General features: G+C 53.8%; 64 protein-coding genes and 1 pseudogene. 10 read left to right on the top strand and 55 right to left on the bottom strand.

Features of this window, described 5'->3' with window-relative positions; genetic code table 11:
• Positions 1–267: 267 nt before the first annotated feature.
• Positions 268–1,281: a plasmid replication initiator RepA gene (gene repA, locus L362_RS00425; protein WP_023345528.1), complete on the bottom strand. Its 1,014-nt coding sequence runs from the start codon at positions 1,279–1,281 to the stop codon at positions 268–270.
• 656 nt (positions 1,282–1,937) lie between these two features.
• Here repA and L362_RS00430 point away from each other — a divergent pair.
• From L362_RS00430 to L362_RS00445, 4 genes are all read left to right on the top strand, one after another.
• The gene (locus L362_RS00430; protein ID WP_023345527.1) at positions 1,938–2,204 is read left to right on the top strand and encodes a type II toxin-antitoxin system TacA family antitoxin; all 267 of its coding nucleotides are present in this window, start codon (positions 1,938–1,940) and stop codon (positions 2,202–2,204) included.
• The gene (locus L362_RS00435) at positions 2,192–2,677 is read left to right on the top strand and encodes a GNAT family N-acetyltransferase (protein ID WP_023345526.1); all 486 of its coding nucleotides are present in this window, start codon (positions 2,192–2,194) and stop codon (positions 2,675–2,677) included. The genes L362_RS00430 and L362_RS00435 overlap by 13 nt, the downstream gene beginning before the upstream one ends.
• A 482-nt stretch (positions 2,678–3,159) precedes the next feature.
• Positions 3,160–3,435: an ECs_2282 family putative zinc-binding protein gene (locus L362_RS00440; protein ID WP_023345525.1), complete on the top strand. Its 276-nt coding sequence runs from the start codon at positions 3,160–3,162 to the stop codon at positions 3,433–3,435.
• Entirely contained in the window at positions 3,435–3,914 is a 480-nt protein-coding gene (locus L362_RS00445; RefSeq protein ID WP_023345524.1) for a hypothetical protein, read from the top strand. The genes L362_RS00440 and L362_RS00445 overlap by 1 nt, the downstream gene beginning before the upstream one ends.
• Before the next feature lie 447 nt (positions 3,915–4,361).
• Here the strand turns inward: L362_RS00445 and L362_RS00450 are convergent, their stop codons facing one another.
• The gene (locus L362_RS00450) at positions 4,362–5,510 is read right to left on the bottom strand and encodes a hypothetical protein (RefSeq protein ID WP_023345523.1); all 1,149 of its coding nucleotides are present in this window, start codon (positions 5,508–5,510) and stop codon (positions 4,362–4,364) included.
• A 248-nt stretch (positions 5,511–5,758) separates the two neighbouring features.
• On the opposite strand from L362_RS00450, the gene L362_RS00455 reads away from it, so the two are divergent.
• Positions 5,759–6,748, top strand: a complete 990-nt coding sequence (locus tag L362_RS00455) for a tyrosine-type recombinase/integrase (protein ID WP_023345522.1) — start codon at positions 5,759–5,761, stop codon at positions 6,746–6,748.
• A 350-nt stretch (positions 6,749–7,098) separates the two neighbouring features.
• Positions 7,099–7,671 carry a hypothetical protein gene (locus L362_RS00460; protein WP_023345521.1) on the top strand — a complete coding sequence of 191 codons (573 nt, stop codon included), beginning with the start codon at positions 7,099–7,101 and terminating at the stop codon, positions 7,669–7,671.
• 868 nt (positions 7,672–8,539) lie between these two features.
• On the opposite strand, the gene L362_RS00465 is transcribed toward L362_RS00460, so the two are convergent.
• From L362_RS00465 to L362_RS00560, 20 genes are all read right to left on the bottom strand, one after another.
• Positions 8,540–9,328, bottom strand: coding sequence for a DsbA family protein (locus tag L362_RS00465; protein WP_023345520.1), 789 nt, complete (start codon positions 9,326–9,328; stop codon positions 8,540–8,542).
• A gap of 28 nt (positions 9,329–9,356) precedes the next feature.
• A complete protein-coding gene (gene traI, locus L362_RS00470) occupies positions 9,357–14,780 on the bottom strand; it encodes a conjugative transfer relaxase/helicase TraI (protein ID WP_023345519.1) in 5,424 nt (1,807 codons plus the stop codon).
• On the bottom strand, positions 14,777–17,344 hold the full coding sequence (traD, locus tag L362_RS00475) for a type IV conjugative transfer system coupling protein TraD (protein WP_023345518.1): 2,568 nt from the start codon (positions 17,342–17,344) through the stop codon (positions 14,777–14,779). The genes traI and traD overlap by 4 nt, the downstream gene beginning before the upstream one ends.
• Positions 17,345–17,459: 115 nt before the next feature.
• The gene (locus L362_RS00480; RefSeq protein ID WP_023345517.1) at positions 17,460–17,774 is read right to left on the bottom strand and encodes a hypothetical protein; all 315 of its coding nucleotides are present in this window, start codon (positions 17,772–17,774) and stop codon (positions 17,460–17,462) included.
• A 187-nt stretch (positions 17,775–17,961) separates the two neighbouring features.
• Positions 17,962–18,693 (bottom strand): conjugal transfer complement resistance protein TraT, encoded by a 732-nt coding sequence (gene traT, locus L362_RS00485; protein ID WP_023345516.1) that lies wholly within the window; start codon positions 18,691–18,693, stop codon positions 17,962–17,964.
• Between the two features lie 182 nt (positions 18,694–18,875).
• Positions 18,876–19,472: a hypothetical protein gene (locus L362_RS00490; protein ID WP_023345515.1), complete on the bottom strand. Its 597-nt coding sequence runs from the start codon at positions 19,470–19,472 to the stop codon at positions 18,876–18,878.
• 12 nt (positions 19,473–19,484) lie between these two features.
• Entirely contained in the window at positions 19,485–22,805 is a 3,321-nt protein-coding gene (traG, locus tag L362_RS00495; RefSeq protein ID WP_023345514.1) for a conjugal transfer mating-pair stabilization protein TraG, read from the bottom strand.
• Positions 22,805–24,169 (bottom strand): conjugal transfer pilus assembly protein TraH, encoded by a 1,365-nt coding sequence (gene traH, locus L362_RS00500; protein ID WP_023345513.1) that lies wholly within the window; start codon positions 24,167–24,169, stop codon positions 22,805–22,807. The genes traG and traH overlap by 1 nt, the downstream gene beginning before the upstream one ends.
• Positions 24,162–24,578, bottom strand: a complete 417-nt coding sequence (locus L362_RS00505) for a hypothetical protein (RefSeq protein ID WP_023345512.1) — start codon at positions 24,576–24,578, stop codon at positions 24,162–24,164. Before L362_RS00505 ends, traH begins: the two co-directional genes overlap by 8 nt.
• Positions 24,575–24,838, bottom strand: coding sequence for a hypothetical protein (locus L362_RS00510; protein ID WP_023345511.1), 264 nt, complete (start codon positions 24,836–24,838; stop codon positions 24,575–24,577). Before L362_RS00510 ends, L362_RS00505 begins: the two co-directional genes overlap by 4 nt.
• 17 nt (positions 24,839–24,855) lie before the next feature.
• On the bottom strand, positions 24,856–25,467 hold the full coding sequence (locus L362_RS00515) for a type-F conjugative transfer system pilin assembly thiol-disulfide isomerase TrbB (RefSeq protein ID WP_023345510.1): 612 nt from the start codon (positions 25,465–25,467) through the stop codon (positions 24,856–24,858).
• Positions 25,457–25,675, bottom strand: coding sequence for a hypothetical protein (locus L362_RS00520; protein WP_023345509.1), 219 nt, complete (start codon positions 25,673–25,675; stop codon positions 25,457–25,459). Before L362_RS00520 ends, L362_RS00515 begins: the two co-directional genes overlap by 11 nt.
• Before the next feature lie 119 nt (positions 25,676–25,794).
• The gene (traF, locus tag L362_RS00525; RefSeq protein ID WP_023345508.1) at positions 25,795–26,577 is read right to left on the bottom strand and encodes a type-F conjugative transfer system pilin assembly protein TraF; all 783 of its coding nucleotides are present in this window, start codon (positions 26,575–26,577) and stop codon (positions 25,795–25,797) included.
• Positions 26,574–28,409 carry a type-F conjugative transfer system mating-pair stabilization protein TraN gene (gene traN, locus L362_RS00530; protein WP_023345507.1) on the bottom strand — a complete coding sequence of 612 codons (1,836 nt, stop codon included), beginning with the start codon at positions 28,407–28,409 and terminating at the stop codon, positions 26,574–26,576. The genes traF and traN overlap by 4 nt, the downstream gene beginning before the upstream one ends.
• The gene (gene trbC / locus L362_RS00535; protein ID WP_023345506.1) at positions 28,406–29,029 is read right to left on the bottom strand and encodes a type-F conjugative transfer system pilin assembly protein TrbC; all 624 of its coding nucleotides are present in this window, start codon (positions 29,027–29,029) and stop codon (positions 28,406–28,408) included. The genes traN and trbC overlap by 4 nt, the downstream gene beginning before the upstream one ends.
• A 10-nt stretch (positions 29,030–29,039) precedes the next feature.
• Positions 29,040–30,038: a conjugal transfer pilus assembly protein TraU gene (gene traU, locus L362_RS00540; RefSeq protein ID WP_023345505.1), complete on the bottom strand. Its 999-nt coding sequence runs from the start codon at positions 30,036–30,038 to the stop codon at positions 29,040–29,042.
• Positions 30,035–30,358, bottom strand: a complete 324-nt coding sequence (locus tag L362_RS00545) for a hypothetical protein (protein ID WP_023345504.1) — start codon at positions 30,356–30,358, stop codon at positions 30,035–30,037. The genes traU and L362_RS00545 overlap by 4 nt, the downstream gene beginning before the upstream one ends.
• Before the next feature lie 55 nt (positions 30,359–30,413).
• Positions 30,414–30,629, bottom strand: coding sequence for a hypothetical protein (locus tag L362_RS00550; RefSeq protein ID WP_023345503.1), 216 nt, complete (start codon positions 30,627–30,629; stop codon positions 30,414–30,416).
• Positions 30,630–30,732: 103 nt separating this feature from the next.
• Positions 30,733–31,764 carry a hypothetical protein gene (locus L362_RS00555; RefSeq protein ID WP_023345502.1) on the bottom strand — a complete coding sequence of 344 codons (1,032 nt, stop codon included), beginning with the start codon at positions 31,762–31,764 and terminating at the stop codon, positions 30,733–30,735.
• On the bottom strand, positions 31,755–32,033 hold the full coding sequence (locus tag L362_RS00560; protein ID WP_023345501.1) for a hypothetical protein: 279 nt from the start codon (positions 32,031–32,033) through the stop codon (positions 31,755–31,757). The genes L362_RS00555 and L362_RS00560 overlap by 10 nt, the downstream gene beginning before the upstream one ends.
• 162 nt (positions 32,034–32,195) lie before the next feature.
• Between L362_RS00560 and L362_RS25145 the strand changes: the two genes are divergently transcribed.
• On the top strand, positions 32,196–32,351 hold the full coding sequence (locus L362_RS25145; protein WP_349817148.1) for a hypothetical protein: 156 nt from the start codon (positions 32,196–32,198) through the stop codon (positions 32,349–32,351).
• Between the two features lie 150 nt (positions 32,352–32,501).
• Positions 32,502–32,846: a hypothetical protein gene (locus tag L362_RS0123345; RefSeq protein ID WP_230469181.1), complete on the top strand. Its 345-nt coding sequence runs from the start codon at positions 32,502–32,504 to the stop codon at positions 32,844–32,846.
• Between the two features lie 15 nt (positions 32,847–32,861).
• Here the strand turns inward: L362_RS0123345 and L362_RS00570 are convergent, their stop codons facing one another.
• The 15 genes from L362_RS00570 to L362_RS00640 all read right to left on the bottom strand — a co-directional run bounded on the left by L362_RS00570 (position 32,862) and on the right by L362_RS00640 (position 43,325).
• Positions 32,862–33,212 (bottom strand): hypothetical protein, encoded by a 351-nt coding sequence (locus L362_RS00570; protein ID WP_023345499.1) that lies wholly within the window; start codon positions 33,210–33,212, stop codon positions 32,862–32,864.
• Entirely contained in the window at positions 33,209–33,844 is a 636-nt protein-coding gene (gene traW / locus L362_RS00575; RefSeq protein ID WP_023345498.1) for a type-F conjugative transfer system protein TraW, read from the bottom strand. The genes L362_RS00570 and traW overlap by 4 nt, the downstream gene beginning before the upstream one ends.
• The gene (gene trbI, locus L362_RS00580; protein ID WP_023345497.1) at positions 33,841–34,254 is read right to left on the bottom strand and encodes a type-F conjugative transfer system protein TrbI; all 414 of its coding nucleotides are present in this window, start codon (positions 34,252–34,254) and stop codon (positions 33,841–33,843) included. Before trbI ends, traW begins: the two co-directional genes overlap by 4 nt.
• On the bottom strand, positions 34,251–36,860 hold the full coding sequence (gene traC, locus L362_RS00585; protein WP_023345496.1) for a type IV secretion system protein TraC: 2,610 nt from the start codon (positions 36,858–36,860) through the stop codon (positions 34,251–34,253). Before traC ends, trbI begins: the two co-directional genes overlap by 4 nt.
• Positions 36,857–37,111, bottom strand: a complete 255-nt coding sequence (locus L362_RS00590) for a hypothetical protein (protein WP_023345495.1) — start codon at positions 37,109–37,111, stop codon at positions 36,857–36,859. Before L362_RS00590 ends, traC begins: the two co-directional genes overlap by 4 nt.
• Positions 37,108–37,662, bottom strand: a complete 555-nt coding sequence (gene traV / locus L362_RS00595) for a type IV conjugative transfer system lipoprotein TraV (protein WP_023345494.1) — start codon at positions 37,660–37,662, stop codon at positions 37,108–37,110. The genes L362_RS00590 and traV overlap by 4 nt, the downstream gene beginning before the upstream one ends.
• Positions 37,663–37,775: 113 nt before the next feature.
• A complete protein-coding gene (locus tag L362_RS00600; RefSeq protein WP_219284546.1) occupies positions 37,776–38,603 on the bottom strand; it encodes an SPFH domain-containing protein in 828 nt (275 codons plus the stop codon).
• Positions 38,604–38,733: 130 nt separating this feature from the next.
• Complete coding sequence (locus L362_RS00605) at positions 38,734–39,201, bottom strand: hypothetical protein (RefSeq protein WP_023345492.1); 468 nt, start codon at positions 39,199–39,201, stop codon at positions 38,734–38,736.
• A complete protein-coding gene (locus tag L362_RS00610; protein WP_023345491.1) occupies positions 39,191–39,616 on the bottom strand; it encodes a hypothetical protein in 426 nt (141 codons plus the stop codon). The genes L362_RS00605 and L362_RS00610 overlap by 11 nt, the downstream gene beginning before the upstream one ends.
• Positions 39,613–39,906 carry a hypothetical protein gene (locus L362_RS00615; RefSeq protein ID WP_023345490.1) on the bottom strand — a complete coding sequence of 98 codons (294 nt, stop codon included), beginning with the start codon at positions 39,904–39,906 and terminating at the stop codon, positions 39,613–39,615. Before L362_RS00615 ends, L362_RS00610 begins: the two co-directional genes overlap by 4 nt.
• A gap of 13 nt (positions 39,907–39,919) precedes the next feature.
• Positions 39,920–41,323: an F-type conjugal transfer pilus assembly protein TraB gene (gene traB / locus L362_RS00620; RefSeq protein ID WP_032638127.1), complete on the bottom strand. Its 1,404-nt coding sequence runs from the start codon at positions 41,321–41,323 to the stop codon at positions 39,920–39,922.
• A 2-nt stretch (positions 41,324–41,325) separates the two neighbouring features.
• Positions 41,326–42,066: a type-F conjugative transfer system secretin TraK gene (gene traK / locus L362_RS00625; RefSeq protein ID WP_023345488.1), complete on the bottom strand. Its 741-nt coding sequence runs from the start codon at positions 42,064–42,066 to the stop codon at positions 41,326–41,328.
• 11 nt (positions 42,067–42,077) lie between these two features.
• A complete protein-coding gene (locus L362_RS00630) occupies positions 42,078–42,659 on the bottom strand; it encodes a TraE/TraK family type IV conjugative transfer system protein (RefSeq protein ID WP_023345487.1) in 582 nt (193 codons plus the stop codon).
• Between the two features lie 6 nt (positions 42,660–42,665).
• Complete coding sequence (gene traL, locus L362_RS00635; protein WP_023345486.1) at positions 42,666–42,968, bottom strand: type IV conjugative transfer system protein TraL; 303 nt, start codon at positions 42,966–42,968, stop codon at positions 42,666–42,668.
• 3 nt (positions 42,969–42,971) lie between these two features.
• Positions 42,972–43,325: a type IV conjugative transfer system pilin TraA gene (locus L362_RS00640; RefSeq protein ID WP_023345485.1), complete on the bottom strand. Its 354-nt coding sequence runs from the start codon at positions 43,323–43,325 to the stop codon at positions 42,972–42,974.
• Between the two features lie 196 nt (positions 43,326–43,521).
• Between L362_RS00640 and L362_RS00645 the strand changes: the two genes are divergently transcribed.
• A complete protein-coding gene (locus L362_RS00645) occupies positions 43,522–44,163 on the top strand; it encodes an Arc family DNA-binding protein (protein ID WP_023345484.1) in 642 nt (213 codons plus the stop codon).
• Positions 44,164–44,195: 32 nt separating this feature from the next.
• On the opposite strand, the gene L362_RS00650 is transcribed toward L362_RS00645, so the two are convergent.
• On the bottom strand, positions 44,196–44,591 hold the full coding sequence (locus L362_RS00650) for a relaxosome protein TraM (protein ID WP_023345483.1): 396 nt from the start codon (positions 44,589–44,591) through the stop codon (positions 44,196–44,198).
• A 573-nt stretch (positions 44,592–45,164) separates the two neighbouring features.
• Here L362_RS00650 and L362_RS00655 point away from each other — a divergent pair.
• Complete coding sequence (locus L362_RS00655) at positions 45,165–45,704, top strand: lytic transglycosylase domain-containing protein (RefSeq protein WP_023345482.1); 540 nt, start codon at positions 45,165–45,167, stop codon at positions 45,702–45,704.
• 28 nt (positions 45,705–45,732) lie between these two features.
• Here the strand turns inward: L362_RS00655 and L362_RS00660 are convergent, their stop codons facing one another.
• From L362_RS00660 to L362_RS00725, 17 genes and pseudogenes are all read right to left on the bottom strand, one after another.
• Positions 45,733–46,554 carry a DUF932 domain-containing protein gene (locus tag L362_RS00660; protein WP_023345481.1) on the bottom strand — a complete coding sequence of 274 codons (822 nt, stop codon included), beginning with the start codon at positions 46,552–46,554 and terminating at the stop codon, positions 45,733–45,735.
• A 16-nt stretch (positions 46,555–46,570) separates the two neighbouring features.
• Entirely contained in the window at positions 46,571–46,864 is a 294-nt protein-coding gene (locus tag L362_RS24315; RefSeq protein WP_023345480.1) for a hypothetical protein, read from the bottom strand.
• Positions 46,865–47,551: 687 nt separating this feature from the next.
• Positions 47,552–47,887 carry a hypothetical protein gene (locus L362_RS00665; RefSeq protein ID WP_023345479.1) on the bottom strand — a complete coding sequence of 112 codons (336 nt, stop codon included), beginning with the start codon at positions 47,885–47,887 and terminating at the stop codon, positions 47,552–47,554.
• 42 nt (positions 47,888–47,929) lie between these two features.
• Positions 47,930–48,721, bottom strand: a complete 792-nt coding sequence (locus L362_RS00670) for an N-6 DNA methylase (protein ID WP_023345478.1) — start codon at positions 48,719–48,721, stop codon at positions 47,930–47,932.
• A 40-nt stretch (positions 48,722–48,761) separates the two neighbouring features.
• Entirely contained in the window at positions 48,762–48,962 is a 201-nt protein-coding gene (locus L362_RS00675) for a hypothetical protein (RefSeq protein WP_013087182.1), read from the bottom strand.
• 87 nt (positions 48,963–49,049) lie between these two features.
• A complete protein-coding gene (locus L362_RS00680; RefSeq protein WP_023345477.1) occupies positions 49,050–49,511 on the bottom strand; it encodes a DUF1419 domain-containing protein in 462 nt (153 codons plus the stop codon).
• A 77-nt stretch (positions 49,512–49,588) separates the two neighbouring features.
• Positions 49,589–49,795, bottom strand: a complete 207-nt coding sequence (locus L362_RS00685) for a hypothetical protein (protein ID WP_023345476.1) — start codon at positions 49,793–49,795, stop codon at positions 49,589–49,591.
• Between the two features lie 60 nt (positions 49,796–49,855).
• Positions 49,856–50,170, bottom strand: coding sequence for a hypothetical protein (locus L362_RS00690; RefSeq protein WP_023345475.1), 315 nt, complete (start codon positions 50,168–50,170; stop codon positions 49,856–49,858).
• Positions 50,171–51,037: 867 nt separating this feature from the next.
• Positions 51,038–51,157, bottom strand: a complete 120-nt coding sequence (locus tag L362_RS0123325) for a type I toxin-antitoxin system Hok family toxin (protein WP_223230179.1) — start codon at positions 51,155–51,157, stop codon at positions 51,038–51,040.
• A pseudogene (locus tag L362_RS25005) lies at positions 51,105–51,254 on the bottom strand (DUF5431 family protein); the annotation flags it as partial. The gene L362_RS0123325 and the pseudogene L362_RS25005, both read right to left, overlap by 53 nt.
• 169 nt (positions 51,255–51,423) lie before the next feature.
• Complete coding sequence (locus L362_RS00695) at positions 51,424–51,798, bottom strand: hypothetical protein (RefSeq protein ID WP_023345473.1); 375 nt, start codon at positions 51,796–51,798, stop codon at positions 51,424–51,426.
• Between the two features lie 55 nt (positions 51,799–51,853).
• A complete protein-coding gene (locus tag L362_RS00700) occupies positions 51,854–52,180 on the bottom strand; it encodes a hypothetical protein (RefSeq protein WP_023345472.1) in 327 nt (108 codons plus the stop codon).
• Entirely contained in the window at positions 52,177–52,905 is a 729-nt protein-coding gene (locus L362_RS00705; protein ID WP_023345471.1) for a plasmid SOS inhibition protein A, read from the bottom strand. The genes L362_RS00700 and L362_RS00705 overlap by 4 nt, the downstream gene beginning before the upstream one ends.
• Complete coding sequence (gene psiB, locus L362_RS00710) at positions 52,902–53,336, bottom strand: conjugation system SOS inhibitor PsiB (protein ID WP_023345470.1); 435 nt, start codon at positions 53,334–53,336, stop codon at positions 52,902–52,904. Before psiB ends, L362_RS00705 begins: the two co-directional genes overlap by 4 nt.
• Positions 53,337–53,373: 37 nt before the next feature.
• Positions 53,374–55,386, bottom strand: a complete 2,013-nt coding sequence (locus tag L362_RS00715) for a ParB N-terminal domain-containing protein (RefSeq protein WP_023345469.1) — start codon at positions 55,384–55,386, stop codon at positions 53,374–53,376.
• A gap of 67 nt (positions 55,387–55,453) precedes the next feature.
• Entirely contained in the window at positions 55,454–55,819 is a 366-nt protein-coding gene (locus tag L362_RS00720) for a hypothetical protein (RefSeq protein ID WP_015572064.1), read from the bottom strand.
• Between the two features lie 43 nt (positions 55,820–55,862).
• Entirely contained in the window at positions 55,863–56,135 is a 273-nt protein-coding gene (locus tag L362_RS00725) for a hypothetical protein (protein WP_023345468.1), read from the bottom strand.
• Positions 56,136–56,174: the final 39 nt, after the last annotated feature.

Genomic DNA, 56,174 nt, shown 5'->3' with positions numbered 1-56,174 from the left:
TGAACAGAGAGATAAAAACGGTGGAGTAAGACTGTTTTGCGGAATGTCTTTTATTCATTTCCGGGTTACTTCACTTATTCGTTTGCGGATTTCTGTGTAAAAAAAAGAGACAGTGGCCATTGCGGGCCATAACGACACGAAGAACGCCAGGGTGAACGGAAAGGGAAGGAGTGAAGGGTGAAAAATGAGCGGAATGGCCGAAAAAAACCAGCACGAAAAGCCCCGGTGAGGGGCCTGTAAACAGCAAGACTGTTGTGTCGTCTGTGACTAGTCAGGTGGAGAAAGCGCCAGATCCAGCTGGTAAAGATGCTGGATGGCCAGAGCCTTCAGGCGCTCAGATGTGCACCAGTACGCTTCGTCAGGCGGCAGGGTGCGGTAAATCCATTCAGACATTGCATGGAGTCGTTCATCTGCCGGCAGCTTAATCAGATTGTTGGCACGTTTACGCTCCGCGCCTTTTTTGCGGCGGTAAACGAGTGCCTCCCGGCGCTTACGGCCGGACCAGCATTTCCGCGCAGAGTGGGGCTGAACAGCATCATGTTCGCTCATCACCCCTTCCCGGATCAGCTGCTCACGCTCAGCGCTCTGGCGGAGCTTCTTCTCCTGCTCTTTAAACAGCTTGTCCATATCGACGCCCAGCATCTGAAATCCCACGGGGGTGATATAGACATACGTTGGCAGCCAGGAGCGGGATTCACGATCCCAGGTGCGTTCTTCCGCAAGGCCAAGGACGCCAAACCGTACCTGTTCCTCAATAAGCCGTGAAAGGCGTGACACCGTCACCTCCGTTTCCGGAATGACATTGCCTTTGGCGTCCTTTGCACTGAGCTCTTTTGCCAGACGGGAGATACACATGCCGACAGTATGCTTGCCGGCATCACAGAAGCTGATGAGCACTGGCCAGAGCGCATCGAGCAGGCGCTGACGTTCCGGACGGAAGCCATATTTACGTCCCGCTTTACGGCGGCCGGCGACATAGAGAGGGTGACGAGAAACATGCATGCGCAGGCTGACCTGCCCGGTTTCATTGTCTTTTTTCACCAGGCGATTGTAGGCATGACCGAGCTGTCCGGAGAGCTTTTTATAATGCTCCGGGCGATACCAGGCCGGGCTCTCACATTTGGCTTTTGTGGAATGCTCACCGCGTTTGCGGCGGGTCAGTTTTTTGAACGGTGCAATGAGGAAATTACCCTGAGTGCCGGCATCGACATCCTGCCAGAAACGGGTTAGCTCATCTTTCGGTAGATCTGACCAGTGAACAGAAATCTGATTGTCACTCACGGCGGCCTTTTCTTATGGCGGCCGGGTGTTGTGTTATGTGGTGCATGCGTTATAATCCTTCACAGGCAACGCGCCTGCTTTTGGACCCCCTGATACCTGCTTCTTCCGCCAAGTTGATGACAGTTATCGGGGGGTTTGTGCATTCAGGCTCCGGGAAATCCCGTAACCTGCTCCTGAACGTTTTACTGGACACGTCCTGTCCCTGTTTGTTTCCGAAAGTCCGCATTTCTTCCGTAAAATCATCTTTGTCACCCGCCTGCCTCACCACAAAGCAGTCAAACCATTAGTTTGTGTTAGGTAACAAAAGTAATCTGAATCAACAATCTGTCCCACCACAAGACGATTGCTGACGATCCGAATACTACCTTCTCGTAAGTTAATTTTCCAGATGTTAGGCCATATTACTACCCATCAGCGCGTGCTGATTGTCTCTAAGAAATTTTTACCGGCAGCGCTCGCTGTAATGTCAGGGAATTATATGTAATCCAGGATGCCCGCAGAGAGTAAAGAAATCTACAGGCAGGGCATTTAACTCAAGTCGTTACACTGTGAAGCTTTAGGGTCATATCTGTAGTGAGAGAAAGTGTGTATAGCGTTTGCTATACATTATTCCTGTGTTATGCTCGTAAAGCAATTGCTATACAAGGAGTACACACATGAAATCAGATGTCCAGCTCAACCTCAGAGCCAAGGAGTCTCAAAGAGCACTTATCGATGCTGCTGCAGAAATCCTTCATAAATCACGCACAGACTTTATCCTTGAAATGGCGTGCCAGGCTGCTGAGAATGTGATCCTCGATCGTCGCGTATTCAATTTTAACGATGAGCAGTATGCAGAGTTTATCGATATGCTCGATGCGCCAGTTTCGGATGACGCTGCCATCAATAAACTCCTGGCAAGGAAACCTCAGTGGGACGTGTAACACCACCGGAACCATTATCCAGCTCACATCAACTGGCTGAGTTCGTAAGCGGGGAGGCCGTTCTCGATGACTGGCTTAAACAGCGAGGGTTAAAAAATCAGGCTCTTGGTGCTGCCAGGACGTTCGTTGTATGTAAAACAGGCACCAAACAGGTTGCCGGTTTTTACTCCCTGGCCACCGGCAGCGTTAACCATGTTGAAGCGACGGGGAGTCTCAGGCGCAATATGCCAGATCCAATCCCGGTTATCATACTTGCTCGCCTGGCTGTCGATGTATCACTTCGTGGACAAGGGCTGGGTGCTGATTTACTGCACGATGCAGTATTGCGCTGCTATCGTGTGGCTGAAAATATAGGCGTTCGCGCAATTATGGTTCATGCGCTGACAGAAGAAGCCAAAGGGTTTTATCTTCATCATGGTTTTAAGGCATCGCAAACCCAAGAACGGACTTTGTTTCTCAAGCTGCCGCAATAGGTTCATTGGCAAGGAAGGGATGATTACCATACTAAATAATTGATAGTAAACGATATATTTATTTGATTTAACATAATCTTTGTTATACGAAGTAGTAATGTAACTGAGTTATAGTGATGTCACTTTTTCAGGCATAAGGTACTATTCACTGGGCATGTAGGAACATCAGGATGCTTGTGACCATTTCAGATAAAGAACTCATTCGGGTGTCAGTTGTTGAAAAGCGCATGCGTCGCCGTTGTGCTGATCAGCAACATGCTCTGACGAACGTCAGACTCAGCATTTAAGCGTTCAATATATAGTGATGATATGCACGATGCGTAACAGATATTTTACTCCTCTTCTGAGGAACTATTCATCGCAAGGTAATTATTTCAGTGCTATGATATATATGTTGAAGTTAATTAATCATCCAGAGTTTTAAACTAATATCATCCATATTACCAGTAACTAAATACAGACTATAAGAGGAGTGAAAACATATGAAGTTTAATGCTGACAAATACAGTAGAAAAATAACTTTATTATGCCCTGTGTGTGGGGGTTCTGAAATGGAATGTATTGAACATTCAGAGATAGTCAAATGTGTAGGATGTGGAAATGAATTCACTAACGATGAGTTAATCCAAGAAAATGGCGTAGGTATTGAAGCTCATGCTAATGAAGTAAAAGAAGAGTTGACAAAGGATATACAGAAGCAGTTTAGCGACATACTGACGAAAGCTTTTAAGGGGAATAAAAACATAAGGATCAAATAATGACGACAAGTGATATCATCGCTTTAGGTGCGCTTGCAGTATCAATCTACACCATCATATCATCCGAAGTTAAATCCAGAAAAAACGATAGAGAACAAAAAGTTATTAAGGATGAACAAGATAGGCTACGTAAGTTGCTTCTGGAAAAAGAAACAAAGTCCGCTATCAATGAAATGAAGGCTGAGCTTGGAGTCCGTTTGGTGAATATAGCCAGAAATAATTATAGGCTAAAGATTTACAACAGAGGTAAAGTCGAAGCTAGGAATATAGAAATCCTCTTTCCTGATAATGATGGTGATGAATATCTTGCAATATCGGATGTGCAAGACAAATTCCCATATGAGATACTGCATCCGCAACATGGAATTGAGATCATTGCAGTAATAAGTTCAGATAGCAAAACCAAATATCGAATCAAACTCATATGGGATGATAGTTATAAAAGAAGGAATGAAGAGGAGTTTTTCATTTCACTATGAATTAATTCACCCAAGGTGTTTATAACAAAAAGGCCGCTGTGGAAGATATTCGCTCAGCGGCCTATTCAATTTTTCTGGCATGGGAACATCGCTACTAGGCAAGATTCTTTTAGGTCTCTTCAAATAATTATCATAAGTAGAGTCACTTCCAAATGATATGTCGATCACATAATTTAGAGTAGATCAGCAATCTTTTCATTTATACCTTGATACGGCACAGTAGATCCCTTATATACGTATTGAGGATATCCCTCTGAAACTCAGGAATCAGTATCATGGGTTTAAAACCAGGTCCCAAACCAATTGCAAAGTCAACAGGAAAGCCTGATCAACGTCGCCGTGATAATAAGGATACGCCCGGCAACACCCCCGGATTGAAACCTAGTAAATCTACAGGAAAATGATAATGAAGGGTATAAGTTTCCTACTTATACCCTTATTCCACTACTAGAGTGGTACGTCCCATCTTTTTACGGCTATCGCTGAAACCGGTACACAGTAAGCGGCTTCTTTCTGGAGTTTCATCCTGACATCTGTATCGTAATCAGTATCCAGCGGATTAAATTTCCAGCTTTCTCTGTAAGATTTTATAATCTCTTCAGGGCAAAGAAAGCTGAACTGTGTCGTCGTAAATAGTGAAACAGCTCGCACCGAGTAATATTCTCCTGCTTTGATTATTTTTCTATCCCAGACCGAGTTTGAAAAAAATTCCTCTGGATACTCGCTCGCTTTAATAATATATCTGTGAGCGCTGAAGTCACTTATACCTGAAAGTTTAATGACCGAGTGGGTAAATATAACTGGTAAAACAGTAATTTTCGTAGAAATAAATAACAGTATCATCAGTGACACAATAAGGGAAGTGCTAATCTTTTTCGGAAGTTTATCCTTTGCATCCATTCTGAGGTAAACGAGGCCTGGCATCATCGTCAGAAAAAAAACCATATATGACATGAATGCCATCCCGGCCACGATCCTAAGGCTGACCTTTTCATACGAAGCGGCAATATTCCTAAATACTATCTCCAGTGGAAACACCTGCAAATGCGCCAGCAGGGCAATACACAGTGGGATGGCCAGATAAATCTGGCATCGCCGCATCCATCTTACCTTCGTAATTTTTATTGATAAGTCCTTTTCTAGATGCTTTCTGTTTATCAGACAGGATATAACTATGGTCAGGACTCCAATACTCAGTAAAGACAGCCAGCCAGAATTATTTTTAATGCCCTGGCTGAAATCGAAAGCATAGTAAAATACATAGATGAAAGCCATCGGGAACAGACCTGACAGCATCAATACCGATAAAAAGTTATTCTGAATTTTATTGTATGTAGGAAGATTATTAATTTCCTGAGGAATGATAATTGGCATGAATATGGAGATTATAAAAAAGATAAATAACAGAATAGCTAAAGAAAAAACTGCCGCGCAGCAAACAAGAGCGAACAGGCTTTTGATGCTCATCACCTCAAAGAAAACATCCAGTCTGTCAAGACGACTGAAATAACCCCAGAGTACTGTCAACGCGATCCCCGATATGATGCCAGACGGTGTTAATACTGATATTAACAGCATCTTCCATTTCTGATTCATTATTAACCTTTCTGTTGATTATGGAGGTTCTGCTAAATTAGCAGCGTTGTAGAGTTCAGGCACCTACCCGAATCTTACCATCTGGACGATGTTGGTGCCGGCAATCGCCGGTGAGGTAACGTTATTGAATCTACTTATTAAAATGTACCTTTGAAAAAGTAGACTTTCTGCGGTACGCTCAGAACGTATCATTTACCCCGATTTTTCACGCAGCGCGCCGGACGGTTTCCGGCCCGGACGGAGCCTGGATGACCCTGATGCCTGATGATGATCCTGAGCTGGCCATGTCGCCGGCGGTCATTCCCCCGGAGGGGGATTTCCTGCCGGCGCTGATCGGCGGCGAGGGTCCGGTCAGTCCCGCCAGGGCCTACCTGCTTTCCCTGAATTCCCCCCGCAGCCGGCAGACCATGGCCTCGTTCCTCAGCATTGTTGCCGGTCTGCTCGGCGCTGAGTCCCTCGACGCCTGCAGCTGGGGCAGCCTGCGCCGTCATCACGTGATGGCCGTGACCGAGCTGCTGCGTGACACCGGCCGGGCCACGGCCACCGTCAACACCTACCTTTCGGCGCTGAAGGGCGTGGCGAAGGAAGCCTGGATGCTGAAGCTGATGGACGTCGAGAGTTTTCAGCACATCCGGGCGGTGCGTAACCTGCGCGGCAGCCGTCTTCCGCGCGGCCGGGCCCTGCCGCCGGAGGAGATCCGGGCGCTGTTCGGTGCCTGCGAGGCCGATGATTCCAGTATCGGGGTGCGTGATGCGGCGATGCTGAGTGTCATTCTTGGCTGCGGCCTGCGACGCTCGGAGGTCGTGGGGCTGGGTCTGAGTGACGTTGTCACAGATGATCGTGCGCTCAGGGTGCTGGGCAAGGGAAACAAGGAGCGCCTGGCCTACATGCCGGGCGGCACCTGGCAGCGACTGCAGAAGTGGATTGAAGAAGTTCGCGGGGAGAATGAAGGGCCGCTGTTCACCCGTATCCGTCGCTTTGATACCCTCACAAACGACCGGCTGACCGACCAGGCAGTGTACCATGTCCTGCAGGTACGCCAGCATCAGGCCGGGATTGCGAAATGCGCACCACACGATTTAAGGAGAACCTTTGCGACGGCGATGCTGGATAACGGTGAGGATCTGATTACCGTGAAAGACGCAATGGGCCATGCCAGTGTCACCACCACCCAGCAGTACGACCGCCGTGGCGAGGCGCGCCTCCGTACTGCCCGCGATCGTCTTGACCTGGTCTGACGCCAAGCGAGTTAATAAGTTAATAGGCTTGCATCACATAGCATGGGGGCTGGGAATAATATACAGAGTTGTCGCCTGGTAACGCGATACATCCAGTTACGCCATATTCCTTCTTAGCTGGAGTCGTGAGGTTTCACAGCATCTCCTTACTTTGCGGAGATGATCAAATACCCCCCTGTTAAGAACTACTCCACTAATTGTGGCGAGAAATCCACATGCACTAAACCTAACAGGTATTTTACTTTACCATAAATCATTTAAATCAATGAGTTATGGTGATTTTAAAATACAAATTACCGGATGTTTTGGAACGGTGATAGAATGCAATAAGTACATGGACGAGGCGTAAAGTGGCTAAATATCATATTGATTCCGTTCAGAGTTGGCCACCCTTCGAACATGGTGGAAACACGTTTTCTCTGTCTCATCTTGATGCACATGAAATCACCTTCAAAGGTGAAAAAGCCACTTTTACGTTCGTTGTAACTTATGGGCTTCACTGTTTTGCAAAAGAGGAAACGGCATATAACATTCCTGTCCTCTACAAAGATGGTAGGGAAGAGAAAAACATCTGCCTGGAACGTTATGAAGCATCGAAACAGATCCGCAATATCCTCGTAAACCTCCCAACAATGTCGCTTTATCACACCGATGCTGAGAAGTATTTCACATTGCATATGATGAACAGCGCTACCCAACAGGTTGAGCCCTATAAAATTTGTGTGGCGTTTTTTAAAGAGAACCGCTTGCTGCGGATGCATATTTTGTCAGCATTCTTCGTTCGTACTGGCCCTGGTGCACCTGGGGTAGTCATACCCAATAAGCCATTAAGTTTGTTCAAAGTGGCTATGGATACAGACAAAAAACCACGAAACTCGGGTAAACCCAAAGAAGCAAGCAACAGGCGGAAGGACAGACGTTGAAAGAGGCGGCCCCCTTTCGGGGGCCTCAGCCATTCAATGACGAATCAATGAACGGGGCAGGTCGCAATTACTTCGGAACTGGCCGAACCATCTCTGGCTGCGGGATGCGATTCAGTTACCTGAACCCCTGTAACCATCCGGTTTCAATACACCATTCAACCCATAACGAATAGCTGTCTGGTTAGTATTGATGATTACTATACTATTGTGGCTAACAACTCCTCGCAAGCTCACTCCTATTCATAGCTATTCACTACAATTCATTGAACATCATTGATCCATGAATGCTCTGTATTGGGCTTAGATTTGCAACCAGTGGCTCTAGGAAACAACTTCAGTTGTAAAACAAGATTCCCGTTACAAAAGACAGAAAATCGCTCTGAGAGCTTTCTACGACGTTTAAACCATATAAAAATTTTTATGCGTAAAATGCGTGAAAAGCACTTTTTGCAAAAACACAGGCTAACTATACATGGCCCATCCATGTACAGTTTCGCTGTGGTTCACGACATTTGAGTTCAATGTCCCATAAGATTGAGTGATAAAAGATTAATACCTAGTCTGAAATAGCGTCACTGGTTTACTTCAGTTAAAGTGAGCCTTGCCGGTTATCCCGCTTCTACTTCTGAACCGGGGTGGTTTGGAACAGCGGGATGGCCGGTAGTTTTCCGCTCACTCTTTCAAGCCCGCACAGATCTTCCAAACTTAACCTTAATTGTCCTTAAGGGACTATAACCGGCAGCGCTCGCCGCAGTATCAGGCCGGCAGGCCTGATCGAGGAAGCGCAGGAGAACGGAACGGGAAGATGGCATTTACGCGCGGAATCTGAAGATCAGCCTCTGGCGGGAGACGCTCTACAGGACCGGGGTCACTGTGCGCGTGAGGCTTTCCGGATTGCTGCCTGGAGTCTTTCAGCGGTAACGGCTTCCGGGAAAACCGTGATGGTGTCAGGAGTCGCTCCGCTAACGGGCATGACGATGATCCCCGGCGTTCCGGTGAGTCCCAGCGCCTCAGCCAGGTTACTGTTTTTCTCAAGGGATGGGGTATGGTCGCCAGGAGCTGGGGTGGTCAGTCCCGCCTTTGACGCTGCTCCGTGAATATCCTCCGCCGTCAGTTTGCCTTCATTATGACCGGTGGCGTAGATGGCATTGTGATAGGTGACATAGGCCTGCGGCCCTTTCTTTTGCCAGACCGTCAGCCCCTGTTGCGCTGCCTGAAGTGAAGCTTCCCAGCGACCACCAAATATAGGCCACTCCTTAAAGAGGTAGCGGACGTCCGGCTGCGCTTTCATGACCTTCTCCAGCTCCGGCGCGAAGCGGCTGCAGAACACGCACTGGTAATCAAAGAATTCAATCACCGCTACCTTTGCATTATCAGGTCCGTAAGCCGGTGTGTCCGGATCATGCAGAAGGTTCGCCTGATTCTCCATCACGCTGAGTGCGAACATCTTCTGCTTACGCGCCTCCTGCTGTTCCTGCAGCTTATTACTGACCGTCACCAGAATCTCCGGGTGGGACACCAGATAGCTGGCAGCAATTTCGCCAATACGAGCCTCCTGCTCCGGGCTGAATACCGGCTGAGGGGTCGAAGCGTGTGCCGTTGAAATATAGCCAATGTATGTTGTAACTATTAATGCGGCTAATTTGTTTGCTTTCATTGTCTGATTCTCATGGTTAAAAGGGGGATTAACGTTCTTTCTGAATGGTTCGGGTGAGAGTCTGTTCTTCACGCTCCGGCGTGCGGCCGCGTTCAGTATTTTCTACCGCCCTGAGCATGTCGCGTTCCGCGTTTGCAAGATCTGCAATCACACGCGATGCCCGCGACTGTTCACCGGATGCCTTGTCAGCACCTTCCAGCTCGCTTCTGACGCCTGCAGCGGCTTTTATTTCCCGTCCATCGGTGTTTTCCTCACCTCTCACCCTGGCGACTACATCTGCATCCGGGTTGAGTGGTTCCGGTTTACGCGGGTTAATGTCTTCCGGTTTCAGTCTGATCACCTCTTCCTGTGGAACTTCCGCCAGCAACGACTCCGGCTGCCTGCTCCGACCGGCTTCTTCATTGCGAACCTGGTCTGCCAGCATCTGCTCGCGCAGCTGCTGTACGTTCTGTTCGTCCGTCAGTGTGGAGACAATACCCGGTGACACATCCTGTTTTGTCCCACCGCTTACCTTAAGCAGCCATGCTGAAGGCGGTTCATCACCGGTCTGCCAGACCACACCGTCCTTTGGATAATTTCGTACTGCATCGAGTGCAGCCGTCAGGTCGCTGGCCACAATCGTGTTTCCGGACTGACTCCGCTGCAGCACGGCGCCACGGGCACGCTCTGTCATGACCATCCGGGTCTCACCCTGCGTCATCCGTCCTTCCGGACTGGCGACTAGGGAAACCAGGGCCAGGCCCGCACTCCTGCCATTGTTGTCATACACCGGCAGCGCCAGCGCCGGTTCAGGAAAGCGCCGGGTGGCAGGGATGATTTTTGCCGTCAGTGACGCATCCTGCATGCCCTGATGGCGCACCCAGGCGCGACCGATGGCCGTTTTATTCACCGGCTGCCCCATTGCCCAGATGGCTTTCGCCTGTTTGCGCTGCGTTTCTGGCGCCAGCGCATCGTGCGCAGTTTTGATATCACGTTCCGGCGTTTTTACCGTCTTAACCCAGTCCGCTTTCCCGTCGGTGTATATCTGGACGTGCTCTTTCACGCGTGAGGCTGAAATGTAGAAGGCACGACGGGAAGCCAGAGCCTTACGTCCGTCTTTCGTGCCCTCCAGCGCAATGACATAATCGCTACTGGCCCCCTGTGCGCCGTAGCCGGTGACGGCCCAGCCGTAGTCGAGATGCTGCTGCGCCCGGACCTTCTCCGGATTGATGGTGACGCGACCATTTTCCCCCTTCAGTCGGATATTCCCCGCCTCGCTGACCGACTCCACCGTATAGCGCTGGTTGGCCATCTGACCCTGTTCGCGATCGGTCGTCGTGAACTTAAGCAGATCGCCGGAACGGACTTCCATCTCGCTGCGGCGAAACAGCTGCACGTCACCGGTGATCAGCTGCTTCGGGGAATACATACCAATCTTCCCTTCCTCATCACGTACCGTCACCGTGCTGCCGTTACGGTCGACGGCCACCACATCCTGGTAGCGGTCACCGCGTTTAACCACCATCCCGGCTTCCCAGGCCTCTGTTTTGTTGAACGCATGGCGCGTATGGGTGATTTTATCGAGCACAGGCACCTTAATGGCCTTCTCCCCCAGTTCTCCCCGCGCTGCAAGCGCGGCATGAATGCCGGCATTTATCGCCTTACGGTCGGCGTTCAGCTGCGCAATGATGAGCGTACGGGACCGCGCCTCCGGTGTCCGGTCCTTCCAGTCAGCCACGATGTCGTTAACAGGCGTCTCCGTTTCCTGAATCGCACTCTCCGGGAGCGCGGCTGAAGCGCTACGCGCCACACGGACAGCCGGCTGGGTTTCAATGCGCTGCAGGGCCGCATCGATCCGGTTATCAATGATGTCGTGAACGGCGCCGCGCAGCTGCAGGTCTTTCTGACGGACGATTTGCTTCATGATGGCCACATCCATCGGGCTTCGCTCCTGCATCAGCTTAAACGGCGCGCCCACGTCGACCGCTTCAAACTGGTCGATATCTCCCATCGAGACCGCGCGACCGCCGCCGCTGGCAATGGCCTGGAACAATGCCGCCGTATCCTGGTTGCCTGCCATTGATGACTCATCGATAAGAAACACCTGTCCTTTATAGTCAGGTTTCCCGCCTGCAGCCGTCGCCTGGTCATGCTCAACGACAAAGGATTTGATGGTCTGCGCCCGGACACCGACGTCGCTCATTTCTTTCACCGCCTGGTGCGTAGGAGCAAGCCCCGTCATCACCGGACGAACGTCCGCCGGTATGGTCTCCAGTGCAGATATCACCGCCTTCAGCTGCGTGGTTTTCCCCACGCCGGCATAGCCCTGAATCCCGATAAACTGATCCGTGGTACCCAGCACCAGGGTGGTCGCCTTTTTCTGGCCATCCGTCAGGCCGTTCAGCACGGCCTCCGGTACCTGTTCCAGCAACGGCTGCTGCGTACCTTTCCCTTCCTCCACCACACGCAGAATGGCTTTCTCCATCTCCCAGGTAGCCCGGGAAACCAGTACCGGCTCTCCCCCTGAGGATACGGACAACAGCTCGCCATTTTTAATCATCGCGCCAATTTCATTCCCGATGGCCTCAAGGTCGGGATGATATTTCTGCGCTTCCGTCGCGAGCTTCAGCTCGCTGATTACCACGGTGCGCTGGTCGTTGATGGCACGCCAGACGGCCAGTCCGGCGTCCGTCCGGACGCTGTCATGCAGTGAACCCACTGCCTGACTGACGTCATCGTGGCCACTCAGGTTTCTGACCAGCTGCACGGGAGAGGCATTGGTCTTCATACGCTGCAGCCTGGCTTCAGCCCGGTCCTGCACTTCGGCAGTGAATACTTCCGCCCGGTGGCCACTCTGCGCCAGCGAGTTCATGGTCTGGGTCGAGATGTCGCGGCTGTTCAGCGCGGCCAGCACCACGCCGGTGTCGTTATCCCGGCCGCCCGGGGCGGTCACGTAAGCATGTGACAGATAGAGCGGCTGGTCTTTTGGCAGCGTCAGGGTGTCTTCCCCCCGTTTCACCTCAATCCCCTTTTCACTTATCCCGGTCACCTCAAGACGATCTTTGGCCTTCAGGCTGTGCTCGCGGTCGCCCGCCACGGACAGCAGTTTTTCGCCGGTGGCCACGCTGAGGGTTTCACGGCTGAAGAGACGCCAGTCTGCGCTGATATCCCCGATTTTCATCCGGGTCAGCACGCCGTCACCGTCGATGAGCGAGAGGACTCGCGTGTCGTCATGCACCCGGTCAATCACATACGACTTACGCTCTTTTGCATCAGTGCGATCTTCAAGCACCATGCCGGGACGGTATGAACCGGGCATGCGGCGCGTTTTGTTGTCGAGCCAGACCGGCTGCCGGGCCTCTATCTCCACGCCGTCGCGCCCCAGCTGTCCTGCGTTCTGCAGCGCCTCGCGTACCAGGCCCGTCAGCTGAGCCTGTTCACGTCTGCCGACCACGACTGCGGTGACGTTTTCACTGCCTCCGCTCAGCTCGGCAAAACGGTTGGCCAGCGCCTCGTAACGGTCGCGTTTGTTCGGAATACTGACCACTTCGGCCTCAAGCCCGGGCGCCGGCTCCGTGCGGCGGGAGCGGGCAACCCCCGCGGACTCCAGCACGGACATAGCGTTACCGTTCGCCTGTCGTCCGGCACTGTCGAGAAAGACCAGCTGTGCATCCTGCGCCCGCGCTTCGCCCAGCAGAACCAGCGTTTCCTTTAGCCCCAGACGCTCTGCCCCTTCGATTATCAGCGTGCTCTGGGGTTTCATGTGGAAATCACCGCTCAGAACATGCTGCCGGCTGATAATCCGCTCCCGCAAATCGTCGGATTTCGCCAGCGAAATGGCGCGCTCGGCAGAGCTGACCAGCACCTGCACGTCACGACCGTTCGCGCCGGCAATGCCGGCCAGCTGCGCGGTCAGGTCACGGATGCCAGCCACGCCTGACGGGGCATTCATCAGAACCAGGGCGTCCTTCTCCACAACTTCCAGCCCCGCCGGCGCGTACTGCGCCGGGCGGGTGAAACTGACGACTTTTGTGGATTTGAGATGCTCCTGACTCAGCGCCTGGATCGAGAGTTCATCCAGCAGGTGAATACGGGAGGTGAAAACGCCTTTCTCACTGTCCAGCGGCACAATCATGCCGTCCTTCAGCGCCGCATCGATGGCCACACGAATATCCTGAATCTCCGGCAGCCGTTCACTCAGCTCAGCGGTGGTCATCATCAGCTCGCCAAAGGTGAAGCGTGTTTTACTGTCGCTGAGCTGCGAGATGGCCAGCCGGACAGCCTCAGTCAGTTCCGGGCGGGGTATTTCATTGTCCAGCTGCGCTGCGGGAAAGCTCCTGGTCGCCGGCGTCTTTTCGGGACCGGTCTGTGCCGGCTGACTCAGCGTGTCAGTCTGTTGTGGTACTGGCTGACGGGACAGGCTCTCCCGTTCTGCGGGTTGAGCAGGTGTGTCGACGCTCTTTTCTGCCCTGGGCGACGTCTGCGGAGAAGCCTGTTCAGGCCCGGCAGGAACCGGCTTAGCCTGGTGATCTCGCTCCGGCTGAGGCGCGGTCTCACGAAGACCTGCATCACGCGGCATCACGCTTTCCTGATATGCCTTCAGGTCAAATCCCTTCTCCTTCATTTGTCCCAGCCAGCGCTCCATCAGGCGCATCCGCGAAGGGTCAACTTTCGCCCTGCGGGTGTCTTTGGCGGCCACATCCCGGCTGCGCAGCGTGGCTTCAGCCCCCACGGCTCCCTGAATTTCGCGGCCCCGGGAGGAATATTCATCCCTGACTTCTTCCGGAACACCCTTGATCTCCCACATGCCATGCTTGCCTACTTCTTCCACTTCATGGCCGAGCGCTTCAACACGCTCGCGCAGCGCGCTGCGATAGATTTTTCCGAGCGTGACCTGGTGCTTCATGACGGTCTCGATAAAACCGGCGTTATGGATATAGTCCGTGGCCAGAGCTTTCCATTTGCCCGCATACTCCGTCATGTTGGCAATCAGGAGATGGGTGTGCAGCTGCGGATCAAGATTGCGCGAGGTATCATGCGTATAGGCGGCAGCCACCATCTTGCCGGTGTGTACGATGGACGTAACGCCGTCTTTCGTGTCTCGGGCCGAGATGAGCTTCTCAACATAGCCGGCCGCCACGCGGACGGCATGGTTATGTGCTTCCACCATTTCTTTATCGTTGCCTATGAGCGCCAGAATGGACACGCTTTTGGGGGCGGAAAAAGTCAGGTCATGGCCGGGGCGGTGGACGTGCTGTCCGTTAACCTCCTTGCCAAGCCGTGAGCCGTCCGGCAGACGTCCCTCGAGCACGGCCGTCAGGTCATCGCCACGGACAGTACCCTCAAGGCCCAGCTCTTTTGCACCTTCCCCCATCCAGAGGCTCTGCAGGCTGCCCAGAAAATAGTAGTTATCGGAATTGCTGTAGTAGCCTGCAGCCTCACCGGCTGACGCTACTGGGGCGACAGACATCATAGGTCATGCTCTCTCTCGTAATAGTGATGGTCGTTTTCGTCGTAACCCGGGTCGTCCGCGTGACGGTGAAGTAAAATGTTCTCTTCTTCCTGCGCCAGCTGCCGGTGGGTGTTGTGGGCTTCATCCGGGGTCTGCGGTCTCACTGGTTTCCCTGCCGTCGTCAGACTCAGGCCGCCGTCTGGCAGTACCGTCACCTTCATGTCCAGGTTCATTGATTCGCCCGCATTCTCGCTGGCCTGATCTTCGCCTCCGCCTGAGGTGGCTCCGGTATTGAGCCGCCGTTTCAGCATCCCCAGCGCGCCGGCCGCAGCAGGCTCGGGGGGGATATCCAGCTGGGTTCTGCTGCGAATTTTTTGCAGTGCTGCAGGTATTTCCGGATTAAGGGGCGCTGTCTCTTTTTGACGATTTACTGCAGGAGGAGAAGACCGAAGTGAAACGACGTTGTCTTTTTTGTCTTCGGTGACAGGGTCTGTCACCGTGCTGTGATTTTCAGTTACTACTTCCGGAGCCACTTGCGCTGTTCGCAAGGTGACGGGCTCCCTGGATGGTACCGGCCTCAGTTCAGAAGCTGCGCTGCGCGAAGGTTTCGGTTCCTCCATTCGGGTACGGGCAACTTTTTCGACGGCCGGAGTTACCGGTGAGCCGGATGCTCCTGCAGACGAAACCGGAGCAGGACCGCCAGCTGCAGATGATGTCTCGCTCCCCTTCTCCAGCACTTCATCGCCGGTCGGGAACGTCAGACCTGCAGCAGACGCTGCGCGTTCGTTCTCCTGAATAACCTTCTCCAGCTCCGGACTGAGCGCATCGCGGATGTTGCGCTCAATCAGGCCTGCCTGGCGCTTCTTCAGCGAGCGGTATTTCAGTTTCAGACGGACGACAGGATACTCACCCGGAAGGCGCACGTAGAAGTTGAGGTTTGGCAGACGCATGATCTGCTCGTAATCGACAATGGGGTTATTGACCTCGTCCTTACCGAGAGACACACCGTCACGCACCTGGTCCAGACCGTAGCTGTTCTGCTCACGGATTTTGCGCTTACGCTGATTGCCCAGCTCCTCTTCCACCACTTTGGCCATCTCGGCGCTCGGCGAACGTCCGTACATTCGGGTGTTCATCAGGTCAAAGATGCTTTTGGCCAGCTCGCGGCCGTAGACGTGAACCAGCTGCGCCATGTTCTGCATCCCCAGTACGAAACAGCCGCCAAATTTACGCGCTTCCGCCAGCGTTTCGGCCAGCTCGGGTATGCGCTGCAGGCTGGGTGCTTCATCGATAATGAACCATACGCGGCGGTCGCTGTTCTCCCCCATGCTCTGTAGCATCAGCGTGGCCAGAGATACCCACAGCGAGATCAGCGGGCGTACACTCTTGCGGTGACGTGCCTGGGTTGAAATAAACAGCCAGCTGCTGTCATAGCGTTCCTGCGTCATCCACTCCCGGATGGTGAACGGCGGCTTCGTTCCGTCATCCAGCCCCTGCAGATATCGAAGGGCTTTGGCGTAGTTGGTCACCACCGAGCGAATGGAAATGGCCGTTTTCTCGATCTTCTCCTCAACCAGGTTGGCCGAGGGCGTGTTGGCCAGATAGTCACGCAGATTTTTCATGCTGAGGGACAGCAGGGTTTTGAGGAACTTCTCAATGCTGCGTTCCGGGTCCGTCGACATACGAATTGCAAGGTCGGCATAAATGGTTCGCGAGCTGGATACCCAGAACGGATCGGACTCACCCTCAACCGGAATAAGGCTGGCGGCCAGGTTGTCGTAATCGACCGCGTCAACGCACTCGCCCCACATCTGCCAGTTGGCACAGCGCTCGTCGTGGGCATTCAGGATGAAATCGGTGGAGGGGTTGTAGTGGGTTTCAGTGAAGGTGCAGCCGGAGTCGTAGATAATGGCCCGGTCACCACGTTTGCGGATGTAGTCGAGTAACCAGCGTATCAGCGTCGACTTTCCCACCCCGATAGTGCCATGCATCAGGAAATTGAGTACCTCCGCCATCCTGACCATATGCAGGTCGCCCACGCGCAGATCAGAGAGCTCAGCGTTTTTACGCAACAGCTTATTCACTTCCGCTGGCTTGTCGGTCAGCTGCATGCCGGAGAGATATTCGTCCTCGCTCTCCTTTCTGCCGATATTGGCGATAAACCAGGTCACGGCGAGAAACACCACCATACTGAACAGTCCGCTGGCACCGGCCGCCCACTGCAGCTCAGTCAGGCACTGGTTGCCCATCGCCTGCATGTACGGGTCCGCATAGATTTGCGGCAGGGTCATTTTGAGCACCATCATCGTCGCGGTTGGCGCATACCAGTAGTGGACGTCGTAAATTTTTGGCGTCCCCGTTGCCGGCATCAGATCGATAAAACTGCTGTTGATACTGGCGAACCACCACAGGGAGCCGTTATCAAGGGCTTCCTGTGGAATTCGCCAGAGAAAAATGGCGGTAGTCAGCACGCCGAACAGGATGAAGATCCAGAATCCTATCCAGTTGTTCACCTGAATGAACATGCGCCAGCGGTAGGCGGTCATCTGCCCGCCCTGGGTGAGGTTTTTTCCTGCGAAGCTCATAGAGTGTTATCCGGCCGTTATCGCATCACCTGTTCGGTGATGTTCGTTATCAGAGAAGAAAAGTTGAAAAGGGTGATGAAATACGTGGTACCGCGAGAGGGAAAACGTCGGGTTATTACATCAGACTCACTTCATATCTGGCCTGCTGACATCCGTCCTCCCAGTCCTGTGCATTAATGTATGCAGCCAGAGAACGGACTGAGTAGGCCACATCCTTATATACCTGTGAATGCCACTCCTGGGGCTCCAGACCATATAGCGTGAATTCATAGCCAGCCCAGCCAGCAATGATGGTCATCCCCTGCCCCTCCGGAAGTGAACCAAATACATTCAGATAAGCCCTCGCCACCATCAGCTCACTTTCCAGATGGATAAGCGACCAGAATTCAGCTGAGTAATCTGCACGTTCATTTCTCTGATGCATCATCATGGACGAACTCCTTTGAAATTAAGGACGCAACGCTCGCCGCAGACAGGGCTGCGCCAGGCGCAGTCATGTGAGGAAGCGTAATTACTGGTAACTGACAGAAAACACTGACGCACCCTGCCCGGAATGAGCACGGTTAAAAATCAGCTGTGAGGGAGAACGGCTGCGACGATCGCCGCAGCCGCGGGTATTACATGATGCCAGCGATGGACTTGGCCAGCTGCGCTTCCAGGACAGGTTTTGCCTCTTCAAACTTGAGGTTCACTTTGTTGGCGTTGGATACCACGCGTGTCTGGTATTTAGCGCGGTTGCCCTGCTCCGTGCTAGTCTGCAGCTTAATGCCGGACGTTCCCTGCTTCAGGGCAGCAATATTGTCGGTCGTGACGGCTGCTTTGCTGCGCTCGGAGATTTGCAGATCGGTCACCATCGTGTAGTTGATGTCTTCGACCATTGCATCTGCAGCCATACCGATCAGCCCGGTGGCCAGGCCTACACCCAGCGTTGCGCCAGCTGACGAGGAGTTGTACGCCGTAATACCTGCACCCAGTGCTGCACCCATTGCCGCCCCTTCGTACCCGGTCTTGAGGAAGCCCTGTGCATCACGCAGATCCATCTTTTCAGCTTTCAGTACGTTTGCCTGAATCCAGTAGTAGGCCGTGTCCGGAGAGCTGGAGACGCGGTAACCTTTCGCGGCCAGTTCATTTGTAATTTGTGCCTGCAGACCAGACATGTCCTTGTCAGAGGTATTACGGATCTGCAAATATACAGTCTTCTCTGATGATGGCTCCAGCCAGATGGTTTCACTCATCTGGGTTTTGACATCGAGATTACGTTTCTTTACCGCTGTGGACATGGCACCACAACCAGACAGAGCGAGAGCAGACGCGATCAGACCAACAACGGCTAATTGTTTTAATTTCATGAATTCATCCTGTGCATAGAAAAACGTCTCCGTTAGCAAGATATATCTGACAGAGACGTTATCGGCTGATTTGAAAGGTAATTTACATCGAGAGGATATAAAAATCCCGGCAGCGTATGAAGCGCCGGGACTGTATTTTCATCAAAGGTTAAATTTTACTTAAGATAGAATATTAACTAATCCTATCTGCTCATCATTTTACTGGCCGTTGACATCAATGGCCCCAGACCGTAACGAGTGCTCTGTATTCCAAGATATCCATTAGTAACAAATATTGAAATGAATAAAACTGCTGGAATACTCCCTGCCAGTAAAATTCCCCAATCAGATATCATCCCTACGAGAGATAACAAGGTAGCGCTACCCCATAGGAACAATGCTATCTTCTTAACTGTGGATCTTAAAGAAGTGATTAATGTCGAACGATTCCTGATATCTTCAGGTATAGATAGATATACCAGTACAGTAGAATAGTTTATGAGTATAAAGAATATTGCGACAACAGCTGTCGCCCCGATAGATATCCATCCTCCATACCCCAAAACGAGCTGCGCTGCTTCAAGATAGAACTTCCAGCCAATCCCGCTATTATCTCCTGCCTGAATCAGACTGACATAATAAGCAAACCACACCAGAATGGCTGTAAGGATCATAATTACAGGGTATATAGCTACAATCTGGAAAGCCTTCTTGTGCGATGAAACAGGACGTTCATCACTACTAATCCCTGAGATGATCTCAGCAATTTCTTTTTTTGCATCACCATTTGAGAATGCCATATACCCTCCTAATCAGCCCGTCTTCCTTTCTCTTAGCTCAGCTAATCTACGTTTCATTTCATCATCATGTTCAGAAGGAGATGATTCTCCCTGACTGATTTTCTCTTTATTTAAACCATTCGAGAATGAACTTTGTGAATTATGAAGCTCTTCTTTCAATATATCACTGGATGCCTGAACAGTGGATTGTTTTTTACCAATTTCTCCAGCAGATTCGTTGATTTTATACTCATTTTCAGATCTTTGTTCCGCCACTCGTCGCTGTAACTCATTCTGTGTACCAAAACCCTGCGATGAATGTTCCTGCAGCCTAGCCTGATTTTCTTTGTATGCCTCCTGCATAGCATCACCACGTACTTTATCGCCGCCGACATTAATACCAGAACGGCTATGAGTAATTTCACTCTCCTGACCATGCGCGGTCCCTTGCTCCCTAAGGATTCCTGAATGACGGAACTCCGGATGTGATTCTGCAATATGACCGCTCTTTTCATCTGCAGTTGGGTGTCTTCCGGTGTCAACCATGCTTGCCGACGAGGTGATATTACCCGAACTGCTTCTCTGTACGGCAGAGTGTCCTTCATGATTTGTAGGTTGCTCAATCCCCTGCGAAACAGATTCGGATGTTCTGATAGAAGTGTTATCACCTAAAGATGTTTCCTGCCCACCCTGCTGGCCTCCATAGCCAGTGACCTGTGTCGTTCCTGATGCCTGGACATTGCCAACACCTCCCTGACTATGAGCACCGCTATCCAGAGAACTGTAACTTACTCCGCCAACATAATCGGATGTACCTGATACCTGCTGACCGCCATGCGCTGGCTGAACGATATGCTCACCGCTGAATGCCGCATGCTCATTACCGCCTTTAAGATCTGCTCTCCCCTGCTGATAGTCGCCCATAATTTCAGGTTTAAGACGCTCATTAACGAATTCCATTGCCGCTTCGCGCGCCGACGGCGCACTTGTCAGCATGGATTGAGCCTTATCACCGTATTTATTAGCCGCCCAGTCCACAAACTCCTGCGTATAGTTCGTATCGAGGCTTGCACTCTGGTTCTGAGCAACGGTGGCCATACGGCTGAACTCATTACTCTGCGTCGAACTGGTGGTGTATTGATGATACTGGCTTTCAGCATCATTGAGTGTTGCTGCGAACTGCTGAACATTACTGGTTGCTGCATTCTCGGAATGGTTTGCGCCCTCGGTGATTCGGCTACTTTTAACCATATCCATACCCTGCCGGAAGTCATTAACTGCCTGGCTGTTCTGGTCGTGTCGCATATCCTGATTACTGGAATGAGTTTCCTGGGTACCATGCGAGCTTCCGCTCGCCCCTTTAACTTCTGCACCAAGATGTGCTTCTGCGCTAACTCCAGTAGCCCATTTCCCAATTTTCCCGAATGCCTGATCACCGGTGTTAAATTTACCGCTTGCCCCGGCATTAACACTGCCTTCCACAGATTTTGACATCAGCTGGTTGTAAGCCTCCTGCGTAGAGATATTATTCGCCTTCGCGTAATTCTCTGCAGCAGACATCATCATACTGGCCCCGCGCGTCGCGTTTGTGGCCTGGCTGTTTTCACTGCCTTTAATCAGGCTGTCGCTGGTACCGGTCTGATTAGAAAGCTGGGAGAGCTGTGACCAGCCGCTGGTGACGCTGTGGTTGTAGCCATCGAGTGCAGTTTGCGCCTGAACCTGCGACTGGCGGGCTGACTCCTGGAAACCACTGCTGGCCAACTGGCTGAGCTTCATGTTCACTGGCAGATTCGACATTGCACCCGAGCCGTCGATAACCGTATGGCCACCGGCCGTCTGAGTCTGCGTGGAGCCGTTATCTGCCTGCCACGTCTGCTGACCCTGACGCTGCATCAGGTTGGTATCCATCTTGTTCTGGCTGACATTGTCCATCGACATGTTGTTAAACGACCAGTTTCCGTCTGCTGTGGTCGCTGCCACACCTGCTGACGTGAAGGCGCCCGAGCTGAGTACACTCCCCGCCACCTGAGAGCCCATCGCCGCAGCACCTTTGGTCAGATAGAACGACAGCACCGGAATGGAAAGGGACAGATACCCAGCAAGATTCGCCACGTCCGAGTGCTGCAGTGCAACCACATCCTTGTTGGCCAGCACCAGTGGCGTGCCCCCGGACTGACTCTGCAGCCAGTAGTTGGCGGCATAGTTAAGGATGGCGAACATCACCGGCCACATCTGGAAGTAGATAAACCCGGAAACGTATATTTTCAGTGTGTTCAGACCAAACAAAGTGTGATTTGATGCGGCCAGCGCAATCATCAGCGGGAACAGGCATACCAGGATAAGCATCAGCAGAGACTGTGCAAACGGCAGCGTTCGGGTCGCCAGCTCGTTGCCTGCAGCCCAGGCGAGACGCTGTTTGGTGGCAGCGTTCTCGGTGGCCAGATTAAGCAGGTTAGCCGTGTCGGAAGAGCGAGCGGCAAAACCCTTGATCCCCTGCCGTACTGCACTGTTCGTGATGTTATTCTTCATGATCTGCGCAGCAGTCATACCACCGGCATAGAAGTACCCGTAACTTTCCCCCATAGCATTGGCCAGAAGCGCCGCGCCATTCAGTTTGTTGCCGAATACCTTTCTCGTCAGCCAGGTGAACGTCGCACTGCCCGGGTTGACGTCGGTATTGGCCAGCTTCTGTATCTCCGTTGCGGCCTGCTGACAGGTCAGGAACTGACGTGAGGTGGAGGTCATCTTAAAGATGCCCCGAAGCGGGCTTGGGTTACTGGTTATCAGCGTCAGCGGGTCAGTAGAATTGAGCAGCTGATTGATGGTGTATTTACCATTCAGAAGAATGTCGCCGATCACACAGTTTTCCACGTAATCAGGGAGCATCTGAGCCAGCTCCGGGTTTTGCGTAGAGAAGTCACTGGTTTCTGCCACAATCTGCGAGCCAAACAGCATCCCGGTTTTGCTGTAGGTCACCGAGTCGGGTCTGGCCATCAGCATGTCGTAAACTGACGCCATCTTGTACCCGATACTGGTCGTCAGCGACGCGATAGCCGCCAGGCCAACAGGTACGTTATCGGTTACCCAGACCGCACCGGGATCGGACAGGTCAATGACCTGCACTGAACGTTTCGGTACCAGAAGGATGGAGGTCAGGATCATGAAGACCGCCAGCCACTGGACGAAGACCATCGGGTTACGTTGTTTGATGAAAGTGAGCAATACGGCCAGCACCCCGAAGGTACCGGCAATACGCATTAAGGTGTGGAAGGTATTCTGACCGACAAGGGTGACAACGGCGTCCAGCGCCGTTTTCCACATTCCCCCGCCATAAATGGTGTATATCTCAAGCATCAGCGATCACCCCAGTGATAGTTGCTTTGGAAGGAGCCTGAAACAATGGTGGACACCTGCTGCTGCAGGTACTGCATGTTGCGGTCGATACCGTCCAGCGCGTTCTGATCAGCAGCTGACTGCAGCTTCATGTCAGCGAGAAGTCCCTGCGCATGAATGATGTTGTCACGTAGTTTGGCGGCAGCCTCTTCAGGGAAGTTCTTGCCAGCCAGCGACAGGCTTGCCTGTTTTACCAGCTCCTGGAGGTACTGGATCATCAGGTCTTGGGCAATGAAGTCGGAAACCTGCAGCAGGTAGGTGGCGCTCATCCCCATACTCTGAGCGTTAGTCAGGTACTTCAGCACCGGCACAGAGGTAGTGTTCACAAAGCCTTTTTCCTGATCGGTCAGCGCAGTATCATCTACCAGCTTGTTCTGCATTGAGAGCATCAGGTTTTTGACCAGTGTGACCAGAGCGTTGGACTCAGAAATCGTCAGGTTAGTGACGACAGGTCCCAAACACAGAGTGGATTCATCACATCCGTAGACCTTCGCCGTTCCCCCGCGCATGAGGACTTTAATCAGGTCGCGGTTATCAACCAGTGGCGTCAGAATTGTCACATCGCCATTCTTGTTGAAAATAATGGAGCCGACAGTACTCATGACCAGCTCCTTCAGCGCGCGGTCGTTGCCGAGAAGACCATTCTTACTGAGAGTATCCCAGATAAGGTTTTTGTTTTTCAGCACCTGATCTTTCTCAGCGTCGCCTGCCTTAGCCGTGACTTTGTCGCCCTGTCCTCCGACGGTGCAGCCCTGCCGGGAAGCCGCCCAGTCGGAGAACATGTTGGTTTCGCCGGCAATGTCCTGGCAGATTTTCTGCTGGGAAACCTGCGTCACTGGCCACAGCCCGCCGATAATGCCCTGAGCGGCCTGGCACGAACTCATGTTCATGGAGTTAACATCACTGGCCAGCTTCTGAAGGAAGTCTTTAGCCTGCTTCAGCTCCGGTACCATCGTCTGCAGGGCCAGGTCGAATGCATAGCCTGCGGCGTTGCTCATGATTTGTTTCACGAATCGCTGAATTTCCTCGCCGCTGATCATACTGAACGCCCCGAGATAGGCGTCGATACCGCCGCAGCCGGCGTTCAGGGATGGCAGTTGCATCGAGACCAGCTGGACATTTTTGACGGGGTTCCGGAGGTAGACAGAGCCGCCGGAGAAGTACCCGGCCGCCTGCCCCTGCCAGGCCTGCGCCTGAGTGACGTTGCCGCTGTAGCCAAGATTATTGAAGAAGCCGTTCAGGTCGCCGTTGACGTCCGCCTGAGCAGGCAGAGCAGTCAGACCTGAGAAGAACACGACCCCTGCCGTAATAAGCGCCTTAATCATTAGGCACCTCCACAGCTTGCGTATCCTTGCCTGCCGGGCTGTCAGCACGGTTCAGTTTGCAGCAAAGATATGTGGCCAGATGGAGCCAGCCGCTGACGAGTAAATTCACCGCAATGAGTACGCAAATCGCGGCCATTACGCTCCACAGCAGGTACTGCGGATAGTGGATGAGAAGCGAGAGCGTAAACTGTTCGGCGCGATCAACGGTGGCAGGTTCTGCCACCGCACTCAGCGTTGCACCGGCACATTTCACGTATACTCTTTCGACTACGGCGGTAAAAATCAGGGCATAAAACAGTTTCAGGGTTAACAGGTCAGTCCATTTTCGGGTTTCCGTATCCTCACTACTGTCTTTCAGTATCCCAATAGCCTGGTTTCGGATAAACGTCTTCAGTCTGATGTGCCTCATGCAATCTCCTCCCGGGGTTTCCTGTCCAGGGTCTGACGACAGACGTACAGCCCGGTGACGGTAAAAAAGAAGCCGATGCTCAGTGATATCAGCAGGAGCACCGGAAAATCCTGAAGATAGGTTGTCAGTTCAGGACGGTTCAGGACGCTGACCACCCGGTGGGCGAGCACCCCGTAGAATGCTGCGGACACAAGCAGCGTCACGCTGAATAACAGCCACACGCGCTCGGTACGCGATAACGCATACGTGTTTGTCGTCATTTTGTAGTCCGTTTGTATTACTGAGGGGTGACCTGCGCGCTTGCCGGCATGGGCGGCAGCGATTTCGGATCGACGTTGTCCATGTCAGCCTGAATCAGGCTGGCCATACGGCTCTCAAGAGCAGGGATGTCCATCACACCCTGGGTCAGCGGGTAGGCTTTCAGGGTGTTGACGTTGACCATAAAGGCCGTCGGTGTCGCAATCGGCAAACCGTTTCCGAAGAAGGTGACAATCTCGTCTGCGATGGGAGAGTTAGGGTCCGTCTTACGCGGAATCATCGGGGTTGGGTAAGATACGTCCCCGCCGCCGTCAAGGGTGTACGGGTACACCCTGATGGCATGCTCATCGGCCCAGCCCTTCAGCAGCGGGTCAAACTTCGCGCTGTACTGACAGTGCGCCTGCATAAAGAGCACCACGGCATAATCTTTCATGTTAGCCCGACGTCCGTCCGGCAGCGCCATCAGGCTGGCTGGCGCGGGAACCGGAATGGTGGAGGCGGTGACGGTAGCAGCATCAGCGGAAGAAGCTGTTTTTGTCGCTTCAAGCGCCATTAATTCCTCACGCGCACCGGCGTTGGCCAGCAGGGGCAGGGATAACAGGAACGCTGTGAATACGGATTTAACGTTCATGATCGGCTTCCTTATGCGCCTGACCTCTTTCGTCACGGAACCAGCGATATACGGCATAAACCACCATGCCAGCCGCACCGGCCCACATTCCATTGCACAGCCATAAGAGCCCCTGCTGTGTATGTTCCACGGACCAGGTCATCAACTCGCTCAGTACGCGCGCCATCGTGCCCCAGAAAATCAGTCCTGCGAGAATAGCGGGTTTCATTCGAGTGTCTCCTTGTTCTGCCGTGCCAAAAGTGAATGCGTGTCTGGTGAAATGCGTTTCCTGGCGGCACGCAAGGCTTCACCGATGAGGGTAAAAAGTCTGTATGGCATAGGAATTTCTCAGGAATTGGGTTTAAAGCCGGTGGCCACGTTCAGGAATCGCTTAGACAGGTCATCCTGAGTCATGAAGCCGTATGACAGCGCGCGGTAATTCTTGCTCCGGGGGTCAACAAGGTAGAGCGCCGGGAAGTGCGTAATTTTCATCAACCGGGACTGCCCCGAATCCGGACGACTCTGCGGCATGGAGGCTGCCACCTGGCCATCAACCGATACCGGGATAAGCGAAATCCCGTTGGTTTTCGCAAAGTCCGCCACCACGCCCGCCATCTGCACGTCAATGGGGTCACTGCCCCGGTAGAAGTAGAACAGACCGTACTGCTGCGCCAGCTGCTCCACGGCGCTCTGCCGCGTCTGCTGGTCGCGGGTCTGCATAAACGGCGCCATGCTGTTGTAGTGCGGATACTCCAGGTTGTAGTCGAGGTCCGGGTGGCTCAGCTGCGCCGCCGCAAAGGACTGGCTGAACATCGATGCCCGATCGGTCCAGAACTTCTGCCAGCGCAGGAACGTCGCCGTGTTTTCCCGAGAGGGAAACAGGATGGCGCGGTTAAGCGCCTCCTGTGTGTACCCTTTCAGCACCCGGGCCTGTTCCATAGGCGACATTTTGCTGAGATCCGGTATGGCCTGCGGTGCAGGCTGTTGTGGCTTTCTGGGCTGCTCCGGCGGCTTTTTCGGCTCGTTGTACCAGGACCAGCCGGTGAACGGCTCTGCCGGCGTTACAATCTCCTCGGCCACTACCGTATGGCTCGCCAGCGCCATGAGCAGGCCACAGAGGACACGCTTCATTTACCACCTCCCTGCTGGTTCACCTGCGCGGCGATGCGCTCCTTAATCTGCTGGACCTGCGTGCTGGTATCGGGGATTTTCTGGTTCTTCATCAAATCCTCGTAGAAGTCAGAGAAGTTGATTTTGTCGAAGTCGATACGCTGCAGCTCCGGGACCGTGATCCCCCGGCAGTCCGGACTGTCACCGCTGCCGAACTTAACGCCCAGCTGGTCGCGACGCCCCTGCTCCTGAATGATGCGGGCAAGCTTGCCGTCAAAGACACAGTAGACCTGACTTTTCTGAATGCAGGCACCCAGCACCTGACGGTCACAGCGATCGCCGACGCTGACGGTGATCTTTTTGGCTTTGGCCTTCCCGAGAGCTAATTCATCATCGTTACAGGCGGCAAGCCCCGTATCCTGTCCCCAGCCAGAATCCTTGCAGCAGTTGGAGAAGCCTGCAAACGCCTTACGGCAGCTCATGGCCTTACCCGTGAAGGCCCTGACATCTATAGTGCTGTTCTGATCCCTGACATCTTCTGCCGCAGACGCCAGGCCCGCGAGTTTGGCCACAGCCGTATCAAACCCGTTATCACCGGTACCGTTCGTCTCATCGCAGGCACCGGACTGACATATATACTCCCCGCCGCAGACCAGACCGCTGGATGACCAGGTTTTCTGACACTGATACATTTCTGACTGATGGGTACAGATGCCCGACTCAGTTGTTGTACAGGAATGGGAAGAGAGCGTGCAGGCGGGGTTATCCATCAGCGAACCGCAGTTCCCGCGAGAACTGGTACCCGTCACATAGGAATCTGAATATGCCCAGCAACTGTTTGTCTGGCTGTACTCCTTCCCGTCGACAGTGATGGTACGAGTGCCGCCTGGTTCGGTACAAATACTGCCTGCGCTGGACAGGGCCGATTTTTTGTCAAAACCGCAGCTTTCAGTCCAGGTCGTCTGCGGAACCCAAACCTTAGTGCCGGTACGGTAAACGATGGTGATAACAAAATGGTACATGTGGTTGGTTTTTCCGGTCTCCCAAATGCTGGCAACCCTTTCGGGTACGTTTCTTTTGTTATTAAACGTGATGGTCAGCTTCTCTCCTTCGGTAAAACTCTTACCCGGAGGCAGGTCATACGACCCGGAGGTCTGGTACATCGTCATCAGCGAACCGAGAGCCGTAATGTTCAGGAACCAGAGATCGTTGCTGAACGCTAAATTTTTCTTGAACGTGTAATTCATCGTCGCTGAATACACCGTTCCTTCCGGCATGCTGTAGGACACTTGCGGGCTGCTGACGTCCAGATTGTCTGAATCTATGGTGATGGTCTTATAGCTGTAGTTATCCTCATAATGCCCGGTGATACTGGCTGTTCTTCCGCACGTCTGGATGGTGGCCATATCCCGATCGCAGGTAAAGTTCTCAAACGTCGATTTTGATACCGTCGTCTCCTTACACTGCTGACTGGTGCCATTCATGATCCCGTCTGCCGTACTCTCCGCATTTTTACCGATTGTGATGAAAGGGGCCTGGGGGTCGATGGCGGGCGTCGGGTTCGTTTTTCCGGCGTTGATAACCGACTGCGCTGCGTCATTGCCCTGCAGCGCGGCCTGCCCTTTGTTTGCCAGCCCGCCATCACCGCCATCCACGCCGCCGTAATACCCTTTCTCCGGCGGGTTAGCGGTATAGCCTGGTATTGCCCCCGTGACAGTATCCGGATTTTTCAGGGCTCCCGTTCCGGCTGAAGCATTTCCCTTGCCAAAGCTGGCGCCAGCGTCAAAAGCAGGATCGGCCGCCATCGTCAGAAACGGCAGAGACAGCAGCACAGTCATAAGCATCTTTTTCATTGCGCGGCCTCCAGCAATCTGCGTGCTGTTGCGGCACAGTCACCGCCCTGAGCCACTTTCTCCAGCGCCTGCTGCAGCGGCAGGCTTCCCCGGATAACATCAAAGTGCCCCGGACAGGTAACTACCAGAGCCGGTACCACACTGATGTTGTACTGAGTGAACAGGGTTGGATCGATTTGCACACCGGCATCCTTGTCTTTCTTGCTCAGCTCAAACATGGCGGAAGCGGTCTGGCGCATATCATTGTTAAGCAACCCCCGCAGTGTCGGTGGGATATTAAAACGCCGGGCATCCTTAAGCATGGGCAGCAGACCTTCACGCGGGATACCGAGACTCACAAAATAGATGGCCGGAAAGGTGTCTTTTTCTCCCATCGCGTTGGTTTGGGCCGCGATATCGCCCTGCAGGCGGTTAATCAGTTCCTGCTGCGCCGGCGGCAATACCGACACACCGGCTGGCGGGTTATTCAGGCTCCCTTTCAGGGCTTCCAGCGAGTCCTGTTGCCCCTTCATCCAGTCCCGGTCGCTGACAGAAATGCCGGTCTGTGCACTGGCCTGCGCCTGAGGCAATACACCTGCGAGAACGCTGAAGATCAGCGCCCGAAGCAATGCAGTTTTCATCGTCATGTCCTTACAGATAGACGCAGTTACGTTTGCGCCAGAAGAGATAGCCGAAGTTCTTTTTCGACGAGGGAGAATTGTGTGTTGTGCCCCAGAGCTGCGTGCTCGCCCCGAAGGGGTGGCAGTTACTGGTCTCGGGGTACATGTTCACCATCTGATAGCGCCATCGTTCCTTCGGAATAATGGGCGACGGGTACTGGTTACAGACCGCGACATCCGCGCCCACGGAGTTCCAGACCAGCCCCTCGCGGTGCAGCTTGAAGGCCATTCGTTCCCCGACCAGCAGTGACGCCTCCAGCGGGGAAAACTCACCGCTGGTATAGCCCGTCAGCGGATATATCGACCCCTGGCTGCCCGCACACCAGAACAGCGGGGAAAGCGGCAGACCGGCAGAAGAAGCGACCGCGTCAGCGGCACAGGCGCCCTGAGCTATCAGGTTGCCAAACAGCGCTGCTTCGGGGTTAATCAGCATCGAGAGCGTACTGTCGTTCCAGAGAGGATCGACTTCAGATAGATAGGCGATATCCATATCCCCGGTCTGCATACAGCCCATAGTGGCGATGATGTTGAGCCAGTAAATCAGCGGATATTTATACCAGTGGACATGGTAGAACGTGCCGGCTGCGGGTCTGTCACTCTGCCCTGCAGTTCCCGTTCCCGTTCGCCCGAGATCGATTTTAAAGCCGCCCATGTTGACCATGACGCCAGGCTCACGGGTTACGTCCACCATCGCCATTGGCTCCCAGAATCCGATGGCCAGACCGATACGATAAAACACACCATATGAACAAATCTGGATCGGCGAAGCCGGGTTGTTGGTATCCTTTTGCGGCCCGGCAGCCAGCTGAATATTGCCGAGCGTCATCGGAAACAGGCACTTCCAGCAGACATCGCTTATCGGGTTAACCCAGCGGCCATCACCCGCGTTGCTGGCTGCGGCCGTTGCCTGAGCTGGCATCCAGGACAGCAGGACCAGCATCACGCCGGCAAGCCATGAAAAACGCTTCATTTCACCTCCCGCAGCCATACACAGACCGGGCCGTCCTCAGTGTCATGAATGGAGCCAATGAACCAGCCCTCCCCCTCTGGCGCGGAAGGAAGCCAGTCACTGATGTTTTGTTTTCCCTTTTCCCAGTCGGCGATCACCTGGGGAGGCGCGTCGTTTTCCATCCAGCGGGTGGCACAGATCAGATTGTGCTGGCGCATCCAGTCGCCAAATTCAGTCTGTGTGGCCTCATCACTGGCAGGTGCAAAATAATGAGGGTGCGTCCAGAAGCCATTGCGGTCACGGGTAACCGTCACCGGCCTGACAGATTCAGGGTGAGTCATGGGGTATCTCCGGGAGTGCCGCAGCCACCGGACGGCGGGAGGGCTTAAAACAGGATTAATGGTTTTTGGTTTTGTCGGCCGCTTTCATGATGAATGCCAGCCGCTGGTCTTTGGACATATCCTCAAGAGCCAGTAAGCCAGCTCTTAACACTATTGAGGGATAATAAAGGGGATTTTCTGCAAGAATGGTCTTAAGCCGTAAAGCCGATTTTTCATCATGACGAACGGCTGTAACATTCTGGCCCTTTTCATTATCAGGGTCTTTTTTCATGGCGTTACCTGGTCGGGGTTAATCGGAAACCGGGATGACATTCAGGCTGAGGCGGAGCGCAACGCAGTGAGCACCGAACATCCTGAACGGCAGCGCGGTTGAATCAGTGGGGTCTGCTGGTCCGCAGGACGATAAAGGCATAACCGTTGTCATCATCGTAATCAGCCGCATATTCCTCTCCTGCCGCAATACGGTCACCGACAGTTCTGATGAATCGGGCCAGGACGTCTTTCGCAGGTGCTGACGTTATCTGCGCAAAGACGACAATACGCTTCTCACCGTACTTTAGCTCAGGCATCTGACTGAACAATTCGTCCGGTACACTGCTGCCGCTTTCATCCGGGAAAAATCCCGGCGGGGTGCTGCAGAGCTGGCGCATCAGTGTCACCTGAAATCCACAGATGTTCACAGGCACAGCGCTGAAGTCGGGTTCATCAGCCATGTCGGGGAACGCCATGTTGCTTACAGCGTCGGCCGCTGCGTTCAGCCCCTGAACAAAATCACGGGTAATGACGAGGCTGTCTGACTTCAGGGTGATCATCACCTGCCTGAGTGGCCAGAGACATTTTTGCCTGTTGCTCAGTACCGCTCCTGCCGCCTCTGCGGTCCGGGTGATATACCACCCTTCCCGCTCACTGCCCTGGATAAGCAGATTCAGCCATTCATCTGCGGAACCATTTTTCATGGCATCATCAATGCTGTCATTCAGCATCTGTTCTGAGATGAGCGGGGTCATATAGCGGTGGCGCACACGGGTCACTTTCCGGCTGATGTCACGACTGTCTGTATTTGCCAGCCGTGTGCTGCGCGATGCATCCCGCGTCAATTCATAGCCTGCCGAAAACAGCGCTTTTTCCATCTCGGCCAGCATCACCTGGTAATAATTCCGGTTTGCAAAGTAATGCACAGCAGTTGCATGACGGGCATTACCAAATTGTGGGAGAGGGAGGGATTTTCCCGGTCTGCTCTCCCACATCCGGCGTTCACGCCGTGCACATGCCACGTACTGAACAACAATCCAGGCAGCGAGCAGCGCAACGACGACCAGAATAGCGGTCATGCCCTCGGTATCGCGCAAACAGGTGAGCACCCCCTGCAGCCCCTGAGGGCCGGTGAAGCAGCTGATTAACTCCATGCGTTCATCTCCTCCATTCTGTTACGGATAAGCCTGACGAGGTACAGGGGAAACGCCTCATCACGTTCTTCCGGCGCTATCGGCTGACGCTGGTTCTCCGCGCACCACTGATGCCTGGCACCGGCGATAAGCTCCGGTTGCCATGAAGCGATCTCAGGGTACAGCTGACAGAGTTGATTTGCGGCTTCGTCACAGCCTTTGGTGTCAGTGTTGTGAACTGTCATTTGCTGAGACACAGACGGCACAACGGTATTGTGTTTCAGTGACATTCGGCGCTCTCCTGCTCTTCGCCCGCAAACAATCTGTCGAGGCGCTCGGAAAGTGAGAGCGTCTGGCCCTTTTTACGTTTCGCGCTGTCCCCGGCCCGCATGTTCTCCAGTAAGAGGTGAATGATGTAGTCGGGAAAACGTTCATCACGTTTCGATGGCTCCCTGCTGTCCTGCTGGTTCTGCACACACCAGTGGAGCCAGGCTTTGGTCACCAGGACCGGATGCCAGGAGTCAATTTCGGGGTACAGCGTCTTCAGTCGTTCTGCTGTTCCCATGCGCGGCGTTATCTCAGCGGGTTTACGCGGTTTTCTGGCGTAACGTCGAGGGGATGTAACCGCCTGACGCATTTCGGGAAATAGGTCACCTAACGTTGTTGCAGTCATTTTGAGTACCTTTAATGTATTTTACCGTGCATCATCAGAATTCTTGCGGACTGGCTAAAACGCGGGAACGGAAAGAATGGGGAAAATGATGGACAGACTCAGGCGTATACAGTCAACTGATAATCAACTTGAAGCAAACCGAAATCTGGTGGGGGATTTAATTGCCTCCAGCTCCTTGTTTGCACTTCTCAGCACGGGTGCGAGAACATGTATTCCGGTGACGTCTGTCGCTAGTTTTGTTTTCCTGACATTGTTGATTATTTGCTTCGGATTTGTGCTCGCATGGGCATCTTTAATTACTGATTTAAACTTGCGGCAGATAGCAGGTAGTGATTCCACACATCACAGCTTTCCCTATTTCATTCTAGCTATCTGTTTCACCGTTGTATTTTTTGGGCTGACTATTTTGCTTCTCAAAAGCTTCTGGTAAGCAACTGGTATTATCTCATCTCAAAACCATCCAGATGGGAAACCAGCTGGCACCGATCAGCACCAGGCACAGGATGTACATCAGCAGATAACCGGGCACTGAAGGTATCCTGAAATGCACTTTCAATTTCCCTGTTTCTCTAGCGATAAGGGGGGCGAACCACTGGGAAAGCATCAGTCCGGCAGCAATCAAAAGTCCGCTACCGTCCGTGTCGAGTGGTATGACCTTAAGAATGCATTCCTGAATAATCAGGGTAAATACCGCGCACTGGGCTCCCTGCCAGCGCACATTCGCCGGTAACCATGCTGTTGTAATCACACAACCTGCGATCCCCGTTATACCGGACAGTACAAGCAGAAAGATCATTTACCGTCTCCCTTAACAAGTATTTCTTCCACCTTCATCACGCGGCCGTCGCGCGATATGCGCGCGGGGATGTGTTCAAAACCGAATTTACGGGTCAGTACGCCAGACTGGTCGAAGTAGATACGTTCATTCAGCGCATCACTGGTTTCTTTGATGTTGCCGTTCACCAGGATGACCTTCACGCTGGTCTGACCGGCGAGCTGCTGTCTTGCCCAGTTCACCTGCTCCTTATCATCGCCGTCGATAAAAAAGAGCACCTGGCTGAAGGGCACCTTATCCAGAGGATTGACCGTATCGCCCTTGCGGGCGATCACGTTGCCCTGCATGTCAGTGATCGTTTCCTTCACGGTAAATGTCGGGTCCCAGGCAAAGCTGCGGTATTCCTTCGCTTTCGTGAGCCCTTCCACCGGCGTCGGACGTACCGCATGCTCCTTCACTCTTTCCGTTGCCTCTTTGCGCAGGCGGTCAAGTTCACCCGTCTGCTCCATTCCCTTCAGGCGATTCTGGATAAACGCCAGCATGTCCTGCTCTGCAGGCTGGAAGACGTTGCCCCAGGTACCGAGATCTTTCGCCCCGCTGCCGGCGGAGAGCATCAGCAGCATCATGACCGTCAGCTGCAGTCGTTTTTTCACTGGCCCCCCTGGATGCGTCGGGCAATATCAGCACGAATCTCATTCGTGATATCGCGCTGCGGGCTCATCACCGCCGGCTTCACCAGGATGATGGCGTTATGTGAGGCCTGCCATTCAGTGAGACTGTCCGTCAGCGCCGCGTTGAACTGCACTGTCATCGCTTTTGCCCGACCTTCATCGAGCGGCAGCTGCGCAGACTGCTGCTTAAAAAGGTCTACCGTCCCCTTCATGTCGAAGACCACCACCTCCGGGGTGACGGCTTTCGCCGTCACATATGCCACGCCTGTCATAACCAGAAGTCCCGCCAGCCCCAGCATGCTGGCTTTAACCCAGCGGGATGTTTTGCTGGCGATTGTTACACCGTCGCGGACGGTGTCGCCGTCATACGGCTTGTCCTGTTGTTCACTCATGCTGCTTTCACCCACTCTTCAAGTTCACGAAGTTCACTGCCGTATTTTTTCTCCGCCAGCCGATACGCCGCTTCTTCCGCCGTCGCCCCCGCTTCTTTCTGCGCTTTCTGCATAAAAGCAAAGTCCTCACCGCGCGAGCTGAACATGGCACGCGTCACGGGATCGACGAACAGGCGATGGAAGGAGCTGTATTCACCGGCGTTTATCAGCAGGGAGCTGTAGCCGGTCTGCAGGGCGGGCTGGAAGCCACGGATAACTTCTTTTTCCATGTCCGAGAACTGATCCGGGTTATCGGCAAGGTACTGTTTAAACGCCTTCGCATCCTGCAAGAGGGTGATTTTGGTGGAGCTGTTGTTCCAGGCGGCTTCCGCTTCCTTACTGGCGCTGAAGTCTTTGATGCCCTGGGTGATAGTGATAAACGCCCCACGGTGACGACGCACGGTGCGGTAGCCGGTTTCGATAAACCGTGCCGCGTGCGGGTTGGAGCCACCCAGCAGGCGCCAGGCTTCGTCGATGATGCACACTTTTTTAAGGTCGCGTGGGCTGTGGTACATTTTTTCCTGTATCGCCAGAATGAGCGAGAACAGGATGGACGAGAGCAGCTTCGGCTTGTCTTCCAGGCTCAGCAGCTCCAGCACCGCGAAGCGGGTTTCACCATCGAGCGTCGGGGTGTCGGCGTTGAAGTATTCTCCATCAGGCCCCCAGGTGCAGTATGTGTCGAGCAGCATGGCCAGCTCAGCAAGGCGCGCGATGATGGTCGGCTTGTCTGCGAACGCCTGGTTCACATCCTCATTGGTCAGGTAGTTATGAACGTCATCGATACGGGCTTTGTTTGCCTTCTTCTCCCACGCATCCATTACCGCTTTCTGCAGGATCGCTTCACAGACGCCATCCAGTGGCTGCGTCGGACTGGCGAGTACGGTCAGCAGACGCACAATCCCTTCCGCAGAATGATTAATGTCCTTAACGTTGGCGAACGGGTTAAATCGCAGCCTGGAGCCATCAAGATAAACCCCGCCGGCCTGGTGACAGTAGTTCTTGTAACTGTCCCCCATGTCGATAACCCAGCCGTAACCACCGGCGTTTAGAACATCCCGCAGCACCCCCTGTATCAGAAACGATTTCCCTGCCCCTGAAGTGCCGGTAACCGCGATGTTAAAGTTGGTACTGCCGTTCTCCTCGCCAAACATGTCATAGAACGCAACCTGGTTGCGGTAGGTCGGGAGCGGCATCCCCACGTTGGACAGCTGACGTTCGGCGACGACCGGCATCAGGCTCACCGCGTTCCATGACTTGGCGCGCAGCGTTGCTCCCGTTATCTTCAGGTCTTCCCACATACCTTCCTGCATGACGAACGGGAAGCTGGCCAGCCAGTTGCGCATCTGCTGATACTGTATCGTCACCATTTCCAGCTCGTTCTTACGGAACACGTTGACGGCGGCCAGTTCACACTTCTGCGCCTCGGTATTGTTGTCCGGCGCGAACAGGGTCAGGTTGAAGTAGGTATTGCAGAGCGCGATTTCATTACTGTGCAGCTGTTCCCGGGTACGTCGCCATTCTTCTGCCGCTTTTTTGGTACCGGGAAAGAGTGCTGCATAGGCTGAGTTGGCTTTTTTCGACAGGTCCTGGTCTTTACGGAAAGACTCGCTCTGGCTTTTGGTCTGTTCCTCCAGTTCCGTAGTCCAGGTCAGCATAAAGGGACAGGGTATCCCGAGGTCGGGAAAACGCAGGTTCTGGAGATTGTCAGCTCCCTGCCAGAGGGCGAAACGTTTAGGCGTTTTGGCAAGCTGCATGTTGATGATGCGGCATGCCGATGCGGGCAGGCGTGTCCCGCGCGCGTCGATGGTCTCCGGCAGCTCCATCCGGATATGCGATGGATGAACCTTAAGGTCAATCCCCGGATCAACCACCTGGCGGTTGAGCTTTTCATCCTCGTTGTAATCCCCGGAGGATGTCAGCACCTGCTCCTGACGGTAGTTCATCTGCTCGCGTACCGCAGACAGGAAAGCGTGCACATCGGTATTAATGCTGTCGATGCGCGCGGCCCCCAGGGAGACGCGGATGGTGTTGCGTATCTGAATCAGGTCATCCATCACCCGCTGCATCTGGGAAGCGCGCTTAATGGGCTGACCATAAACAAGAAAGATACGGTAGTTACGCAGGTAGAGCGGGTATTCCCGTTCGTTGGCCAGGCCGTGCAGCGCGGAGCGCTGCCAGAACGCACGGGTAATTTTATTGAGGTGTTCGGCCATCCCCCCTTTCCACATGTCGTTACTCACGCCGCGATCGATACGTTCCCCGACACACTTGCTGGCAAGCATAATGACGGTCACAGGGGTCTGGCGGGGAAGCTTCTTACGCAGCATGTCATCGAGCGCGGCCATCACCTGCTCGTTCGCGCCGGGAAGCGGGGCGGCCTCCATAATGAAGCCCGCAGAGCCGGCGTTGACGAAAATTTCATTCCTGTCGTCGTAATACCGGTACGGCAGCGCAGCGACCAGGGACGGATAGTCCCAGGTCTGGGAAAGGTTGTTGCGGGCCGTTGCTGCCCCGTCTTCCTCTTTCCCGTTTTTCAGCATATCCATCAGGCTGTCGACAAAACTCATTTTCGCCCCTCCGCAGCGGCCCGGATTAACTCCAGGCGACGCAGCTTCTCTTCGTTCATCTGCCCGGTGTGCGGTGCATCACCGGCGGTCTTAATCTGCCAGTCACCGCTCACGCTCAGAACGGCCAGCGTTTCATCATCGGTATCGACTGACTGTGTGGCGGTGATTTGCGCCGTCCCTTTCCGTGAATGGACTAACGATTTCGCCAGATGATCGATGCCGTTCTTGCCGGTAACGTAATGGCTGCTCATTCCCCGCCCTCCCCGATAACGCGGTAGCTCTCATCCCAGTGGGATTTGTTTTTCACGAACTCGACCACAGCCGGCTGATGAAAGTTGTCGTCCGTGTCCACCCAGGGTGCAATCCACAGGCGCTGCGTGGCGTCAGGAATACGCTGAACCGGAACGCGGCCCGCAGTGTTAACCGGCACAGGGGTGGCATGACTGGACGTGGTCAGCGGCGTGACCAGCGAGCCAGACGATTTCGCCGGCGCAGTGGTCAGAGGGCGCGGTGCAGCAGGCTTAGCGGCAGTGGTTCCGGTTGCTGCGGCGGAGACAGGACGGAAGGGATTCACGACCGGTGCTGAATTGCGCAGTGCCGGCAGGGTTTCACCCGCAGGCTTTTTTGCGGTTTTCTCTGCCGTCAGGTCATCCAGACTTTTACCCTGAGCGGCCAGTTTGTTGGCCTCACCGGTAGTCAGGCACTGGTCGGTCGCGGTCTTGTTGCAGTCGAAATCAGAATTGAGACCGGCGCAGCCGGTCAGTGCGCTGCACAGCAGTGCAGCACCCAGTAGATTTTTCATGGGGTAACTCCGGTTTTTATTTAAGGGGTATTCAGGGAGGGGTAATACTCAATTTCGATTATTTACAGTTGCGCTGAAGCACAGTGAAAACTAGCTGCACAGCATGTCAGAGGTTACTTCACCGAAAGGAAAGGTACGGTACCTCCGGGGATCATTGATGCCGGAAGCTTTCCATCCCAGCGTTCAGCCGTCGTCAGACTGACCAGACCGGGGTTATCCCGAAGTGCATCACCGCGCTGACGGATGGATTCAGCTTCTGCGGCTCCGCGAAGGCGTATTGATTCAGCGTCTGCCTTTGCTGCCGCCAGTTTACTGTCAGCCTGGGCCTGAGCCTGAGTGACCGCTATCTGAGCCTGAATTTTCTCTGTCTGGAGGTTCTGCGTCCGTGTGGCAATGGCCACCTCTGCTTTCATTCTGTCTTCAATGGATTTCTCATACGCCGGCGAGAAGTCGATGTTTTCAATCTGTACGGTATCAATCACCACCGGTCCATCAACACTTTTCCGCAGCGCGGCCTGCATATCCTGTACCAGCTTCGCTCTGTCCTGAACCGCGCTTATTGCGGTATATCGTCCAAAAACGTTCTCCAGCTGTGTAGGTATCTGCCGGGCAATCAGCCGCGTTTTCATGTTCTCAACCGTCTGATAGCCACTGTAAACGCGTTCCACTTCGGTCGGCAGAACATGGAAGTTCACGGAGACGGTCATTTTTGCGGGTTGCTGATCGAAGCTGTAGGCGCTCATACCTTCATAAAGCATGGCCTCATTCCTTACGGTTATTTTCTCCACGCTTTCGATGATCGGCCATTTCAGTCCAAGGCCGGGCTGAGCGACTTTAACAATACGCCCGTTTCGCAGCAGCACCCCCCTTTCACCTTCGTTAATACTGTAAAATGAGAGCAAGGCAATAAGCAGGCTGGCGATGACGATAGCTCCACCCATGATGAGGAAAAGCCCGCGGGCGTTAAGACCTGTTTCTGAATCGGTTGTGTATCTCATATAGCCACCATTGATATTGATTTCAGTTTTGATGCGGGAGGCGGGGTAATTAGGGGGATTGCCGAATTACGCTTCACTCCTCTCCTGTTTTCACACTGCAGTCAGTAGTTTTATCGAGGAACTTCAGGCCTGGTTTCTTTTCTGGCCAGGCGCTCTTCGCTTCCAGCTGATACCAGTTTCTGACGTTGCTGGCCGTCAGCCCCTCTGTTTCAGCCTGGTGCTTCAGGTGTTCCCAGGCGGAAAGGTTCAGGGGTTCATACTCAGAGAGCATCCTGTCGAATACCTCCTCCCAGCCTTCGTTGTAGCGGGGGACAATTCGCTTGCATATCATCTGACTCAGAAAAAACCAGACAACAAGAAGGCTCATCGCCAAAAATGACGGGCGGAACTCCGAAACCGTGACGATTACTGGACCGATGAAGGTGACAAACGAAACGAAAAGGAACCTACTACCAGACGGAGTGGGCCGGCCAGCCCCCCATTCAGCAATGTGAACCTGCATCCTGGCGAGCAGGGTGTTATTACGCTCTTCATCCCGCATTCCGGCTTCCCCCACGAAGCGCGGCATCAGAAATGGCGCTGAACTCCGCGTCCAGCCACTGTCTGAGTTCTTCCTGCGTCAGCTCATCCTTGTGAAAAACAGAGACGGCCAGGGTGCGCATGGCATCAATATCAAGCGGCTCATATGCCCGAATTTTCCGCTGTATTTTTTCTTCCCATGTTTCACATGCCTGTAACAATCCGGCGAGAAGAAAAGCTATTCCAACAGCAATGGAAGCCACGGTAAGCCTCTGATTGTGTGACCAGAAGCTAAAAATCAACATCCCTGTAGCGGTTAATCCCCCTACCAAAAATAGCCAGTGGGGTTTTGTGTTTTTTCCTGCGGACCAGTCTTCCCAGTCCCGTTCAATACCCCTCAGAAAATTGATACGGTCATCTATGCGTGGTCCCTTCATTTGCACTCCCTTTTGTCATCGTCGGTCGGCCCCGGGAGGGGTTCGGCGGTGTCATCTGGCCAGACGGGTGGTCGTATACGAATCAGGATGGTGGCAAAGAGGAATGCACCAAGGATGCGAAATGCATATTCCTCCCTAACTCCTTTGATAATGAGCGCAATAAAGCCCACCCACCCGAGGACCCAGCAAATCGAATACAGCCAGTTAACGGTCATCCTTAACCGACGGTTCACATCATTTGCTTTACGGTCGGGACCGCCTCTCTGTGCTTTTGCTTTACGTACAGACATCTGCATTTCCTCATCAGTTGATGGTGTCACCGAGGCGCAGCTGGCTGGCCTGGCGGAGAACGTCATCCGGGTTGATGTTGCCGACTGAGGTGGTACTGGATGTGGTGGTCTGGCTCGCCGGTTGCGGAGTTACGGCATTCTGCGCGGCGTTGCCGGCTTTCTGCAGTTCCTCTTTTGCCTTGGCGTCCTCAGCGTCTTCAAGGGTTTCAAGGCGAAAGCCCTTCTGGAATACAACGGTCACCTGATTGCCGGCACCGATATCAATTACCGGGTGGTACTGCTCAGCGCGTTTAATCCAGTACTGGCTCAGCGTGTCGGCCGCCTTGCTGGCCCCGCCGCCTATGCCCTGCTTAAACACGTCGCCGGCACCGACATCCGCTGTGGCGCCGAGGCCGACGGATGGTGTAGCGGCAGATTTGATACCTTCACCAAAACCTGACAGGAGGCCTGCTGCACCGGCGTAGCCGACAATCATGCCGTTTCGCATGACTGGCTTGCCTCGAATGCCGCCTTTACCCTGGAAGCTGACATGCCCCTGAAACTCCATGTCCACGTGCTTGCCGTTTTTCAGGATGCAGCTGATGGATTGAGTGCGGACGTTTCCGCGTTCGCTGGAAATATCGCCCCACATCTCACCCACAATAAAGCAACCGTCAGCGTTGAACTCTTTGTTGTTGGGCATCTGAATGTTGCCCTGCAGGCGGATAGTAACAGGGCTGGTATTCTGCTGACCGGTGACGCTGGCGTTCGCGTCGGCCCCCTCAATCAGAACAGCATCAGAGAAAGAGCCAGATGGAATCCAGGGGAGTCTGGTTGGCTTTTTCTTCAGGCTGTCGTAGCTGAACTTTGTTGTCGACAGACCGCCTGTCATACGCTGGCCGGAGCCGCCCGGGTAGAACGCTGCGCCCTGCCCCATATTCACACCAGTGGCGGCCGGTGTGCCTGCGGGGGTTACAGTATATTCGGGTGGTCGGGCCTGACCGGCAGCAACGGGACCTGGGAGTGGTGTTCCGTTCGGACCTGCAGGTGGTGTCTGCTGGCCAGTGGTCTGGTTGCTGCCGGGGGCTTTCGTAAGCTGGTCATTCAGACGCTGAATTTCAGCGTCCTTCTCGGCGAGCTTCTGGTCGGTTGTGAGCTTGTTCTGCGCAAACTGCTGGGCAAGTGTGGCAAAGTTTTGCTCAAGAGCAGAGGTCTTTGCCTGCTGCTGTGTCAGTGCGGCATCATTGACCTGTTCGTTAAACGCCGCGGTCACAACGCCGGTCAGGTTTGGTGTTGCAACCGGTGCGGGTTGCTTTTGTTTTTGCTGGTATTGCCCGTACCACATTACGCCGCCCGCTGCAGCTGCGCCGCCAATGATGACGGCGGCCAGGATGGCCAGCTGCTTGCGGCGGGTTTTCAGGTTTTCATTCAGGCTTATGGTCATGGGCGGGCGTCTCCGTCATCTGAAAACACAATCCAGGCATAGCCTTCGCCGCCAGCGTAGAGCTGATTCTGCGACAGCATTACGGCCCGGACACCCTTGCGCCAGAAATCGCGCTCGCGCAGGCTGCGGGTGATGCTGCCCGGGTTGCTCATCCGGAAGCGAACAACCCGCAGGTGGTTGCCCACAAACTGGCGTTCAGGCGTCAGGCGTACATCACTGGCGGGTGTGTAAGCCGGCATGCGGCTGACCGGGTATTCCTGGTAGTCGTCCGGCACCTGTCCATTGACTACGGCGCGGGATAGCGCAACCAGCGTTTTTTCATAGGTCTGCCCTTCTTCCCATGCCTTCGCATCGTCGTTCTTGCGAAGTGGTGGTGACATCGGGGTGAAGCGCAGTGTTTTGCCGTTACCCGGCTGCGGCCTGACGTTCAGGCTCAGCGATGAACCGTGGTCAGTCTGGATAAACAGGGTGAAGTTCTGGCCGACAAGCGGAGACAGGATAAGCGCTCCGTCCTCGGTCTGGCTCTGGTCATACGCACCGGTTGGTCCGCTGATGCTGGTAATGAGTTCTCCGTCTACAACAACCTTGCTCGGGTTGGTGTTGCTGAGGGTGACGTTAAAGGCGGCGTCGTTCTCAAACGGGATGGCTGCGGGTGCGGAAGCGGCCCGGAGGCCGCTTGTGAATAATCCCGCTGCCAGAAACACAGCAGCAGCTGCCGGTGAAATGCGAAATTTCATGGGCAGTCCTGTCAGTTGGTGGAAGATACCGGCCTGAGTTCTTCAAAGCTGTGGAGGTTAATCACACCGTTGTCATAGCTCAGTTTCAGCCGGTAGGTTTTTTCCTGGTCTTTCAGTGGCGTGGTGATTGCGCCGTTGGTGGTGGATGGTTTCAGAACCCCGCTGTACTGCACGGTGTCATCGTCAATAACCCGAATTTCTTTCGTGTCGAATCGGGTGGTGATGCCCCCGTTCTTGATTCGCTCAGCTTCAATATCCAGGGCTTTCTTGAGTGCGTCCCTCTCGGCGGAGGGGACGAATCCAAGAACCATTTTATGGTTAGTGTCGACGTTTTCCGGAGTAACGTTGAGTCGCCAGTAAATAAAGGAAGCGGCGAACTGTGTCAGACCGGTGGCATCGACACTTTTAGAATCTGATGCAAATGGGCGGTTAAACGTTAATGGCGTGGTGATGGTTTTCTGGGTTGTGGCGAAATACCATGCCAGTGACCCTGTCAGTACATTCCCTGCGCCCATGAGTAAAGTTAAAGCTGAAAGACCAATAAACGCATAGCGGAGTTGTTTATCGCGCTCTCCTTTAATATTCAGTTTCATTAAAAACTATGCCCTCCAGTGCCGGAAACTTGAATCAGGTATCTGGCGAAAGGTTACTTTGAATAAAAGTGATGGCAGGTGCCAGTAACAGAAATTAAGTAACCAGTATGACCCCTGACCTTTTTTCAGATATCTGACGATAAACCAGAGGATTCCCGCGATTACACCAAGTTCGAGTGACAGATTGTTAAGCACCCCCAAAACCAAAAGGGGTGCAGTAACAATCAATTCGTCAATCGGTAAGCCTAAATAGCGGTCCTGCTGGTTCATTGTTTCCGGGAAGTTATATTTATCTCCTTCCTCATTCATCATTTAGCTCGCGATGCCGAAGGCGACACGGGTAAAGATGATTGCCATAACGATACCGACGAACACCAGTGGTGAGCGGGCCTTAATGTAAATAAACAGGCCCATGATGATTTCGGCGATGTAGAACCATCTAACCAGTGAGGAGCCAGAACCGAAGGTGGAATTAACCGTGGTGTTCTGTGAGGAAAGAAGGTCAGTACCAGATGCGAATGCCGGGTGAGTGACCATAAGTGCAATTAAAAAAGCACCTGCTGACTTTAAGTAAAATTTCGCTTTGCGATTTTCGCGAGCTTTGCGGAATAAAGACGCTACCGCCCATCCCTTACCGACGTTAAGGGCACTGCCTTTGGTTAACATGTTTGTTTTCTCCGAAGTAAACAAAAGTGAATCGCGTAAGTGCTTGTTTACGCGGGCGCAATTGTCCCATGACCCTAAAAAAAAAAAACTGTGATGCATGTCACACTTTTTGGAATCATTCGGATTTATCCGAATATGTAAGTGGGTAGGCTTTGTTGACCAGAAAGTTCAGAAATGACCTCCGGGATCTATAGCTATGAAAGTTAAAGAAAAAATGTGGGATGGTCGCGGCCGTCCACGCAAGTTCCAGCCAGGTGAAGCGGTGGAGTGGCGATTGCGTGCTCCGGATAATCTGCTTATGGAGCTGAGAATATGTGCCAGGGCTGGCAACAGAAGTGTGAATGAGGAAATTATTGCCAGGCTTTTGTTGTCGCTGAATTATCAGCCCGGCAAGCCTGTCATTAAAACTGCGGAGGGTGAACGGCTCATTGCTCTGGCGGTGAGATTTGAAGAGTGGCTGGGGCAATTACTTGATGGTGAATCTATTGATGATGCTGGAGAAATTAAATCCTCGCCCAAGCAGGAGCAGTTGTGGATGTGGCGTGAGGGTGGAAGAGTTTTGCTTCCGGGGAAAACAACCGGATATAGCATGCGAATTCCTGAAAACCTTGCAGATGAAATCAGGGCAATGGCGAAGGTGCATAACCGTAGTCTGAATGATGAAATGCTCACCCGTCTGATGAATACGCTGGGTTATTTTACGGAAAGGTTACTTGACCAGAACGAGGATGCACAGGCGCTTAAAGTTCTTTGCATGGAGTTCGAGGTGTTCCTGAAAGAAAAAATAAAGGAGGTGGGGAAAAGTGACCTTCCCTGGGATGAAAAACCGTCCCTGTGATCGATGTGGGCCGGGGTTTCCGGCTCACGGATTTATTCTTTTTCGTTGATGAAGTGCCTTGCTTCTGCTTCGTTCTCGGCTGTGTTTATGCCGCTTAAAATCATATCAAGCGTATCTTCAAGGCTGCCTTCGCCGTCTTTTCCTGTCATTTTTAAATACATCTCAGCGATTAGGGTGGCAATGAGAACTGTGCCTTCGCGTGAGCCGGCTGCTTTTCTTATGAGGCCTCTTCGATATCCTTCGATATCAAATTGATTGCCATCCTCGCCATCGCGTTTATAAACAAGCAGTCCAAGCCGGATTAATTCGTTGCAGGTAGCTGATATGTTTGCTTCTCCAGCATTAGCGCCGTTCTGCAGGTCTTGTTGAACAATATCGCGAACTTCACGTTCAATTTTATCTTTAAGGTAGATGCCGACTCTTCCCATATTTCTTACCTGTTTTAAGTTAGTGTCGGAACCGACACTATGTATGGCCTGTTGGTGGATTACCAGATTGCTGTGCAAGGCTGTAATGGGTTGATACTGCTGTGCATTTCTGTTCTATACAGTAGTACAATCCAGCACTATGATGTGCGATAGTGTGACACTGTGCGATATATAATTCAATGTAATTAAAGCATATCTACAATTGTACGATACATGTGTGACATACCGACACTAACAGGTATCAGGATTATACGATAGTGTAGTGTCGGTATGTACGACATTAAACGGTCACATTCCAAAAGCGCGCAAATTTTTTACAAACATCCCACTGAAATAAAAGGAAAAATCTGCAAGACAAAGTCTTGCGTGGGGTGTGATGTTTTAAGGGGTTAGTAAAGAGCGGCATGTTAATACCGCCCACTGCCCTGACATGTTTATTCCGGCCTGGTGTTAAATCCCCGCAGGAGAGCGTTCACGCGCGTTTGTAGTGAATTAACTTGATTACGACGATCCGCCGGGGTATTTTTTAAAGCGACTCTCCAGAGCCCGTGTATTTCGTTAAAAGGCCAAACCATGAAAATATCGTTACTGCCTGCGACATTTCTGACCCTTTCACTATCTGCTGGCGCAGCTCCCCAGATGTGCTTTGACCAGGCCGGGAAAGATTATCAAATTGATCCGCTGCTGCTTATGTCAATTTCGATTAAAGAGAGCAGGCTAAAGCCGGGTGCGATAAATGGATCAAACAGGAATGGAACAGAAGATGTCTGCGGGATGCAGGTGAACAGTTCCCATTATGGCAAACTTAAAAACTTCAATATTACCCGTGAGCGCCTGTTGAATGATCCATGTATCTGCGTTTATACGGGAGCATGGGTACTGGCGCACAACTTCAGGTCATACGGAAAAAACTGGGACAGCGTTGGGATGTATAATACGGGCCCGAGCAAAAAGCTCATTGTACAGCGCAAGGCCTATGCACAGGACATCAAAAATATATATCGTGTATTACTGGCAAGAAAAAAGTTACTCTCTGAACGTCTCGCGCCAGCTGCGGGAAAGGAGCATGAGATTAAAATTGCGGAAACGGCCTCGTTACATAGCGGACAGTAAAAATCCGCTCTGTTGAGCGGCTTAATTTTCAGGCCTTCAGTTTTGCAAACTCCTCAGCCATTTTCCAGAGCACCTGATTTAATTTGATGTCACCATCTATTCCGGTGACTTCCCGCGTTCTGGTCATCTTCCCTTTTTCCGTTCTGCCACGAATCCCCCCACGGATAACATTTTCCTGCACCACGTTAAACGTGGTCCATAAATCCTGGCCTCTGTCGAGCACACGGCGAGGGTTAATAATTTGCTCCGGGGTAATCGGCGCTGGTTTTCCATCGTACTTAAGTTCCAGGGCGGTCTTACCAAAAAGGCGCTGCTCAGGCAAAGTGAGCTGAATGCTTTTCATGAGGTCAATATTTTCATCAACCGCGTCAAATGTTTTCAGCACCGTGTAAGCGCCTTCAATAACCTGCCCGACAATATCCCCTTTATGGGGTACGCGGATTTCACCAAAATCCTTCCATGCAACCAGACCATTACTGCAAACCTGACGGAACATACCGGGGATCATTTTATAGCTGCTTGAACCATCATGGCTATTCAGCAGAATAATTTCCGGTACTTCTTTTCCGTTAATCTGGTCATGACGACGCAGGCGAAGCATATGCTTAGTAAAGTCGCGTTTATCCTGGTCACGTGTACGTGACTGAGTTGCATAATACGGCTGAAAACCTTCATCACGTAAACGATCAAGAATGTTTATGGTCGGGATATATGTATAACGTTCAGAGCGTGAATCGTGTTTATCCGATGAGAACGCGCTCGGAACGATGAGCTGTAATTCCTCATTCGTCAGCGGACGGTCTTTACGGATCGAGGTAGGTATACGATAGCGGCTTGCGAAACTGACCATTTTTATTTACTCCTGATTATTTAGTAAGAGATGAAGAAATAACACGGTGAAAATTATCCAGCGGCATTGCAGCTGCCACCGGGCGACCATCTACAACCCAGACAGAGATATAATCCGGGCATTCGTCATTTATTAACGTCAGCTCAGTGGCATTCTCTGGCGGCGTAAAAATTGCCGGTTGTGGCTCCCCTTCCGATGCTGCCAGGACCCAGCAAAACAGATCCGTGAACTGAGACGTGGTGAGGTTTGAATCACATCTTCCGGTAGATTCTTGAGCGGCGGTTTTGACGTTGACGTTTCGTGTGTGCATCCTGGTTTTCTCCTGTGGTGATGGTTGTCCATCTCCCTGGTGAGTTCTCTCGCGGCAAAGGGCAAAGGAGCAACGGCGAAGGGAGGAAGGAAAGGGGCGGAGACGAAAGTTTTTGCGGCACGCAAAAAGTTTTGGCGGAGTGCATTTCACCCCTTGGATGACGACCCGACGGTGCTACAAGCAGCCCTCCGCGTGAGGACACTCGGGGGATGGCTTCACCGGGGGAACAGGATGCACACACCCGACACGTCGGAACGGCGTGGCGCCATTAAAGCGACGGCATCAGCCGGCGCGGTGAAGGCGTTCCGGACGGCACGGCCGGAGAAGCCGCAGCCCTTGACCTTCGCCATCAGACCCTAGCGTCAGCCCGAAACCCGGAGGGGTTCGGCGGAGCCCGGCGGGTGCGTCAGCAGCCGCCCTGGCGGAGTGGGGCTCGACGACCGGACAGCAGCGCTGGCCGGGAGCCGAAGGGGGCCATCGCCCTGCCCTGTTTTCGGGTTATGGCCACGGAGCTGCAGCTGAGGAAGTTAACCAGCAGGACGCCGGTTATGATCGCAGGTAAGGAGAGAAGCGCTGCAACGGGGAAAGGCAGGAGCGCCGGAGGCGCTTTCGCCCTCCCCGTTTCCCCGAAGGGGTAGCGTTTTTTGCGGGTGCCCCGATGATATGCACTGGGGCTAACATATCCGATCAGATCGGTTCTTCGCTGTCCCCTCCGTTTTCCTGCTCATAGTGCATCATGGCCATGTTCAGCAGGGCATTAAATCCCTCGATGCCAGCCCCGTCCGGCTCGCACTGTTCGCACAGGTGCAGCAGATTTGCCAGAAAATCCGTGATGACAGTTTGCACGCTTTCGCTTTCCCTGTTCAGCCCGGTTTTACGGGCAAATTTCCAGAGCACATCTGCAGCCAGCGCGGCGTGATCATCGTTGCTGCGGATTTTTAGCGGTTCAGGCTGACCGTTAAGGCGTTCTGCCATCGTCTCCAGCACGGTCGCCGGAACAGCGTTCAGTGTGTTGCTTGTCATTTTCTCTCTCCCTGCGGCAGGTTAGCCCTGCCGCTCTGTCAGTCAGGCGGCCACGGTGGCCAGAAAGTTTTTCATTGCATCCAGACGACTGCGAAATACCAGACGTCCCTGCCAGTCATTGAAGTAATAAACAGGGGTGTAACGCACGAGGTTTGCTTTCAGGGTCAGCGTATTACCGGTCACGACTTTCGCGGGTATACCCAGCAGTGCCAGCTGGATAAAGGCCATATCTGCCACCATTGGATCGATGTCAGTGCAGGTGGCATACAGCTGTTCTGAAGGGTTATATCCCGCTTCAGCCATCCAGTATGCAAAGGCAATGACCATTCCGGCGCTACCACAGGCTGGCTCATCGAGCGTTATCCACCCCTCACGCTTTATCGTCTCCTGAGCGCCGGGCATGAGTAGTCCGGCCATCAGGCGGGAGATGCAGGACGGGGAGAAATACTGCCCCATTTCGTCCGCGCCCAGCTCCTGCTCCATATACAGAGCGCCGAGGAAATCATGAATTTCACCCGCCAGCCCCTCCACCAACAGGCAGAACAGCTGCTTCATGGCGTCCAGATCGTCCGGCTGATACCGCCCGCAGATGCGGCGGCTGTTTTCGATGTTCTCCGGCGAGCGAATACGGGCCATATCCAGCTCGCTGGCTGCCAGGGTGATGAAGTCGCGGAACACTTCGGAACGGCGCATATTTTTCGCCGTCTGACGGAAGACACTGGCGAACTCTTTACGCGCCTCAGCTGGCGACAGCATCCGGGCAGGCGCAGAACCCTGCGGCTGCGGATCAATCTGGTCTGCCAGGAACAGGGATTCAAAACTCAGTTGTGACATGGTTTCTCCTTATCGGCCGCCCGAAGGCGGCCGTCTCCAGTTAAGCCAGTCCAAGCGCCGGGTAGACGCTGACAGCCAGACCACAGTCAGCATCGGTGGCGTAGCCCGTTTCGGCATTTACCACGGACAGGAACGGCTGCCACTGTGAGAAGCGCAGCGCGGGTACGCGAGCGCGTTTTCCGGCGCGGAGGGCATTTACAAATGCCTTCGCCTGTGCGACAGTTTGCGGGTCAAATTTCACGATCAATCTCCTTACTTTGGTTGTGATTGCCGGTTCACCGTTGCTGCGGCTACCCGGCGTTGAGAAAGCAGGGGCAACCCTGCTTTTTTAATGCGCGGAATTCAGCGGCGCATCGAGACAGAAACGGGCGATCACGTCGCCAATCAGCTCCCGGTGATGGCGGGTGTGCAGGTCATGGCACTCAAAGAAACGCGCGCCATACTGGACAAAAATCGCGGTCACATCCCCGCCCGTAAACTCCATCGATTTGAACGACTCCCCGCCATACCCCCTGCACCAGTCCACTGGCGGCAACGTTTCCAGCTGGTCGATATAGCGGGCCTCGGTGATTTCCACCCAGGGACGGCGATAGCCGTCATTCTGCTTTTCCTGTACCAGAGTCGCGGGGATCAGCTCCGCATCCGGATAGAGACGGCGAAGGGATTCCAGCGTTTTAGCTTCACGTTGAGTCACCCACTGCCCGTCCTGTTGTGTTGCGCGGTCATAAACGGCGTTATGAGACGGAACGAAAAAGGCCATTGGTGCAGCGGTCGGGGGGTTAACGTTCATCTTTCAGGCTCCTGTTTGATTTAGTTCAGAGCGGTAGCTGCTATACAGCACCGCATCGGGTCGAAGGTAAGTCCGGGTTACTGAACGCCCAGACGGCGGAACATATCGGCGATAATGTTTCTGCGGGTATAAGAAGCACCTGCAGCTTTCAGATCCTCCAGAACGTTCCATGAATAGCTCGCCTCATTGCCATAAATCGCAATTAGAGAGGCTGTTTTAGGCTCCGGGGCTGACATATGCCCATTTCCGGAACAGGCCTTTGCGGTCGGGGTGTTAACGCTCATGTTTCTGGCTCCTGTCTGATGAGGTTCAGTGCGGCGGCTGCCGCACGGGATGAACCGGATTTAAATGTCGATACCTTCGCGCTCGATCAGGCGCACAAACTGTTTGAAGTGGTCAGCTTCAGCCACATGAATATGGCGGAACTGTTTATCGACGCCGCTGCTGAGGGCGTAGAAATAGGTGCAGCGCATTGTTTCGGGGCAGCGTCTGCGCAGTTTCTTCAGCTCTGCAAGGCTGCTGAACTCCAGAACGTCCGATTCCTCCTCAGAGTTTTTTTTCGTCTCAGCGACGAGGATCGTGCACGACACGGTTTTCCCCCCCATCTTCCTGGAAGATTCTTGAGCGGCGGTTTTGACGTTGACGTTTCGTGTGTGCATCCTGGTTTTCTCCTGTGGTGATGGTTGTCCATCTCCCTGGTGAGTTCTCTCGCGGCAAAGGGCAAAGGAGCAACGGCGAAGGGAGGAAGGAAAGGGGCGGAGACGAAAGTTTTTGCGGCACGCAAAAAGTTTTGGCGGAGTGCATTTCACCCCTTGGATGACGACCCGACGGTGCTACAAGCAGCCCTCCGCGTGAGGACACTCGGGGGATGGCTTCACCGGGGGAACAGGATGCACACACCCGACACGTCGGAACGGCGTGGCGCCATTAAAGCGACGGCATCAGCCGGCGCGGTGAAGGCGTTCCGGACGGCACGGCCGGAGAAGCCGCAGCCCTTGACCTTCGCCATCAGACCCTAGCGTCAGCCCGAAACCCGGAGGGGTTCGGCGGAGCCCGGCGGGTGCGCAGCAGCCGCCCTGGCGGAGTGGGGCTCGACGACCGGACAGCAGCGCTGGCCGGGAGCCGAAGGGGGCCATCGCCCTGCCCTGTTTTCGGGTTATGGCCACGGAGCTGCAGCTGAGGAAATTAACCAGCAGGACGACGGATATGACGCCCGGGATGAAGAACACAGGGAAAACCAGGCTGAAGCCAGATACAGGCAGGTAACTCGTGGTGCTCTGACTTAAGCAAAATCAGGCAGGAGAGAGGGCAAGGCGGAGGGAGCAGAGGGACGGCGCCTAAGGCGCGTCCCCCTTCCCCCGTTCCCCGCAGGGGAACAGCCCTTCCCGGAAGTTCAGGCGATGCGGTCGCATCGGGAAGGAAAAAGGGGCTACCGGCGAACCGGCAACCCCTTCATAAAGGCGCTTCAGGCATGTCCACACAGTCTCAACCCCTGAATGGCGGGGGTTTCCCCCCGCCGGGGTTAGCTACTTAGCGGATTCGTAAGCCATAAAAGCTGCCACCTCCCTGTCCGTGTCCCTGTACCGGATTTCGCAGAGCGATTTCCGTGTCAGGTAAGTGAATATCAGCAGTGTTAGACACACTATTAATACGCACCAGAGCAGGGTGTTTCGCGGCAGTTTCATGGCCTTCTTCTCCTTGCCTTGCGGCATCTAAGAGGCTATCCTGATGTTGTCTAGGCATACAGGTGGCCTCGTGGGTTAATGAAAATTAACTACGGGGCTTTCTGCTTTCTGCCACACAACACGGCAACAAACCACCTTCACGTCATGAGGCAAAAAGCCTCAAGCGCCACGTCGATTATACCGGGCAGGAGCTATTTCTTACCAGGTATATCCACGCTTTATGCTGCTTATCGCCTGAAATATCTCAGGTATCCCCATCCCGCGATCACTACACCCGTGACCAGCGCAAGATTGGGCAAAATGACGTCAAATGCACTTACAAATTCGGCATCAGAATTACCCTGCCCCCAGAATGCCAGCTTATACCCGACGCCCCAGACAAAGAAGATGATCCCGGCACTCAGAACTCCGTATTTCATTACGCCGAGCAGGATTTCATCTAACCAGCCAGGCGGATCACGCCATGTGATGACCAGAGCTATTAGTGTGCAGATGATCTGGCCTGCATAATAACCAGGCGTACCATGCCATTCTGGCGCAGCATGCTTAACGATTAAATAGAACAGCACGTTCAGGAAGATAACGAGCAACCAGTACCTCATAATTCTGCTTTCCTTATATGTTTTGTCTGAGCAGTCAGACAACATTGTATCTGATTCATCGGGCGGACTTGCCATTGAAATATGCCGGACGTGCAGCCAGCTCACGCTCGATTAACTCATCGGCAAACAAAGGGGCAACACGATTAATCCGTGCCTGCATGTTGCGCCTTCTCACTGCGGCTTTCCGTTCATCGCTCCAGCGCTGGATCTGTTTCTGACCGAGAAAATCCACGCAAACAGCGTAACCTGAGCCAGCAACCCAGCGTGCCATCACCTCCTCAGGTGCCGCCTGCCCTGCCTCCACGACAACTGAAACCAGCTCCAGTAGACCTGGGCAGGGCTTGTGCGGCAATTTCCAGCGCAGGGAATAGCGCCACTTCATACACCGCTCCGGTCAGCCAGCTTATTTGGCACCTGCCAGCGTTCAGCGACACGAACATGCTCAGGTGTTTCCCGGACAATAAACGGGATTTCATACATCACTGTATACAGCGGCTCACCGCTGATGCGAAGCCAGTCAAGTTCCTTCAGCGACGCGAACCGCGACTGCCAGCGCCAGAACGGTGCAGCAAGCTCTGCCGCGTCAAACTCGTCGCTCCACCGGGTGTACCAGGTGCAGACGGTTTCCGGAGACTGAAAATTCAGGTCGATTTTCGCCTGCTCCAGCAGGTTCTGGCGCAGTTTCCAGCGCTGTTCGTACTCACGAGACTGGCGGCGCATCTGACGCGTGGTCTTAATGCCGGACCTGTGCAGCCGTCGACCCGTGCGGGTGTGCATGACCTCAGGAAACAGTTCGGCCTGTACGTCAATTGTGAGCGGCAGCGGGCAGGCTTCGCCACTGGTGGCGATCATCGTGTTAAGCGCCTCCTCGACCTGTTTCAGGTTCGAATGACGGTTATTTGGCACCCAGTGCAGACCAGGTATTTTATTGGCCACCGTGGCGTTGAGGCGTCCGCTGCCCGTGAGAAGACGCAGAAAGGTACGCACATACGGCATGGCGGGCAGTCGTGCGCCGCGTTCGCGGGCAGACTCAACATGGCTGATAGCCTGTATTGCAGCCTGACGGGCGGGCTTCAGGGAAACGAGCGCGTGTGAGGACGGGATCATGCTGTCACCTCCACATTCATCAGCTTCGCCACGGTGCGGGCAGTGCAGTTAAAGCGGCGCATACCTGCCAGCTGCGCGATCAGCTGGTTTATCCGTTCAGGCTGAAGCGTGTCGCTCTGGTAAAGAGTACGCACCACTTCACCGCCGGAGGACAGCAGCACCAGAAGCCAGTAAGGCGAGACTTCGCCCGGGCTGCACACGCACAGATGCCAGTCATCACTGCCGTCCGCGCTGAAGCGGCACTGGACAGGGAAGAAGCCGCCGAACTCGCTGCGGTATTCGGCGCAGACGCGCCATCCTTCAGGTGTCGACAGGAGGCCGGTCACGGCATCGCTGAGGGCGCGGCGCGCGTCCTCCCCCTGCTGACGGATAAACTCCAGGTCTGTGGCGGTCAGGGTGTTGATTCGGTTCAGGTCATATTGCATGGTCATGTCTGTTCCCGCCGCCCGAAGGCGGCGGCCTCCGGTATTATGCAGCGTGGTCAGTGGTGTTAGCGTCGGATTCAGTGGCTTCTTCAGCCTCAGCGGCTGGCGCAGGGCGCACCATCCAGTCAGGCAGCCAGCCCTGAGCATTCAGATCCTGTTCGGCGGCCTTCGCCGCATCGCGGCGCTTGAGTTTCACAACTTCACCCGCACGGGCGCTGAGTCCGGCTTCTTCATAGGCTTTGCCAATCTGGGAAATCGTGAGCTTCCCGAAGTAACTCTCAGCACCCGGTTGCCACCACTTGCGCAGGTCAAAGTCCAGCGCCGCTTCCAGCCCGTCCAGTTCGCTTTTCTGCGTATGGTTGTACATACGTTCCTGAATACCGTTGATACCGTGCGCGGCACAGAATCCCAGCAGGGTGTTCACCTGCTCCGCTGACCATGAAAGCAGCCAGGTGAAATCGAGATGCCAGTTTTCGGGCAGCGTTGCCTGAAGCGCCTCTTTCTGCGCTTTGAGCGCCGTCAGCGCCTTCCCTTCTTCACCGGATGGAGCCAGTGATGCAAGGTGATACTGATTCGAGGACACGGAGGCTTTCAGCGGTTCGCTGCGTTTACCGTAGCTGCGGTCAAACATACTGAGGCACAGTGTCCACGTCAGCAGCGCCACCGATACGTCGGGACGACCTGCCAGTTCGGCCTGAACGGCGAGAGTCCGTTCGGCTGACATAGCTTTTACCAGCGTTGCCGGATAGGCGTCGGCGGGAATTTCAGGCGTGGTGTGTCTGATCACATTGCTTTCACGCTCCTGACGCGCCTGTTCTTCAGCTACCCGGTCTTCGTCGGTCAGCTTGCGGATACCAGGCTGAACCTGAAAATTGCTACCGTCCCATGACACCCAGATTCCGTGCGCGGCGCGAAATTCCGGCGTGGCTTCGCGGTACTGCGCCTCGCAGTAAATGTCATCGATATCCTGCTGAAGCTCGTATTCGTCATCGTAGCTTTCAGTGGCTTCCATTTGTTCTTCCAGCTCACTGACGCGTTTCTGTTCTTCTTCCGTCAGGACAGCTTTCGGCATCGCAAAACGGTACTGTTCACCGTCCTCACCGCTGGCACGCAGTTCCGTCATACGGAACTCAGCCCAGCCCCAGCCCTGCTCCTGCTTAACGCGAGCGGCGAGCACGGTGAGCTTGCCAGCCAGCAGAGATTTAACCAGCGCCGCATCGGCAAAGGTGCTGTCCTTGTCGCTGAACAGGTCGGCGGTCAGCGTACCGCCAGCGGCGGTATAGGCTTCCTCGCCCACATACTCAAACATCGGGTGACTGATGGCCATCTTGTCGTCGGTCACCATTTTGCGCAGGGTCTGTACGGCAGGATCGCGCCACTGTACAACAGCCTCTTTCCAGACCTGCTCCTGACGCTCATGAGTATCAGCAAGGGTCAGGACTTCACACTGTTCAAGGGAGATTTCATCCCGCGCCAGCGCATCCAGCAGGGAGGGGGCAAGATTCGCCAGCTTCAGGCAGCGCTGAACGTGGCGCGGGTGATAGCCCATCAGTGCGCCGATCTGAGAAGCCGTTTTACCTTCCTGCTGAAGGGTACGAAAACCGATAATCTGCTCGGCGGGATGCATGTTTTTACGTCGACCGTTCTCGATCATCGAGGCCGCCACAGCCATCTCCACGGGCAGGACTTTCACCGGAACAAACGGCGTGTCTGCATCGAGCACACCGCGCATCACCAGAATGCCTGTGCCTCTGCGGCGACCTTCCCCGCCGACAATGCCGATCGTACCGTCCGGCAGTTCTGCACCGATCAGGTTTTGCAGGATGCCCATTGCCTGAATGCTGTCTGCCATCTCTTCCACTTCCTGATCGGTATGCGGAATGATGCGCGTGTTTAAGCCAGTGTGTGACAGGCGGGAGTACGGGAAGATTTGCACGGGCGTATCAGCAAGCAGCTGGACGAGCTTCTGCTCGGTAGACTGCGCGAATTTTTCCGCAGATTTAGTCTGACGGGTGGTCTTGGCTGGTTTTTTTGCCGTAGTATTGGTGGCGACCATGATTTTTACCTCTCAGTGATAGTTGTGGTTAGCCGTGGCCGGAGTGCGATCCGGTCACGGCACTCGGTTAACCGGTAATGCGTTTCGGGTGTGCTGCCAGTGCTCCAAAGGACGGATAGCCATCAAGAAGCTGCATCATGACTTTTGCCCCTTCCAGCATCGCTTTATCCGTTACGCTGCCGCTGTTTTCACACACGTTGATCGTTGCCACGATCCCCGATTTCACATCTGAAAAACGCTCATACATGCGGTTGCTGAACAGGACTCGTTTGCCTCCTGCCATCACCTGCCAGTTGTTGCAGTCATTAAATCGGGTGTCCACGTTGTCAAACTCGACCACGTGGGTGTCGCTGGCCTGAATGCGCAGCAGCTTCACGATTTCGGTGCTCTGCCCGACCTTACGGGTCGCCGGACGGGTGTTAAGGTTCTGCATGTTTCCTCCTTCTCTGGGTTAAGGCCGGACATCCGGCCTCCGGTTAAAGCTGCACGTACTGCAGATTGCGTTTCAGTTCCAAAAGAAAATCCGGGTCAAATGACCAGGCGCGCCAGTTAAGCGTTCCGTAGGTTCTGATCTCCACCTGAACGTCTCCGTATCGGGACACATCGGACAGGGTGACGGTGACACCATCTTTCAGCGAAGTGGCCTGAGCCACCCACTCCCGTGCGACAGAAACAGGGTTTTGTTCTTCCCCTATCTTCCTGGAAGATTCTTGAGCGGCGGTTTTGACGTTGACGTTTCGTGTGTGCATCCTGGTTTTCTCCTGTGGTGATGGTTGTCCATCTCCCTG

Origin of the sequence: Enterobacter sp. MGH 16 (assembly GCF_000493175.1) — a bacterium.
Lineage (GTDB): Bacteria > Pseudomonadota > Gammaproteobacteria > Enterobacterales > Enterobacteriaceae > Enterobacter > Enterobacter roggenkampii.
This window is presented reverse-complemented; position numbering and strand designations above follow the sequence as displayed.

Coding starts and splice junctions, on each gene's coding strand:
- traF (WP_023345508.1), bottom strand. CDS start 26,577: ATGAAGCGTGTCCTCTGTGGCCTGCTCATGGCGCTGGCGAGCCATACG.
- L362_RS00515 (WP_023345510.1), bottom strand. CDS start 25,467: ATGAACGTTAAATCCGTATTCACAGCGTTCCTGTTATCCCTGCCCCTG.
- L362_RS00705 (WP_023345471.1), bottom strand. CDS start 52,905: ATGATCCCGTCCTCACACGCGCTCGTTTCCCTGAAGCCCGCCCGTCAG.
- L362_RS00685 (WP_023345476.1), bottom strand. CDS start 49,795: ATGAGCGTTAACACCCCGACCGCAAAGGCCTGTTCCGGAAATGGGCAT.
- L362_RS00615 (WP_023345490.1), bottom strand. CDS start 39,906: ATGTCTGTACGTAAAGCAAAAGCACAGAGAGGCGGTCCCGACCGTAAA.
- L362_RS00660 (WP_023345481.1), bottom strand. CDS start 46,554: ATGGTCAGTTTCGCAAGCCGCTATCGTATACCTACCTCGATCCGTAAA.
- traT (WP_023345516.1), bottom strand. CDS start 18,693: ATGAAATTAAAACAATTAGCCGTTGTTGGTCTGATCGCGTCTGCTCTC.
- traC (WP_023345496.1), bottom strand. CDS start 36,860: ATGAGTTTTGTCGACAGCCTGATGGATATGCTGAAAAACGGGAAAGAG.
- traV (WP_023345494.1), bottom strand. CDS start 37,662: ATGAAAAATCTACTGGGTGCTGCACTGCTGTGCAGCGCACTGACCGGC.
- L362_RS00700 (WP_023345472.1), bottom strand. CDS start 52,180: ATGAAGTGGCGCTATTCCCTGCGCTGGAAATTGCCGCACAAGCCCTGC.
- trbI (WP_023345497.1), bottom strand. CDS start 34,254: ATGAGTGAACAACAGGACAAGCCGTATGACGGCGACACCGTCCGCGAC.
- L362_RS00640 (WP_023345485.1), bottom strand. CDS start 43,325: ATGTTAACCAAAGGCAGTGCCCTTAACGTCGGTAAGGGATGGGCGGTA.
- L362_RS00465 (WP_023345520.1), bottom strand. CDS start 9,328: ATGAAAGCAAACAAATTAGCCGCATTAATAGTTACAACATACATTGGC.
- L362_RS00680 (WP_023345477.1), bottom strand. CDS start 49,511: ATGAACGTTAACCCCCCGACCGCTGCACCAATGGCCTTTTTCGTTCCG.
- L362_RS00520 (WP_023345509.1), bottom strand. CDS start 25,675: ATGAAACCCGCTATTCTCGCAGGACTGATTTTCTGGGGCACGATGGCG.
- L362_RS00560 (WP_023345501.1), bottom strand. CDS start 32,033: ATGTCACTGAAACACAATACCGTTGTGCCGTCTGTGTCTCAGCAAATG.
- L362_RS00555 (WP_023345502.1), bottom strand. CDS start 31,764: ATGGAGTTAATCAGCTGCTTCACCGGCCCTCAGGGGCTGCAGGGGGTG.
- L362_RS00695 (WP_023345473.1), bottom strand. CDS start 51,798: ATGAGGTACTGGTTGCTCGTTATCTTCCTGAACGTGCTGTTCTATTTA.
- L362_RS00480 (WP_023345517.1), bottom strand. CDS start 17,774: ATGATGATGCATCAGAGAAATGAACGTGCAGATTACTCAGCTGAATTC.
- L362_RS00570 (WP_023345499.1), bottom strand. CDS start 33,212: ATGATCTTTCTGCTTGTACTGTCCGGTATAACGGGGATCGCAGGTTGT.
- L362_RS00510 (WP_023345511.1), bottom strand. CDS start 24,838: ATGACGACAAACACGTATGCGTTATCGCGTACCGAGCGCGTGTGGCTG.
- L362_RS00670 (WP_023345478.1), bottom strand. CDS start 48,721: ATGTCACAACTGAGTTTTGAATCCCTGTTCCTGGCAGACCAGATTGAT.
- L362_RS00545 (WP_023345504.1), bottom strand. CDS start 30,358: ATGACTCACCCTGAATCTGTCAGGCCGGTGACGGTTACCCGTGACCGC.
- L362_RS00450 (WP_023345523.1), bottom strand. CDS start 5,510: ATGAATCAGAAATGGAAGATGCTGTTAATATCAGTATTAACACCGTCT.
- L362_RS00490 (WP_023345515.1), bottom strand. CDS start 19,472: ATGGCATTCTCAAATGGTGATGCAAAAAAAGAAATTGCTGAGATCATC.
- traN (WP_023345507.1), bottom strand. CDS start 28,409: ATGAAAAAGATGCTTATGACTGTGCTGCTGTCTCTGCCGTTTCTGACG.
- L362_RS00505 (WP_023345512.1), bottom strand. CDS start 24,578: ATGAGGCACATCAGACTGAAGACGTTTATCCGAAACCAGGCTATTGGG.
- L362_RS00455 (WP_023345522.1), top strand. CDS start 5,759: ATGACCCTGATGCCTGATGATGATCCTGAGCTGGCCATGTCGCCGGCG.
- psiB (WP_023345470.1), bottom strand. CDS start 53,336: ATGACCATGCAATATGACCTGAACCGAATCAACACCCTGACCGCCACA.
- L362_RS00715 (WP_023345469.1), bottom strand. CDS start 55,386: ATGGTCGCCACCAATACTACGGCAAAAAAACCAGCCAAGACCACCCGT.
- traD (WP_023345518.1), bottom strand. CDS start 17,344: ATGAGCTTCGCAGGAAAAAACCTCACCCAGGGCGGGCAGATGACCGCC.
- L362_RS00440 (WP_023345525.1), top strand. CDS start 3,160: ATGAAGTTTAATGCTGACAAATACAGTAGAAAAATAACTTTATTATGC.
- traG (WP_023345514.1), bottom strand. CDS start 22,805: ATGCTTGAGATATACACCATTTATGGCGGGGGAATGTGGAAAACGGCG.
- L362_RS00445 (WP_023345524.1), top strand. CDS start 3,435: ATGACGACAAGTGATATCATCGCTTTAGGTGCGCTTGCAGTATCAATC.
- traH (WP_023345513.1), bottom strand. CDS start 24,169: ATGATTAAGGCGCTTATTACGGCAGGGGTCGTGTTCTTCTCAGGTCTG.
- L362_RS00590 (WP_023345495.1), bottom strand. CDS start 37,111: ATGAGCAGCCATTACGTTACCGGCAAGAACGGCATCGATCATCTGGCG.
- traL (WP_023345486.1), bottom strand. CDS start 42,968: ATGAATGAGGAAGGAGATAAATATAACTTCCCGGAAACAATGAACCAG.
- L362_RS00720 (WP_015572064.1), bottom strand. CDS start 55,819: ATGCAGAACCTTAACACCCGTCCGGCGACCCGTAAGGTCGGGCAGAGC.
- L362_RS0123345 (WP_230469181.1), top strand. CDS start 32,502: ATGATGGACAGACTCAGGCGTATACAGTCAACTGATAATCAACTTGAA.
- trbC (WP_023345506.1), bottom strand. CDS start 29,029: ATGAAAACTGCATTGCTTCGGGCGCTGATCTTCAGCGTTCTCGCAGGT.
- L362_RS00600 (WP_219284546.1), bottom strand. CDS start 38,603: ATGGGTGGAGCTATCGTCATCGCCAGCCTGCTTATTGCCTTGCTCTCA.
- traI (WP_023345519.1), bottom strand. CDS start 14,780: ATGATGTCTGTCGCCCCAGTAGCGTCAGCCGGTGAGGCTGCAGGCTAC.
- traU (WP_023345505.1), bottom strand. CDS start 30,038: ATGAAGCGTTTTTCATGGCTTGCCGGCGTGATGCTGGTCCTGCTGTCC.
- L362_RS00610 (WP_023345491.1), bottom strand. CDS start 39,616: ATGAAGGGACCACGCATAGATGACCGTATCAATTTTCTGAGGGGTATT.
- L362_RS00645 (WP_023345484.1), top strand. CDS start 43,522: ATGAAAGTTAAAGAAAAAATGTGGGATGGTCGCGGCCGTCCACGCAAG.
- L362_RS00550 (WP_023345503.1), bottom strand. CDS start 30,629: ATGAAAAAAGACCCTGATAATGAAAAGGGCCAGAATGTTACAGCCGTT.
- L362_RS00605 (WP_023345492.1), bottom strand. CDS start 39,201: ATGCGGGATGAAGAGCGTAATAACACCCTGCTCGCCAGGATGCAGGTT.
- L362_RS24315 (WP_023345480.1), bottom strand. CDS start 46,864: ATGCACACACGAAACGTCAACGTCAAAACCGCCGCTCAAGAATCTACC.
- L362_RS00430 (WP_023345527.1), top strand. CDS start 1,938: ATGAAATCAGATGTCCAGCTCAACCTCAGAGCCAAGGAGTCTCAAAGA.
- L362_RS00725 (WP_023345468.1), bottom strand. CDS start 56,135: ATGCACACACGAAACGTCAACGTCAAAACCGCCGCTCAAGAATCTTCC.
- L362_RS00665 (WP_023345479.1), bottom strand. CDS start 47,887: ATGACAAGCAACACACTGAACGCTGTTCCGGCGACCGTGCTGGAGACG.
- traK (WP_023345488.1), bottom strand. CDS start 42,066: ATGAAATTTCGCATTTCACCGGCAGCTGCTGCTGTGTTTCTGGCAGCG.
- L362_RS00630 (WP_023345487.1), bottom strand. CDS start 42,659: ATGAAACTGAATATTAAAGGAGAGCGCGATAAACAACTCCGCTATGCG.
- L362_RS00655 (WP_023345482.1), top strand. CDS start 45,165: ATGAAAATATCGTTACTGCCTGCGACATTTCTGACCCTTTCACTATCT.
- L362_RS00650 (WP_023345483.1), bottom strand. CDS start 44,591: ATGGGAAGAGTCGGCATCTACCTTAAAGATAAAATTGAACGTGAAGTT.
- L362_RS00690 (WP_023345475.1), bottom strand. CDS start 50,170: ATGCACACACGAAACGTCAACGTCAAAACCGCCGCTCAAGAATCTTCC.